Here is a 55,759-nt window from a genome sequence, read left to right on the forward strand (position 1 = left end):
CCCCAAGTCCCCCCAAACCCCTCGACCCGTCCTACTCCCAAGCCGACCGCAAGGTCGGCTTTTTCTTTGCAAAGAGGTGGCGAAGAGATTCAAGCCTGGTCGGCACGGAGCCCGGACAGCGGGCGCTTGAAGGCAGCATAGCATCTTCTTCCCGCATTGACCTTCCTCCCACATCGTCTAGGTTCTGCCTCGACGCAGCCGCAAAAGAGCCGCTATAATAAAGATCGTTGGGAGAGAAGCTGTATGATCCTGACACTGGCGCTGTTTGCCGGCCTTGTTCTGGCCTGGTTGCTGATCGGCGAGGTAGAGAAATTCCGCCTCGGCCTGCGCTTCAGCCAGGCGCTGCTTTATGTCCCGTTCAAGCTCGCCTACCGGATCGCCGACAACCGCATCAGGGTCGCCCGCAAGGCGCAGGTTCCGGTCATCTATGTGATCTCGCATCAATCGCGCTTCGAGCCCGCGCTGATGCTGTCGCTGTTGCCCGATGACACGCTGCACATACTCGACGAGGTCTCGGCGCGCTCGCCTTGGCTTGAGCCATGGCGCGAACTTGGCCGCACCATCGCCTTCAATGCCGAGCATGTCTTCGTCAGTCGCCGGCTGGTGCGCGTGCTGAAGGGTAAGGGGCGCCTCGCCGTCTACCTGCCGGATGCGGTCGAGCCTGACGTCAAGACGTTTCGGCTTTTTCGTGCCGTCACCCGTATCGCTATGCAGGCGGACGCCAGCATCGTGCCAATCTTTGTCTCCGGCATGCGCAGCCTGCCTGTTTCGCTGACACCGGCCGACAAGGCGCCACGGCACTGGTTTCCACAATTGTCGATCAGCGCGCTGGAGCCGATGACTATCGCCGAGTTGGTGGCGCGCAACCCGGACCAGGCTTCGAACACCAATGCGCTGTTCGACCGCGTCGCCGAGGCGCGGCTTTTCGGCACGGATCTCGATCGTGGCCTGTTCCTGGCCATGCGCGATGCCGCGACCCGCGTCGGCGCCTCGCATCCGATCATCGAGGACGTCATCTCCGGCGCACTGAGCTACCGCAAGATGTTCATGGGCGCACGCGTGCTGGGCAGGCGCTTCGAGGCGGTGACGGCACCAGGCGAAGCGGTCGGGCTGATGCTGCCCAACGCCAATGGCGTCGTGCTGTCGTTGGTCGGCGTTCTCTCGGCCGGCAGGGTGGCGGCGATGATCAACTACACCGCCGGGCCGGCGAGCGTCACGGCTGCCGTGCGCATAGCCGTCATCCGTACCGTTGTCTCTTCACGCGCCTTCGTCGAGAAGGCGGATCTTGCCGATATTGTCGCTGCGGTCGAAAAGGGCGGCGCCAGGCTGCTGTGGCTGGAAGATCTGCGCGAAAGCGTCACCACTCTGGACAAGCTTGCCGCTGCCTTGTTGTGGCGCTTGCCGCTGCAGCGGCAGGATGCGGCCAAGCCAGGGGTGATCCTGTTCACCTCGGGTTCGGAAGGAACGCCAAAAGCGGTTGTTCTGTCGCAAAAGAACCTGCTCGCCAATGCCATGCAGGCCGAGGCGCGCGTCACCATCTCGCCGGCGGACATCCTGCTCAACGTGCTGCCGGTGTTCCATTCCTTCGGCCTGACGGGCGGCACCATCCTGCCGCTGGTCACCGGCGTAAAGCTGTTCCTCTACCCCTCGCCTCTGCACTACAAGATCATCCCCGAGATCGCGCGCAAGGTGAAGCCGACGATCATGTTCGGCACCGACACGTTCCTCGCCAATTATGCGCGCACGGCCAAGGACGGTGATTTCTCCAGCCTGCGCTTCGTCGTCGCCGGCGCCGAAGCGGTCAAGCCGGAAACCCGCCGTGTCTATCGCGAGCGCTTCCAGGCCGAGATCATCGAGGGCTTTGGGCTGACCGAAGCCGCACCGGTGGTTGCCGTCAACACCGCGATCCATGGCCGGGATGGCACCGTCGGGCGGCTCTTGCCGGCCATGCGCATGAAGCTGGAGCCGGTCGAAGGCATTTCGGACGCCGGCCAGTTGTGGCTCGACGGACCCAATCTGATGATGGGCTACATGACCGCGGACCGCCCCGGCGAGTTGCAGCAGCTGACTGGCTGGCACGACACTGGCGACATCGTCGCCGTCGACCGTGAAGGGTTCATCACCATTCGAGGCCGTGCCAAGCGCTTCGCCAAGATCGCCGGAGAGATGGTGTCGCTGGGCGCCGTCGAGATGCTGGTGCAATCGCTGTGGCCGGAAGAGCGCCATGCGGCGGTGGCGGTGCCGGACAAGAGGCGCGGCGAGCGCATCGTGCTGGTCACCACCGCCGACGATGCCAATCCGGAAGAGCTGCGGCAGTTCGGCAAGAAGGCCGGGGCAGCCGAATTGATGGTGCCGAACGACATCATCAAGGTGGAAGAAATCCCGGTGCTCGGTTCCGGCAAGACCGACTATGTCTCGACCAGGAAGCTGGCGATCGACAGGCTGGGGCTCGGCATCGCGGCTTAACGCATATCGCCCAAAAGTGACCTCGGTCTTGGGAGAACGACATGCGTAAAAACAAAGACCTAAAGCGCGTCGCGTGACTCCGTTTCGGCGCGACGCGCTTTAGCCCTTAGCCAATATCCGAAGGCGGCACCTTCTCACCCTCCAGCTTGGCGCGCTTGGAATAGGCGCGCACGGAAAACGGCAGGAAGATCAGATAGCCCGCGACCGAGGCTGTCAGCGTGTACCAGGGATAGGTCATCAGCAAGAGAATATAGAGCACGACGGCCAGAATCACCGGCAGCACGCGGTCACCGGGAATCTTGACGCTTTTACCGGAATAGACGGGCAAACGGCTGACCAGAAGAAAGGCGACCAGAATGGTGAACGCTGTGGCGATGAAGGCGGCCGGGCGGCTGGGCTCCAGCCCGAGCCGCAGGAAATAGAGATAGAGCGGCAGCATCACCAACACGGCGCCCGCCGGCGCCGGCACGCCGACGAAATACTCGGACTGCCATAGGGGACGCTCGGCCTTCTCGTCGTCGAGCACATTGAAGCGGGCAAGCCTGAGCCCGCAGGCGATGGCGAACAGCAGCGCCGCGATCCAGCCCGGCGAGCCGGCGCGGTCGAGCAGGAAGGCATAGAGAACCAGAGCCGGGGCGACGCCGAAATTGACGATGTCGGCCAGCGAATCCATCTGCGCGCCGAACTTGGACGTCGCCTTCAGCATGCGCGCCAGGCGCCCGTCAATGCCGTCGAGGAAGGCGGCCAGCAGCACCATGACCACCGCGGTTTCAAAACGGTCTTCGAAGGCGAAACGGATGCCGGACAGGCCGGCGCAGATAGCAAGCACGGTGACCAAATTGGGCAGCACCATGCGCATCGGGATCTCGCGGATGCGTGGACCGCCGCTGGCATGGGCCTCGAATTTCTTGAACGGCGCGCCCACCGCTTACGAAATCCTGACCAAAGGCGTGCCGGTGGCACCGCCGAATTCGGCCAGCACGGTTTCGCCGCCGACCGCCGTCTGGCCAACGGCAACGCGCGGCGTGGCGGTCAAGGGCAGGAACACATCGACGCGCGAGCCGAAGCGGATCAGGCCGAAACGCTCGCCGATGGCGATCGAGCCACCGGCCTCGACCCAGCAGATGATGCGCCGCGCCACAAGGCCCGCGATCTGGACAGCGGCCACCGTGCCGTTGGGGCTCTCGATGACGAGACCGTTGCGCTCGTTCTCGGTGCTGGCCTTATCCAGTTCGGCGTTTAGGAATTTTCCGGGCCGATGTTCGATCTTGGCAATGCGGCCGCGCACGGGGGCACGGTTCACATGACAGGAAAAGACGTTCATGAAAACCGAGATGCGGGTCATCTCGACATTGCCGAGGCCAAGCTCGCGCGGCGGCACGGCCGGGCCAACCGCCGAGACGATGCCATCGGCGGGGCTCACCACCAGGCGATCGTCAACCGGTGTGACGCGCTCGGGATCACGGAAGAAGTAGACACACCAGGCGGTCAGGATCAGGCCGATCCAAAACAGGATCGACGAGAAATAGCCGAGGAAAAGGGTCGCCGCGCCGAAGGCCGCGATGAAGGGATAGCCTTCGCGATGGATCGGTACGAACGCGTTCTTGACCGTGTCGACAAGGCTCATGGGGTGGGGGCTGTCCCTGTTTCAGGTCCGGCCTCAATAGCGGAAAGCCCCCCTGCCCGCAACGCAACAATGGGGGGAGGATGGCGGGTCACTGGAGGCGGATCCCCCGAAACGCGAGCAGATGCCTATCCGGCGGCAGCGGAGCGATCAAAGTGCTCGTCGAGTTCGGACATGGTAGCCTCTGCGAGCTTTTCGTCGTCCTTGCCCCGCAAGAGCAGACCGCCGTTCGGCGAGGACAAGAAAAGGAAGGCCCGGTCCGACGCCGTTACCACCCAATTCACGACTGGTCCTTCCGCCGTTTGCACCATCGAGTTCGCTGAAACAACTGCACCCACAGGATCGAACCCGGCTTTGCGCAACAAAAGGTCGACTGCGACCGGAGCATGGAATTGCTCGGCCAATTCGATAACCGCGTTGATCTCCGATCCTTCAGCATGACCAAGCCGCACGCCGATTCGTGGTGGGTTCGCTCCCAACGAGTTCTCACTCGGGCGTACGATCGGTGGATCTTCGGGCGCGATATGTTCGTAAACGGCAACGCTTGCCTTTGTTTTGGCGCACAGCCGGAGCTCTTTCGAACTGGTTCGAAGCTGGAAAACCAGCTGCTTTTCGCCTTCGACGTCCAATATCCTTGCCATCCCGAATGCCAGCTTGATCTCCGGTGGTGATATTTTTGCGCAGGCTAGGCCGGCGCCAACCTCGCGCTGGCTCAACATCTGGCGCACCAGTTTGCTAACCGACTCGTGAAGAAGCCTGCCTTTGCGCTGGGGGTTTGCCAGCACCAGTTGGTCGATGGCATCGTCGTAATCGTCATCATCGACAATTTGCAGATCGGGCCAGGACGTGATCCACCGCGCAAGCAAATCCTCCATCGCCACGGCTTCGTCCGCTTCGTAGAATGCGTCATCGAGCGTATCCAGGAAATCGTCGCGGCCACCCTCGAAGCCCGTTTGTTCGGCCGCTTTGTCGGGATGTTTGGCGACCCATGCCGACATTTTTTCCAAAGTCGCCAACTGGCCCTTTGCACCGCAAGCGATGAGCGCAGCTCTGGCGTTGGCAATCATTGGGTCGATCTCTTCGCCTGCATTGTGGATGAATTGACTGTGGCCGCCGTTCTTTACCTCCGAGGAATACTCGTCAGAGTGAAATACCTGCATCGCCTTGGGGTTGATCTCTGGATACCGATAAAGCCCTTTGGAAATCATCGTCACGGCGAATTGCATGACGGCAATGACAAGCTGAAAAGGCTTTTCGTCGGCCTTTTCGATCTTCGAACGAGGCACGACGACCAGGGGCACCAGAAGGCTACCTCCCTTACCCTCCGAAGCTAGCGCTTTCTTCTCGGAGGCTTCTTTGGATTTACGCGAGAAAAACCCAAACATCGAAATACTCCGAAGTAAATTGGCGATTATTCTATCGGGACAATATCACCAGCAGTCGGAGATAAAAGCCTTTGCCTGATCTATTGAATAGGAGGAGCAACGCCCGCATCGACCAGGCGCCGCGGCTCTAAGATAACCCCTTACACCTCCGGCACGCGCTGGTAGTTGGCGATGTCGGCCTTGACGCCCAGGCGCGCAATGGTTTCCTGCGGATTGAAGGCGATGCGCTCATGCGCGACCTTGACGATCGGCACGACATTGTCGACGGCCGCCTGGCTTTCCCATTCGACGATCGTCACCAGGTTGAATTCGCCCGGCCCCGAAAATTGCTCGAGCACGAAATCCTGCACGAAACCCTGCTGCTGGCGCAGCAATTCGTGGGTTGTCCTGACCTTGACGAGTATCTCCTCGCGGGCGGCGGCGGGGACGACGAACTTGTCGACCCGGAACACGCTGCCGCTATCAACATTATGATTTGTCTCGCTCATTTCAATCGTTCCGTTCTCTTGAACCATGTCGTTTTGGGCTCCAAGAACAGCGTACAATCTCAACCAAAGTTGAGGTCAAGCGCAAAGATCAATTTACCTCCGATGTCCGCCGGCGAACAACGACGCCAAGCTCGTCGCCTTCGCGGGCAATGCGCAGCCGCTCCTCGGCTTCGGTCGCCTCTCGCTGGCGGTCCCACATCGAGGCGTAGAGGCCGTGCTTTCGCAGCAGCTCGACATGGGTGCCGCGCTCGGCGATCTGGCCGTCCTTCAGCACGATGATCTCGTCGGCGGAAATCACCGTCGACAGCCGGTGGGCGATCACGATGGTGGTGCGCCCCTTGCTGACGAGATCGAGCGCGGCCTGGATCTCCTGCTCGGTGTGGCTGTCAAGTGCCGAGGTCGCTTCGTCGAGCATCAGGATCGGCGGCGCCTTCAGGATGGTGCGGGCAATCGCGACGCGCTGCTTCTCGCCACCGGAGAGCTTCAGCCCGCGCTCGCCGACCATCGACTTGTAGCCGTCCGGCAGCTTCTCGATAAACGGCCCGATCTGGGCGAGTTCGGCGGCCTTGCGCACTTCCTCCTCGCTTGCACCAACGCGGCCATAGCGGATGTTGTAGGCGATGGTGTCGTTAAACAGCACCGTGTCCTGCGGCACCATGCCGAGCACCGCGCGCAGGCTGTCCTGCGTCACATCCCGGATGTCCTGGCCGTCGATCAGCACCTGGCCACCCTGCACGTCGTAGAATCGGAACAGCAGCCGCGAGATGGTCGATTTGCCGGCGCCCGACGGTCCGACAATGGCGACCGTCTTGCCCGCCGGAACCTCGAAGCTGACGCCCTTCAGGATCTTGCGGTTCGGATCATAGGAGAAATGCACGTCGCGGAACTCGACCTTGCCGGCACCGACGGCCAGCGGTTTGGCATCGAGCTTGTCGACAATCTCCTGCGGCACGTCGAGCAGGTCGAACATGTGCTCGATATCGGTAAGGCCCTGGCGAATCTCGCGGTAGATGAAGCCGATGAAGTTGAGCGGCACCGAAAGCTGCACCAGCATGGCGTTGATGAAGACGAAATCACCCACGGTCTGGGTGTGGGCCTGCACCTCCAGCGCCGACATGCACATGACGACCACCGTGCCGAGGCCGAAGATGAAGCCCTGGCCGAAGTTCAGCCAGCCGAGCGAGGTCCAGGTCTTGGTGGCGGCGATCTCGTAGCGCGCCATGGAGCGATCGAAGCGCTCGGCCTCCATTCGCTCGTTGGTGAAGTACTTCACCGTCTCGAAATTGAGCAGCGAATCGATCGCCTTGGTGTTGGCGTCGGTGTCGCTGTCGTTCATGTCGCGGCGGATCGAGATGCGCCAGTCGCTCGCCTTCACCGTGAACCAGACATAGACCCAGACGGTCACCGCCACCACGGCCACATATTTCCAGCCGTAGGTGAAACCGAATATACCGGCGGTCAGCGCGAATTCGAGGATGGTCGGGGCGGTGTTGAGCATGATGAAACGCACGATCGTTTCGATGCCCTTGGTTCCGCGCTCGATGATGCGCGACAGGCCGCCAGTGCGGCGCTCCAAGTGGAAGCGCAGCGACAGCTGATGCATGTGGACGAAGGTGCGAAAGGCAAGCTGACGCACCGCATGCTGGCCGACCCGGGCAAACAGCGCATCGCGCAACTGGTTGAAGCCGAGTTGAACGAGCCTCAGCACGTTGTAGGCGATGACCAGCATCACCGGGGCGAGCAGGAACGACGGCAGCGGCGGCGGCGTTTTGAAGCCGCCCGCCAGCGCATCGGTTGCCCATTTGAAGAAATAAGGGCCGGCGACCAATGTCACCTTGGCAACGACAAGCAGCAGCGTCGCCCAAGTCACCCGTGCCCTGAGATCGGCACGGTCGGCCGGCCACATATAGGGCCAGAGGTTGCGTAGCGTCGTGAGAGTTGAGGTGTCGGCGGAGACGGTTTTTTCGGCCACTTTTCTTGCCCTTGGGTGAGAGGATCAGCGGCCGGAGCAGCAGGAATTGATGAGTGCGCTCAGCGATGCCGAAACATCGGCAAGCGCTGCTTGGTCGACCTTATAGCGGGAGCGCTGACGATCCGGCTCGAACCGGACCAGGCCGGCCTCGACCAGTATTTTGAGATGCTGGGACACGGTCGACTGCGCCAGATCGAAACGGTCGACGACCTCGCGGCAGCAGCAGGAATTGCTGGCCGAGAGGTGCTTCAGTATCTCGATACGCGCCGGATGCGACAGTGCAGCGAACCGCGCCGCGACGGCCCGGCTATCGGGGATGCAGCTGGGCAGAGCGCCGGCGCGGTCTGGTTCAAGGACGGATTCTGTCATCGTTCATCGGCGATAGACGATGAACGATGACAGGGCAAGCTAGACCGATGGGTAGATCGCCTGAATTGCCGACCTTTTCCTACTGCGTCTTCGCCGGCGCCGTCGTCGCCTGCTCACCTATCGCCTTGAGGTCGGCGGCTTCGCCTTCCTTGGACTTTCCCGGCACCTTGAACACCTGACCGGGCCAGATGCGGTCAGGATTCCTGATCTGATCCTGGTTGGCGAGGTAGATGGTGGAGTAGCGCATGCCATAGCCGTAGACGCGCCGCGAAATCCGCCACAATGTGTCATGGCGGCGAATAATGACGGCGCCGCCGGCATGTTCGAGTTTGGGCGCCACGGTCTCGGGCACGTCGCTTGGCGGCGTTGCGGCAGCGACAACGGCCGGAGCTTCAGTGGCAGGTGCGGCCGGCTTTGCTTCGGCCGGTTTTGCCTCCGCGGGCTTGGTATCCGGGGCCACGGCGGCGACCGCCTCGCCCGGCTCTCGCTCGAACGGCACGGCGGCACGGGCCACGACCTTCACCCCGTCGGCATCGAGGCCGTCGACATGGATGGTATAGCTGCCGACCGGAACGTCCCGTGTCGCTTCGACAAGGAAATGCCCGTCGGGCGATGTCTGTGCATCACCGAGCAGGATGTCGTTGGCATAAGCGCGGACCTTGCGGCCCGGATCGGCAAGGCCGGCGACAAAGATCTTGTTGCCGTCGATCTCGACCGCCTCGACGACGATCTTGGGTTCACCCACGGATACGGCGGCCTGAGCTGCCGGTGCCGGCGCGGTTGCAGCCGGCGATTCGGTGGCTGGGGCGGCCGCTCCTGCGACAGCCTGGTTGCCGGCTGTCTGTGCTTCCGGTTTCTTTTCGGGCGCGGGAACTGTGAGCAGTTCGGCCGGCTTGCCCGGCTCCTCGACCATGGCCAGAACCTGGCCGGAGGCAGTCGCGGGAACCGAGACGACAGCGGTTTGCGCCGAGGTCGTCACGATACTGCCGGTCGTCGAACGCAGTGCAATTGTATAGTCGCCGGGCTTCAACGGATCGTCGAGCACGATGACAAAAGCGCCATCGGGACCCGCCACCGCCGAACCGAGCACCGGCGTGCCGTTGAGGATCTCGACTTTGGAGCTGGGCGCCGCATTGCCGGCGACGACGATCGAGCCATTGGCCTCGACACGCACGACATCGAAAGTCGGCGTGACCGGACCGGCCGTTGCGGGCGCTGCCGCACCGGTTGCGGGGGCGGCTGGAGCGGTCGTTGCCTGCGCCGGCAGGCGCGCTTCCGTGCCCGCATCCGCGGGTTTCGGTGCCGCTGGCGGTGTCAATGCCGCGACTTCCGCCGGCGGTTTACGATGAAGATAAGGGTCGAGCGCGCCCGACACATAGGCTGTTCCCACGGCCGCGACGGTCCCACCCGCCGCGAACAAGAACGCCTTTAATGGATTAATTGTCATGTATTTCGCTACCCCTTAGCCACCTAATGCCGGTCTAGCGTGTTTTGCCACGACCGACAAGAAAAAGCCCGCCCTTCTTGGCCCTTGGGGCTTGACCGCGCTTTCAGACCCAATCACCAATCATCGGTATGAACACGATTCGATCCGTCTGCGTCTATTGCGGCTCGTCTCCGGGCCGCGATGAAACTTACGCCAAGGCCGGCCACCTGCTCGGGCGCTCGCTCGCGCGCTCCGGCCTCAGGCTGATCTATGGCGGCGGCACCAAGGGTATCATGGGCGCCGTCGCCGAAGGCGCGCTCAAGGCCGGCGGCAAGGTGACGGGCATCATTCCCCGCTTCCTGATCAACTGGGAAGCAACCGAAACCGCGCTCGACCGGCTCGACGAGCTGTTGATCACCGACAATATGCACGAGCGCAAACATAGAATGTTCGAGAAATCCGACGCCTTTGTGGCGTTGCCAGGCGGCATCGGCACGGTCGAGGAGATCGTCGAGATCATGACCTGGGCGCAACTCGGCCACCACCGCAAACCGATCGTGTTCGGCAATGTCGGCGGATTCTGGGATCCGATGCTGACATTGCTTGATCACATGACCGCAGAGGGTTTCATCCACACCGCGCAACGGGTCAAGCCGCTGGTCGTCAACGACCCCGAGGCCATCGTCGCCGCCATCATGGTGGCCGGCTCCTCCGTCGACGCACCAACCGAGGGCGTACAATCGGTGATCGACAAAATGTAAGGTTAGGGGAATAGGGAATAGGCAGTAAGGCAGTAGGGAAAGACAGTCCCTACTGCCCTACTGCCCTACTGCCCTACTGCCCTACTGCCCTACTGCCCTACTGCCCTACTGCCCTACTGCCCTATCGCCACCGCATTGCTGCTCGTCGACACACTGTGATCGACTGTCAAGAAACCGTCACACGGAAACGGGTCCGCGCGTGCTAGAAATCGCGGTGAGGTAGCCGCCACGCGGCGCCACGTCCGAAACTTGCATCTGGCACTATGCCCATGGATACCGCCCTCGCCCCGGAAGGCGCCGACCTGTCGCCCTACCTGCCCGACGAGCACGGGCTGTTCTTCATCTATCATTTCACCGCGGAAGGCGTGCGGAGCAAGGATGCCGCCACCGCGCACTGGACTTGGCGCAGCTACCAGATCACCGATCTGCATGCACGCCAGGAGATCGGCGCGGAGAAGGTTCTGCCGGCCCCGGCGCGCGATGCTTTCCTGGCGCCAAGCCATGGCTGTCACATCGACTATGAGGATGGCTGGCTCTATGGCGATTTGCCGGACCTCAAGCACGACTTTTCGGAGGCACGCGGGCTCGTCCATTTCCGCTTCGCCTTCAACGACACAATGTTGATAGGCGCCCGCAAGCAGCCGCTGGAGTCTGTCGACGCCGTTCGCAAGGCGGTGGAAAATGGATCACGCAAATTCCGCTCGCCGTCGGACCTGATCGAGGCCGTCATGGGCCAGTCGCTCGACGGCATGGCGAGCGAACTCGGCAAGCTCGGCGATACGCTGGACGGTATCGAGGACCGCGTCGTGCGCGATGCATGGCACAATGAGCGGCAAGCGCTGGTCGAGGCGCGCCGGCAACTGGTGGTCATCCACCGGCAGATGGCGACGCTCACCAATCTGTTCAGGCATCTCGACCATGCACATCGCGACGAGCTGCCCGACCCCATAAACGACATGGCCGCCAGGCTCTCGCACCGAGCGCAGACCCTCTATCACGACGGCGAGCAGTTGCAAGCGCGCACGAGGCTATTGCAGGACGAACTGATGGCGAAACTGACGATGCAGTCGAACCAGCTGCTCTACATTCTTTCGGTGCTGACGGCGGTGCTGCTGCCGATGACCATCATCTCAGGCCTCTTCGGCATGAATGTCGGCGGGCTGCCGCTGGTGGACACGCCAATGGGCTTCTGGATTGTGACGGCAGTGTCGTTGGCCATCGCGGCGGCCACCTATCTTTTTGTCAGGCGCCTTGGCCGGGGGCTGTAGCGGCAGCTTGGCAACTTCTGGCGCCGAAGGGCGAAGGTCCTCCGCATTGAAACTTTCTATCGAGCCGCCCTGCGCGCGCTGGTCAACATCGACCAGGAATAGATCGCGAGTGCCGCCCAGATCAGGACAAAGGCGACGGCCTGCGTGGTGCCGAACGGCTCGTTGAAGATCAGCACCGCGATCAGGAACACCATGGTCGGCGCGATGTACTGCATGATGCCGATGGTGGAGAGCCGCAAAAGCTTGGCGCCGAACGCAAACAAAAGCAGTGGCACCGATGTGATCGGACCGCAGCCGATCAGCAACGCCGTATCGGTGCCAGTGCTGGATACGATGTGATCCTGTCCGGTCGCAATCAAGTAGACGATATAGCCGAGAGCTGGCACGGACAGCAGAAGCACCTCGAGCAGAAAGCCCTGGCTTGGCCCGATCGGCAGCGTCTTGCGTAAGAAGCCGTAGGCGGCGAAGGAAAACGCCAATGCCAGCGACACCCAGGGCAACTTGCCGCCTTCGATAGTCAGCACCGCGACCGCAACCGCCGCAAGCACCACCGCACCGACCTGCAAACGGTCGAGCCGCTCGCCCAGCAGCAGCGCGCCGACGACGACGCTGACCAGCGGATTGATGTAGTAGCCGAGCGCGGTCTCGACGGTGCGGTCGACGGCGATCGCCCAGACATAAATGCCCCAGTTGATCGAGATCAGTGCCGCCGTCAGCGCCGCCATGGCGATGGTGCGGGGCGAACGAATTGCCGCCTTGAAGTCCGCCGTGCGGCCGGCCCAGACCAGAACCGCCGCGGCGATCGGCACGGACCAGACGACGCGATGGGCGATCACCTCGGCAAGCGGCAGATGCGCCACCGCCTTCATGTAGAAAGGCAGCAATCCCCACAGGAGATAGGCACCCAGCGCCAGCAGGAAGCCGCGGCGGGCTTTTGAATCTGCGTCAAGGGTAATTGCTTCAGTGGCCATGGGCCAACGCTATGGCCTAGCAACCCTGGCAAGACCATCGCAAAGTTCTGATGGATCAATGGACTTTCGCTGATGGTTCAAACTTACTCGGCCGCAACAAGTCCCGCCATCTCGCGATTCTTCATCAGCTTGTAGACGATCGAATCCATCAGCGCCTGGAAGGACGCATCGATGATATTTTCCGACACACCGACCGTCCACCAGCGGGCCCCAGAGGAATCATGCGATTCGATCAGGACACGGGTGATGGCCTCGGTGCCGCCATTGAGGATACGCACCTTGAAGTCGGCAAGTTCGAGATCGACGATCTCGTTCTGGTACTTGCCGAGATCCTTGCGCAGCGCGATGTCGAGCGCGTTGACCGGGCCATGGCCCTCGGCCACCGACATTTTCTCCTCACCGTCGACCAGCACTTTCACGATCGCCTCGGACACCGTCTTCAACTGGCCATTGGCGTCGAAGCGACGCTCGACCATGCAGCGAAACGAGGTGACGTTGAAGAATTCGGGCAGGCCGTGCAGCATCTTGCGCGCCAGGAGCTCGAATGAGGCGTCGGCACCTTCATAAGCATAGCCTTCGGCCTCGCGCTCCTTGACGACGGCGATCAGCGCGTCGAGCCGGTGATCGTCCTTCGGCACATCGATGCCGCGCCGCTTCAGCTCGGCGAGGAAATTGGCCTTGCCGCCCTGGTCGGAGACCATGACGCGGCGACGGTTGCCGACGGCTTCCGGCTCTACATGCTCATAGGTCGCTGGCTCCTTGGCCAGGGCGGAAGCGTGGATGCCGGCCTTGGTAGCGAAGGCCGAGGCGCCGACATAGGGCGCCTGCGCTTCCGGCGCGCGGTTCAGCAATTCGTCGAAGGCGCGCGACAGACGTGAAATGCCGGTCAGGGCTTCCGCCGAAATACCCGTCTCGAAGCGATCCGCGAATGCCGGCTTCAGCGCCAGCGTCGGGATGATGGAGATCAGGTTGGCGTTACCGCAGCGCTCGCCGATGCCGTTCAGCGTGCCCTGGATCTGCCGCACGCCGGCCTCGACGGCGGCAAGCGAATTCGCCACGGCCTGGCCGGTGTCGTCATGGGCATGGATGCCGAGACGGTCGCCCGGTATGCCTGCCGCGATGACCTTGTCGACGATGCCGCGCACTTCCGAGGGCTGCGTGCCGCCATTGGTGTCGCACAATACCACCCAGCGTGCGCCGGCGTCATACGCCGTCCTTGCGCAGGCCAGCGCATAGTCCGGATTGGCCTTGAAGCCGTCGAAGAAATGCTCGCAGTCGACCATCGCTTCCTTGCCTGAAGCGACAGCGGCCTCGACCGAAGCCTTGATGGCGTCGAGATTCTCCTGGTTCGTACAGCCAAGCGCGACGCGAACGTGATAATCCCAACTCTTGGCAACGAAGCAGATGGCGTCCGATTTCGACTGGACAAGCGCGGCAAGGCCCGGGTCGTTGGACGCCGACACCCCTGCCCGCTTGGTCATGCCGAAGGCGACGAATTTGGCCGTCGCCGTGCGCTTCTGCTGAAAGAATGCAGTGTCGGTCGGATTGGCGCCGGGATAACCGCCCTCGACATAGTCCATGCCGAATTCGTCAAGCAGTTTTGCGATCGCGATCTTGTCCTCGACCGAAAAGTCGATGCCAGGCGTCTGCTGGCCGTCGCGCAGTGTGGTGTCGAAGAGGAACAATCTTTGCTTTTTCATCATGGCAAGGCGCTTGAGCACCCCCCTTTGTCCTGCCGGACATCTCCCCCGCAAGGGGGGAGATCGGCAGCTTTACCGACGGCGCTCGTCCTGCAGCGTCGGAGGTTGGCGAAAGCGACGGCGACATCCAATCTCCCCCCTTGCGGGGGAGATGCCCGGCAGGGCAGAGGGGGGTGTGACGGAGCGCCGTACATCGACTAATTTTTCCCCGCAAACCGATCCGTAGCCCGGATCAACTGATCGAGTATCCCTGGCTCCGAATAGGCGTGGCCGGCGCCCTCGACGAGGTGGAAATCCGCCTTGGGCCAGGCCTTGTGCAGCGCCCAGGCGTAGCGAGCCGGGCATGGCATGTCGTAGCGGCCGTGGACAATTGTACCGGGGATGTCCTTGAGCTTGTACGCGTCGCGCAGCAGCTGCCCCTCTTCCAGCCAGCCGGCATGGACGAAATAGTGGTTTTCGATGCGGGCGAAGGCGACGGCATAGTCGTCCTGCCCAAACGGACCGCTGGTTTCGGGCTCCGGCAGCAGCGTGATCGTCTCGCCTTCCCACAGGCTCCAGGCGCGAGCCGCTTCTATCCGCGCCTTGCGGTCCGTACCGACCAGCCTTTTGCGGTAGGCCGCCATCATGTCGCCGCGCTCGGCCTCGGGGATCGGCGCCAGGAACCGCTCCCACTTGTCGGGAAACATCTCGGAGACGCCGAACTGATAGTACCATTCGAGTTCTGCCCGGGTCAGCGTGTAGATGCCGCGCACCACCAGTTCACTGACCCGATCGGGGTGCGTCTCGGCATAGGCGAGCGCCAGCGTCGAGCCCCAGGAGCCGCCGAACACCAGCCATCTATCGAAGCCGGACATTTCGCGCAGACGTTCGATGTCGGCGACGAGATGCCAGCTGGTATTGGCTTCAAGCGAGGCGTTCGGCGTCGATTTTCCGCAGCCGCGCTGGTCGAACAGGATGACGTCGTAGAGCTTTGGATCGAACAGCCGTCGATGTTTTGGCGAAATGGTACCGCCTGGCCCGCCATGCAGGAACACGGCCGGCTTGGCACCCTTGGTGCCGGAACGCTCCCAATAGACCATATGGCCGTCGCCGACATCGAGCATGCCGCCATCGAACGGTTCGATTTCCGGATAGAGGGTGCGCAGAGAACCGGTGGCAATTGTCATAGTTTCAAGCCTTGCTGCGGCCAGTTGGCCGTTTCGTGGTCGGGATGCTGGAAGGAGATGATCTGCTCCTGCCGCGCGTAGTAGTCGGGATCGTCGTGGATCGGAGCCTCGAAAATCTTCTCCACCCAGGGCAGCCTGAAGGCGTAGTTGACCTGGATCTGTGGTGCGAGGTCCGAACGGTCGTCGAAGGCGCCGATGGCGATCTCCAGGCCGTCGGGCTGGCGGTAGGTCAGCGGCGTGCCGCAGCGGGCGCAGAATCCTCGGTCGATATTGACCGAGGATTGAAAGTAATGCGGCTCCTCATGGGTCCATTCGACGCTGTCCTTCGGCACGGTCACCAGCGCGCCGAAGAAATTGCCGAACTGTTTCTGGCACATGCGGCAATGGCAAATGGACGGGCGTCCGAGCTTGCCGTGGATGCGGAAGCGCACGGCGCCGCATTGGCAACCACCAGTTCGAACAGTCTCGGTCATGGTCTTTCCTCCGGCGGCCATCGGTCGGTGTCGTGATCGGGATGCTGATAGGAGACGAGCTCGGCGAGATAGGGGGCCGACCCCACGTCAGCCATCGTGTCCTCGCCCGGCAATTGCGGAATGGAATCCACATAGGGCAACTTTGCCTCCGTGCCCCATTGGATGATCGGCGCGACATCAGCCGGATCGTCGAAGGTGGCGATGGCGAGCGCCATGCCGTCGGGCGCCTCGAAGGTCAGCGGCGTGCCGCATTCGCCACAGAAGCCGCGCCAGACGGCGTTGGAGGAGCGGAAACGCTTGGGCTCACCGCGCGTCCAATCGACCTTGGCGCCGCGCACCGAGACCAGCGGCAGGTAGAAATTGCCGCTCGCCTTCTGGCACATGCGGCAGTGGCAGATCGAGGCGTCGCCGAGCGCGCCCTCGACGCGGAAGCGCACCGCACCGCACTGGCAGCCGCCCGTATAGACCGGCCGGTTGTCGAGGCTCATCGCATCTCACTCCGGATCATGGCAGACCGCCTCGACATTGTTGCCGTCAGGGTCGAAGACGAAGGCGCCGTAGTAGTTCGGATGATAGTGGGGACGCAGACCCGGCCCGCCATTATCCTTGCCGCCGGCGGCAAGCGCCGCGGCATGGAAGGCGTCGACCTCGGCACGGTTGCGCGCGGTGAAGGCGACGTGCTGGCGATCCCGGGGCTTGTCCCTGGCCGAGCTCAGCCAGAACACCGGCCGGTCGCGGCCATATCCGCCGACCCTGGCGCCACCCGTGTACTCCAACGGCACCATATAGAGCAGAGTGGCGCCAAGCGGCGCCATTGCCTTGTCGTAGAAAGCCTTCGAAACGTCGAAATCGGCAACGGTGATGCCGAGATGGTCGATCATGGAAATGCCTCCCTTGACGGTTCGTATGCCGGCGCTTCGGCACCGGCCAAACCGGCTTCGATCACAATGTGCTGGCAGACGTTGTCGATATCGCGAATGCCATCGTCGTTCCAGAACCGCAGGATGGTCCAGCCGCTGCGCTTCAGATAGGCGGACCGCGCCTCATCGCGTTCCGCCTGGTCGACATTTGCATGCTGGCTGCCATCGACCTCGACGATCAAGCACTTTGCTGAACAAGCGAAATCAACAATGTAAGGCCCCATGGGCACCTGCCGACGAAAGCTCAATCCCATCAGCCGATGAGCGCGCAACTCGTTCCAAAGCTTCAGCTCGGCGTCGGTCATGACGTGACGCATGGATTTTGCGTTCTTGCGCTGACGTGACGGAACAAGGTCGTGTCCCATCAATCACACCTACCTTGGTGATTGGCGAAAGCGGGCAACACGGCCGATCTCCCCCCTTGCGGGGGAGATGCCCAGCAGGGCAGAGGGGGGTGCTGTCCCGCCAGCCTCTCAGTTGATCGTGGCGATATGATGCGTGATTGATCGTTGAAGAAGAATTGAGAGGCAGGCGATCCTTCCCACCCCCCTCTGTCCTGCCGGACATCTCCCCCGCAAGGGGGGAGATTGGCTGGCATCGGCGCTTTCGCCAACTGCCTGGGCATCGCCACCCTCACCGCTTGACCTCCCATGTCGTTACGCGTTCGCCCGTGGCCGGATCCTTGCCGTCCTTCAACTGTACACCTTGTGCCAAAAGGTCGTCGCGGATGCGGTCGGCTTCGGCCCAGTTCTTGGCGGCGATCAATTCCAGACGCCTGGCGATTGCCCTGGCGACATCAGCCTCGTCGACCTTGGCTGAACCGATGTCGAAGCCGAGGAAGAGAAGTGCCGCCTTCAGCGAAGCGGCGGCGGCGTTCTCACCGGGGCCGTCGAATTCGGTGGCCTCTCCGGCAAGCTGGGTCAATTGCTGGAAGGCGGCATAGGTGGCCAGATCGTCGGAGAGTGCTTCCAACACCTTTGCCGGCAGTTGCCCGATCGCCGGCGCCAGGTCCGCGGCACGTTTCCACTTGCGCAATGTGTTCTCCGCCTCTTCCAGCTTGCGCACGGAGAAATCGATCGGCTCGCGGTAATGCGTCATCAGCATCGCCAGCCGCAGAACCTCGCCCGGCCATGAGCGGCCGCCAAAGGTCTCGGTCTCCAGCAATTCATGGATCGAGTAGAAATTGCCGAGGCTCTTCGACATCTTCTGCCCCTCCACCTGCAGGAAGCCATTGTGCATCCAGATGTTGGCCATCACATCGGTGCCGTGGGCGCAGCGCGACTGGGCGATCTCGTTCTCATGATGGGGGAAGATCAGGTCGAGGCCACCGCCATGGATGTCGAAGACTTCGCCGAGATAGGCAGCCGACATCGCCGAGCATTCGATATGCCAGCCCGGTCGCCCCCTGCCCCACGGGCTTTCCCAGCCCGGCTCTTCCGGGCTCGACAGTTTCCACAGCACGAAATCGCCGGGGTTCTTCTTGTGCGCGTCGACGGCGATGCGGGCGCCGGCCTGCTGCTCGTCGAGATTGCGCTTCGACAATTGCCCATAGTCCGGCATCGACGCCGTGTCGAACAGCACTTCGCCTGCCGCAACATAGGCATGGCCGCGTTTGATCAGGCTTTGAATCAGGGTGATCATGTCTGCCTTGCCGTCGGCGCGGGGCTCGACGAATTCAGTGGCGCGCGGTTCGACCGTCGGCTCCAGGCAGCCGAGCGTGGCGACATCCCTGTGGAACTGGTCGGCGGTCTTTTCAGTCACCCGCCGGATGGCTTCGTTGAGCGACAATTTTCCAGCTGCAATCTCGCCGCCGAAATCGCGCAGCGCACGCGCGTTGATCTTGTCGTCGACGTCGGTGATGTTGCGCACATAGGTGACATGTGTCTGCCCGTAGACATGGCGCAGCAGACGGAACAGCACGTCGAAGACGATGACTGGCCTGGCATTGCCGATATGGGCGAAATCGTAGACGGTCGGGCCGCAGACATACATGCGCACGTTCAGCGCATCGATCGGAACGAAGTCCGTCTTCGTGCGCGTCAGCGTGTTATAGAGGCGCAGGCCCTTAAATGCGTCCGACATTCCATGCTTTCCCGGTTCAAAACTTCTTGTCTGGATGGAGCCAGCCCCGCGCCAAGGCGCAAATCAGGCTCCAGCCTGCTGGCCGGGGCGTTTGTCCAATCTAGGAAAAGATGAGGCGAAAACGTCCGGACCAGCGCGAGGCTAGCCAATAATGCAAATGCCACAAATGGCGAAAGACGTTTTCATGGGCGGCTTTATCGCCTTGACCAGTGTTGCCGTCAAGCCGCTGATGCCAGGAAAAACGTCGCCAAGACTGACTATCGCGTCGCTCGATCACGCGGAATCAGGCAGTGAAACATTTTATTAAACATGTCGGCACAGTCATGAAACATTCCCCGGCTAGATCACCAAGCGTCACGATTTGGTCGGATTTCAACGGTCAAACGCAAACACGAAAACGTTACCTGGGAAGAGAAACATGCCTCGAAGCAAGCAAGACGCCAATCGCGCCAAGCAACCGACGCTGGCCAGCCACTATCGCGCGATCGGCCCGGCCGCGATCGTCGCCGCCCTTCTTCACACGGCGAAGAAGAAGAAGCCCGCTCCGAAGATCGTATCGCCTCGCGCTGCCTGAAGCGGTGCGGCCGGCGCAATCGCCGGCGACGACAGGCGCCCTGGAACAAAGCCTCGACAGGCTTTCGCTAAAACAGCGTCATCTGACTGTCATCCGCGCCGGGCTTCTGGCGCCCGGCTTTCTCGGGCACCGGCCGGATCTCGCCCCTCACCTGAATCTCCGGTCCGGTGTTGGCGACCTTGTTGACGAGGCCGGACACGGGAATCGCCTCGAAGAAACCCGTTAGCGCCGGCCGCAACAGGTCGGCGACATCGCGCGGCTCCAGCGTGCGGCAATCCAGCCAGCGGGCGAAATCCTGGGGTTGGATCACCGCCGGCATCCGATCATGGATATGGGCGATGTCGGCGTTGGCGTTGACGGTCAGGATGGCGCCGGTGTCCATTTCCGAACCACCGGGCTCGGCATAGGTTTCGATCAGCCCGGCAAAGGCGACCAACCCGCCATGCCGGGGCCGTATCCAGTAAGGCTGCCCCTTCTTGCCGCCGGTTTGGCGCCATTCATAAAAGCCGGACGCGGGCACCAAGGCGCGGCGATGGCGCATGGCGGCCTTGAACGAGGCCTTCTCGATTGCGCCTTCCGATCGCGCGTTGAACAGCAGCGGAAACTCCCTGGTGTCCTTGATCCAGGCGGGAATGAGCCCCCAGCGCACCAGCATCGGGCGGCGATCCGGCAGGTTGGAGCCCGGCGCCCGCGGAGCGCCGGCGGTCGCCATCAGGACCGGCTGTGTCGGTGCGATGTTGTAGCGCGCCGGGAAATCATCGAGCTCCGCCATGCCCATAAAGGCAGCGGTCTGGTCCGGCGTCGCGGTCAAGGCAAAACGTCCGCACATGATCGATAGCTCCTGCCTTCGAACGGGTCAGCCAGAAAGTGGCGATGGAACAGCCGCGCTGCAACCGCTAAAGCTGTCCGACGCCCACCATCCACAACGGGCTGCGGGCAATCGAACGGTCAGGGGCCATGAACGATATACGAACAACGCTGCCGGCAGTCTCGGTCGCCGTGGTGCGCAACGACACCGTGCTGCTGGTGAAGCGGGCAAGGCAGCCTTCCCAAGGGCTGTATGCCTTTCCGGGCGGCAAGGTCGAGCCCGGCGAGACACTGGAGGATGCGGCTCGGCGCGAACTCATGGAGGAGACTGGTTTGCATGCCGCTGGTTTTCGCCCGCTTCGGGAAATCCATATCGACGGCAGGGACGACCTTCATCCGGTCGATTACCGCCTCACGGTCTTCGGCGCCGCTTATGCCGGCGGCGAGGCAGTGGCTAGTGACGATGCCGAGACAGCCGCCTTCTACACCCTCCGCGAGATGGCGGCGCTGCCGCTCGCCGGTTCGGTGCTTATGGTCGCGCAGGAGTTGCTCGGCCGTTCCGACAGCTCCTCTGAAAGTCGCTGAAAACCTCAAGAGTTGTTCTGGAAACGCCTTGCAGGCGACAAATTGTTTGGTCACATAGATTTATGAGCCGCTCTCCATCTCTCGTCGCTTTGTGCCTCGCCGTCGGCATGACACTGGCGGCGCGGCCTGCGTCGAGTGCCGAGGCGCCGTTCGAGCCCGGATTGATGCGGCTGGCCGAAATCCTGGGATCGCTGCATTTCCTGCGCAATTTGTGCGGCGAGAAGGGCGACCAATGGCGTGTCGAGATGCAGAAGCTGATCGATTCGGAGAACCCGGATGCCGAGCGGCGCGCCCGCTTCATCGCCAGCTTCAACCGCGGCTATCGCTCCTTCGGGGGCACTTATACACGGTGTACGACGTCAGCCACGGAAGCCATCAGCCGCTACATGAAGGAAGGCGAGACGCTGTCGCGCGACATCGCCTCGCGCTATGGCAACTAATGACACCGGCAGGAAGACCTGGAACGCATTCTATCTGGAACTGCGTGAAGCAAAGATATCGGTTCTGCGGCTGCTGCTTGAGTGGATAGGCAGTCTGGACGTCCATCAACAGATATTCTCGCTGCTGCCGGCGACCACAGGCATATCCGTCTTGTGCCAATCAAGGTCTTGGTGCAATCCTGATGTTGCACTTGTGCAACAGTGTTAATCAAACGTTACCGCTTGCGTGCGGAATTAACTCAAACTGAAGGTTTTCGCCCCGCAGGCCGGCCTAATCGGCTAAGTTTGATACGGGTTGAAACGCAGCTTCGCCAGACACAGTTGGCCCCTGTAAAAAACGATCAAAAAAATGTCGTATTTACAGAGACTTACTGGAGCCGCGTATGAACAGAACAGATCAAGCCTGATCCACACTGATGGGTTGCCGCTTGAAAGGGTGGACATCGCTTATGGAACATGCTGCCAACGACATCGAAGCGCTGGTCAGGGAAGAAAAGCGCCTGACGGCGGTTGAGAGCCACAGCGAAGCCTGGGCGGAAGGCCTTTCGGCCGGCATCGAGCCCGAAATTATTGCCGAGGCGGCGCTCGAGACCGCATTCGGTGAAATGTTGCGCGCCAACGGCGAGACATCAGCGCTTGCCCTGCTCGACCGCATGCGTGAAAAGGTGATTGCTGGCGCCTTCGAACCCGAGCGGCTGCGGCACTGAACCGACGTCCGGTTCTTTGACGATGGAGTTCCGTTCGGGCATCATGCCTGTGAGCAAGGGGATACGGGCAGTGAATTTTCCGGTGTCAGCCAGGCCGAAGGGCTTGGTTCTCCACATCCGCTTTGCTGCTTGCCGTGCCGCGATCCCGCTTTTGATGTGCCTCGCAAGCAGCCCTGCCCTTGCATTGAGCGAAATCCAGCGCGAGGAACTCCCCTCGCCGGTCACACGAACGGCGGACGACGATGTCTCACCGCCCGGCAGTGCCATTCCAATGCCCGACCCGGTGGGAACGCCTTCGACCAGCCAGCCGGCCGAACCCGACGCGGCAGAGCCCGACAGCCCTGCCGACAGCGGCTCTAACAGGCCGCGTGTCGATCCCGAGGCGCCCCTGCCGGAGGTCGTCTACGACCTCGGCAAGCTGCCCGAGCCGGTGCGGCGCATGCATGACCTGATGATCGAAGCCTGCAAGAGCGGCGACATCGAGAAGCTCAGGCCCCTGATCGGCACGGGCGACAGCATGACCCAGCTGTCGCTGACCGACATCGATGGCGATGCCGTCGCCTTTCTGAAAGGGCTCTCGGGCGACCCCGACGGTCAGGAAATCCTGGCCATTCTGGAGGAAGTGCTCAGTGCCGGTTATGTCCATGTCGACGCCGGGACACCGCAGGAACTCTATGTCTGGCCCTATTTCTTCGCGCTGCCGCTGGACAAGCTCGACGCCAAGCAACGGGTCGAGCTGTTCAAGATCGTCACCGCCGGTGATTTCGACGACATGAAGCAGTTCGGCGCCTATATCTTCTACCGCGTCGGCATCACGCCCGCCGGACAATGGTCCTTCTTCGTCGCCGGCGACTGAGCTTGTAAACGCCTACATATGTCGCCGGTTCTCATTGAGCGTAGAGACCACGCTATCGCCCACGATGTGTCCGGTTTGGTGTTGCAGATGCGAGATGAAAATCAAGATTTATGAGACAGATTTTTTGTCCTTGTTTTTGCTGTGGCCTTGATCGGTAAGTGGCACCTATAACCAGCCCACTGCGGTCGCACTCCGATTAACGAATCGAAAAAAGGGCAAACCAACCAAGTAGGCAAACAAAAATTATTGGTTCGTTAAAGACGGCAACTATAAATTTGAAATTACCGGCATCCTTGCTTTGACAGCAATTGGAACAAAGACGACAGCAAACAAAATATAGTCAATAATTATTGAGAATAATACAGAACCTAGATTACCAAGGGGGCCTGGATCCTCATCGGCTTCAAGATGATAGAAGAAGACGCCCGGGTAATTACTATCAACAAATCGCATAGTCTTGGGAACGACAAGCATCGTCAACAATACGTAAATAGCGTACAGAAAAGCGTAAACCGCCAATCGCTTCGGCCAACCGAAATCAGCAATCTTCGAACGGAGTCCAAACGTCAAAGTTCCCCCATCCCGCCCGCATAAGAAGCGCCGACGAGGATAATTCACCGCGAGTGCGGAATGTCGATACCCCCGCGCTCTTTTTCAAATCGGTCTCGGAAAAAGATAAACTTAATTCTGTTTCCCGCATCAGCCTCGGCGAGAGCATCGTGCTTCGTACGATATCTCAAAACCCCCTCTATTTCAAATATCAACAGAAGGGTTTAGCCAGCAGTCAGAAGGATACCATGGCCGAATTTGTCGGCAAGATCTTGGATAATCAGCTCTTCACCCGCTGTAAGTCGCGTCTGGTCGACAAAGCGCCAATTGCGCTCATACAACGCAAATGCTTCCTCGGCCGGGATTGGGCGTGCAGCATCACGGCTCCACAACAGCGCTTGCAGCTCTGGGAACTCGGCCGGGTCAATCATAGGCGCGATATGTGCATTCACAGTGTACTGAACATAGTACGGAACGCTTGAAATTCAAAGACGTGACGTATTGCCGATGGTTGATCTAAACCGGCAGCGCCTCGGAAAACTCGACCGCTCTGCCCTGGCTTGGGGTGATGATTTCGCCTTCCCACATGACACGGTGGCCGCGAATGATGGTGCCGACCGGCCAGCCGGTGACCTCTTTGCCGTCATAAGGCGTCCAGCCGGCCTTCGAACTGGCCTGCGCATTGGTGATGGTCTCGCGCCGCTTCATGTCCACGATGGTGAAGTCGGCATCGTAGCCGGCGGCGATGCGTCCCTTTCTGGCCATGCCAAAGATACGCTGCGGACCATGGCTCGAGAGGTCGACGAAGCGCTGCAGGGTCAGGCGCCCCGCATTGACGTGGTCGAGCATGATCGGCACCAGGGTCTGCACGCCGGTCATTCCCGAGGGCGGGGCCGGATAGGGTTTTGCCTTCTCGGCCAGCGTGTGCGGCGCGTGGTCGGAGCCGAGCACATCGACAATACCTTGTGCGATACCGTGCCAGACACCGTCGCGGTGGCGCGCGGCACGTACCGGCGGGTTCATCTGGATCAGCGTGCCGAGCCGGGCATAGTCGTCGGCACTCAGCGTCAGGTGGTGCGGCGTCGCCTCGCAGGTCGCGACGTCCTTGTGCTGCTCAAGGAACAATATTTCCTCGGCGGTCGAGATATGCAGGACATGAATGCGGGCGCGAACGTTGCGCGCGATGCGCACCAGCCGTTCGGTGCAGCGCAAGGCGGCGATCTCGTCACGCCAGACCGGATGCGAAGACGGGTCGCCCTCGATGCGTAAGCCCAGCCGCTCGCGCAGCCGGAACTCGTCCTCCGAATGAAAGGCGGCCCGGCGGCGGGTATTCCTCAGGATCGAGGCGACGCCTTCGTCGTCCTCGACCAGCAGATCGCCGGTGGACGACCCCATGAAGACCTTTATTCCGGCCGCACCCGGTAGCCGCTCAAGCTCGCCGACATCCCTGGCATTGTCGCGGGTGCCGCCGACCCAAAACGCAAAATCGCAATGCATGCGGCCACCGCCGCGCCGGACCTTGTCGGCAAGCGTTGTATCGCTGGTGGTCAACGGGTTGGTGTTAGGCATTTCGAACACGGCGGTGACACCGCCGAGCACCGCCGCCCGTGAGCCCGTTTCCAGGTCTTCCTTGTGCTCCAATCCGGGCTCGCGAAAATGCACCTGGCTGTCGACGACACCCGGCAGGATGTGCAGGCCTCGGCAGTCGATCGTCTCGCCGGCCGAAGCATGGCGGAGATCGCCGATGGCGGCGATGCGCCCATTCTTCACGCCGATGTCACGTGGTCCCTCGCCGTCATGGTTGACCACGATGCCGCCTGTCAGGATGAGGTCGTAGGTGTTGGCCATGCTGATCGATCTCTTGCGGGGGGAGTGCCAGCGGCTTACGTAATGGCCAACCGTTTTGCAAGATCAGGCTTTTATCCGCCCCATGCCCTTTGCCCAGCTGAAAGATCGCGCGCTCATCTCCGTCTCCGGCCCGGATGCCGAACACTTTCTGCAAAATATCCTGACCACCGATCTCGACACGCTTGGCGACGGCGAAGCTAAGCCGGGCGCGCTCCTGGCGCCGCAAGGCAAGATCCTGTTCGACTTCCTGATCTCGCGCGCCGGCGAAAACGCCTTCCGGCTCGAATGCCGTGCCGACATTTCAGATGATTTCGTTCGCCGCCTGACGCTCTACAAGCTCCGCGCCAAGGTCGAAATTGCCAAGCTGGAACAGGCGTTTGTCACCCTTGCGTGGGGAAAAGAGTCAATCGCTTCACAAAGTGATTCAACAGCAGTTGCCGACAGGCGCTTTCGCGATGAAAGCATGACGCGTTCCTATGCCAGCACTGTGGAAAACGGCGACATCGCCGCATGGCAGGCCTTTCGCATCGCCCACGGCGTTGCCGAAAGCGGCGCCGATTACGCGTTGGGCGACGCCTTTCCGCATGACGTGCTGCTGGACGAAATGGGCGGCGTCGGCTTCAAGAAGGGCTGTTATATAGGCCAGGAGGTCGTCTCGCGCATGCAACATCGCGGCACGGCCAGGCGGCGTGTGCTGGTTGTCCAGGCCGGGCATCCGCTCCCGGCCGCCGGCACCGAACTGACCGTCGAGGGACGGCCCGTCGGCACACTCGGCTCGAACGCCGGCACAACGGCGCTTACCATCGCCCGCATCGACAGGGTCAAGGCGGCGATGGACGCCGGCCAGCCGATCCTGGCGAGTGATGTCCCAGTGACGTTGACCATCCCCGGCTGGGCCAAATTCACCTTCCCGCAGGAAGCCGTCAGCGCGGAGGAAGCCTGATGGCGGCAGACCGCACCGGCGCGCCGCCACGCGCCTGGCAGCGCATGCTGTCCGGCCGCCGGCTCGACCTGCTCGACCCCTCGCCGCTCGACATCGAGATTTCGGACATTGCCCACGGGCTTGCCCGTGTCGCCCGCTGGAATGGCCAGACCAGCGGGGAGCATGCCTTTTCGGTCGCCCAGCATTCGCTGCTGGTCGAGGCCCTGTTCACCGAACTGATACCCCAGGCTTCCGCCGCCGACCGGCTGGCGGCGCTGCTGCACGATGCGCCTGAATACGTCATCGGTGACATGATCTCACCGTTCAAATCGGTGATGGGCGGCAGCTACAAGGACTGCGAATTGCGTCTGCAGCGCGCCATCCATCTGCGCTTCTCGCTGCCTCCTGAACCGGCAGCGGCGCTGCGCAAGGAGATCAAGCGCGCGGACCAGATCGCCGCCTATTTCGAGGCGACACTGCTCGCTGGTTTCTCATCCGCCGAAGCAGCCGAATTCTTCGGTCGCCCGCGCGGTTTTTCCGCCGAGCGTTTCGATTTGACGCCCCGCTCGGTGACCTCGGCGCAGAATGCCTTCCTGAAGCGATTTTCGGCGCTCGATAGATCGCGGCACCAGGTTCCGACATCAGCGGTAGGGTAGAAAACGCTAAATTAACCGGAACGGATAACAGTGCCGTGTTCGATCACGCACCGCAGGCGCGCCACATGCCCGTCGTGGATGTCAAGGATGGTTCGGTCGTCCCGGAGCGGGCAGCCGAAGGCGTGGAGCGCTCGCGCCGCATGGAAGACGAACTGCGCGAACAGAACGAACGTTTTTCAGCCGCGGTCGAGAACATGTCGCATGGCCTGTGCATGTTCGATGCCGATGAGCGCATGATCATCTGCAACGGCAACTACATCAACATCTTCCGTCTCGACGCCAAGGTGATGCGGCCAGGCATCCGTTTCATCGACATCCTGCGGCACAGTGTCGACATCGGCGTCGCCTCGCAAAGTGCCGATGAACTCTACGCCATCCGCAAGCCCTATATCGACCAGGCAAAACCCTCGACCTACGAAGAGACGCTGTCGGATGGCCGCATCATCAGCATCTCGCACCGCCCGCTGGCCCCGGGCGGCTGGGTCTCGATCTACGAGGACATCACCGAACAGCGGCGCGCCGAGCAGGATCTCAAGGAGCAGCATCGCCGTTTCGACGCCGCGCTTGCCAACATGTCGCAAGGCCTGATGATGTACGATGCCGACGGCAAGCTGATCGTGCGTAACGGGCGTTTCCTGGAACTCTACAACGTTACCGCGGCGGATTTCCCACTTGGAACGACGCATCGCGATGCGCTCGAACGATTGCTGGAACTCGGCATCTACACGAAGATCGACGTCGACAGCGAGGTCGCCAAGACCGAAGCCTGCCGGCGGGCGGGGAAAATGCATTCGGCCTATCGGCATCTTACCGACGGCAGGACGATTCTGGTCACACGCCAGCCGATGAGCGGCGGCGGCTGGGTGGCGACCTTCGACGACGTTACCGAACGCCGCCGTACCGAAGAGCGCATGACCCATCTTGCGCATCACGACACGCTGACCGGACTGCCCAACCGCTCGATGTTTCGCGAACGGCTCGACCTGGCGCTCGAAGACGTGGCGGCAACGCCGCTGGCGATCTTCTCGCTCGATCTCGATCGCTTCAAGGCGGTCAACGACACCTGGGGACATCCTGCCGGCGACTGGCTGCTGAAAAGCGTCGCCGAGAGGCTGCAGCGTTGCCTGCGCAGTGAAACAGACATCGTCGCCCGCTTCGGCGGCGACGAATTCGTCGTCATGCAGTTCCACTTCAAGGACATCGCCAATGCTGAAAAACTGGCGAAGCGCATCGTCGAGGCAATCGCGAAACCGTTTCGCGACAAGGGCCGGGACATGCATGTCGGGATCAGCCTGGGCATCGCCGTTTTCCCCAACGACGGCAAGGACGCCGATACGCTGCTGAAAAACGCCGATACGGCGCTCTATCGGGCGAAGAGCGAGGGGCGCAACCTTTATCGCTTCTTCGAACCGGGAATGGACGCCATGGTGCAAGCCCGCCGGGCGCTTGAAGTCGACCTCGAGACCGCGCTGCCACGCCAGGAATTCGATCTCGACTTTCAGCCTATCATGAACATCGCCTCCGGCGAGATCATCGGCGCGGAGGCCTTGATGCGCTGGCGTTCGCCGGCGCGCGGCACTGTCGCTCCGGATCAATTCATCCCGGTCGCCGAAGAAACCGGACTGATCGTGCCGCTTGGCGACTGGGCATTGAGGACGGCCTGTGCGGCGGCGGCAAGCTGGCCTCCCGGCTTGCGCATTGCCGTCAATGTCTCGGCCGTGCAGCTCAAAAGCGGCGGGTTTGCCCGCGGCGTGATCTCGGCTCTGGCCTTTTCCGAGGTGCCGGCCGGCCAGTTGGAACTGGAAATCACCGAAACCGTGCTGATGGATGAGAGCAAAGCCATGCTGAAGACGCTACGGCAGTTGCGCGAACTCGGCATCCGCATCGCGCTCGATGATTTCGGCACCGGCTATTCCTCGCTTGGCTACCTCAGGCGTTTCCCGGTCGACAAGATCAAGATCGACCGCTCCTTCATTCGCGACATCGGCAACCGCGATACGGCGGCGATCGTTCGCACCATCATCGGGCTCGGCACCGAGCTTGGCATTGTTGTCACGGCAGAGGGCGTCGAGACCGAGGTGCAACTCGACATGCTGCGCGAGAATGGCTGTGTCGAGGCGCAGGGGTATTTGATTGGGGTGCCGGCAAAAGCGGCGGCCATCCGTCGTCTGCTGAAATCGCGTGCGCTACACAGCCAAACCGGCTGATCGCATCCGTGCAAGGTCAACTCAGTGTTTCCAGGTATTTCTCGTGGAAGCTGACATAGCCGGGCTCGACGACCTTGAGGTGCCGCTCGATCAGAGCATGGAACCGCGGCAGTTGATGAAACGGCACACCGGGATAGGCATGATGCTCGGCGTGAAAGGGCATGTTCCAGGCCAGCTTGCGCACCGCCCAATTGGTCAGCGTCGTCCTGGTGTTTTCCAGCATGTTGGCAACGAACGGACAGCGGCCGTGCTCGGCCAAGAGATAGAGGCGCAAGAATGGCTGTCCGAGCAGAGCGGGGATGATCCAGACATAGAGCAGCACGGTGAGCCGGAAATACGCGGCGAGCAGAAGGACCACGGCGTAGAAGGCAATCATGGCGCGCGCCTCGATCCGCACCTTGGGCCGGCCTTTCGGTGGCACGTAGCTATCCCGGCATTTACCCATCGCATTGGCATAGAGGGTCTTGAGATGGCCCCACCACACCGGGATTCCGGAAACATGCACGAGGTACTGCCGCAGCGTTTCGGGTTTGGGAAAGGCCAGTTCCGGATCATTTTCCGGATCCTGGGTGAAGCGGTGATGGGCGAAGTGGAAGTAGCGGAACCAGTCGGCTGGCAGCGCGAGCGCCAGGCTGCACAGCCGGGCCACGGCATCGTTCAGCCACTGAGTCTCGAAGGCCGTGCGATGAACCGTCTCGTGCAGCAGCGTGAACAGGAACACGATGAGGATGCCTTGCGGCAGCATCAGCAGTGGCCAGAATGGTACCTTGGCCGCAATCAGCAACCCAATGACCACAATGGCGCCCCAGTGAGCGCCGAGCTGGACGAGACCCGCGACATCCGACTTGGCCGTCAGGCGATTGCGCTCTTCCGGGGTCAAGGATGCAATTATGTCACGGTGGTCCATTGGCCTCGATCCAGGCTGGAGATTTGATAAGGCCCACTCTAGTCGCTAAAAAACCTTTCCAAAAACAACGATTTCTGCAATTTTGATAAGCTTAACTTATCTATCTGCCGGTCATGGTTGCACTTCCATCCCTAAAAGGACTTCAGGCTTTCGAGGCCGCGGCGCGTACCGGCAGCTTCGCCGCGGCGGCGGAAGAGCTTTCCGTCTCGGCCGCCGCCATCAGCCAGCTTATCCGCACCGTCGAGGAGCAGATGGGCCGCAAGCTGTTTCATCGGGTCAACCGTAGAGTTGTCCTAAGCGAGGCAGGAGTCGAAATGCTGCCACGGCTGACCATGGCCTTCCAGGAAATCGGCAGTGTCTCGCGCGAACTGAGCGGCGATGCCTTCCGCCCGCGCTTGGTGGTCTCGGTGCCGCCGTCCATGGCGATGGGCTGGCTTTCGCGGCGTCTCGCGGGCTTCGTCGCAAGCCATGGCGCCGCCGATATATCGCTTCGCGGCGATGACGACCCGGTGCCGTTCGACCGTGAGCTGATCGACATCCGGCTCTCCTACGGTCCGCATTATCGCGAGCACCCGACCGAAGAGATCGTCCGGGACGCCGTCTATCCCGTCTGCGCGCCACAGCTTTCCGGCATGATCAAGGCGGATGGCGACGCGCTCGCCGGGCTGCCGCTGATCCACACCGACTGGGGACCGACGGGCGCGTCATTTCCGTCCTGGCGCAACTGGTTCGAGGCGGCCGGCGTCGAACCGGGCCGGGCGGCGCAGCGCGGCTTGTCAGCCAACTCGTCGCGCGCGGCCCTCGACCTCGCCATTTCGGGGCTGGGCGTGGCACTGGCGCAAGGGGTCTACTGCGCCGAAGCGGTGGAGGACGGCAGGTTGGTGCGGCCCGCCGCAAGGGCGATTGCATTGCGCCAGTCCTATTGCCTGACGATCCCGGAGCGGAGCGCTAGGCGCGATGTCGTGGTGGCGTTTCGCGATTGGCTGATCAATGAATGCCGGCGCGCAGTGGGCTCGCCGGCGCTCTGTTGACCCGACATACGGCGATGATCAAAGTTGCCCGCTCAGCGCCGCCACCATGTCCTTGCTGGTGGCCACCGGGACGATCTCGAACTCGACCAGATCCGCCCATTCGATGACCCAACGCTGCAGGAGCGTGACGTCGTCGGCCTCCGCCAGCAGGAAGCAGCGGCTCATATCCGCCGCGATCCAGCTGTGGTGCACCACAAGCTCCTCCGGCTTCAGGCGGCCTCGGTCGCGGAAGCGACGGTAGATGTCCTTGCGGTCGCGGCCGGTGAAATCCTCGATCACGATGAACTGCATGTTCCCCTCGGTGAATTATCGCCCCGGCCGTTCGAGCCGCTCAAGGAACCATTGCGTCAGCCGGACCCAGACCTCGTCCTTCTCGCCCGAATCCTCCCAGCCATGGTCGAGGTTGGGATTGTCGTTGACCTCGATGACGAAGACGCCGTCCTTCGTCTCCTTGAGGTCGACGCCGTAGAGGCCGTCGCCGATGCAGCGCGCTGCCTTCACCGCCGTCTCGACGACGTGGGCCGGCGTCTCCTTCAGCGTGAAGGTCTTGATGCCGCCCTGGTCTGGCTTGCCATTGGCCTTGTGGTTGACGATCTGCCAGTGCTTCTTGGCCATCAGATAGTGCACGGCAAACAATGGCTGACCGCCGAGCACGCCAACGCGCCAGTCATATTCGGTCGGGATGAATTTCTGCGCGATGAGGAGGTCGGAATCCTCCAGCCATTCGGTTGCAAGGGTCCTCAGTTCCTCGAAGCTGGCGCATTTCTTGACGCCACGCGAGAAGGACGAATCCGGGATCTTCAGCACCAGCGGGAACCCCAGCGTCTGCGCCGCAAGCTCGAGATCCGAAGCGCCGGCGATCATCACCGTCGGCGGCACCGGCACCTTGTTGTAGGACATCAACTCGTTGAGATAGACCTTGTTGGTGCAGCGGATCATCGACAGCGGATCATCGATGACCGGCATGCCTTCCTGCTGGGCGCGGCGGGCGAAACGATAGGTGTGGTTGGAGATCGAGGTGGTCTCGCGGATGAACAGCGCGTCGTAATTCGCGAGCTTGGCGAGATCCTTCCTGGTGATGGGCTCGATTTCGACCCCCATCTTTTCGGCGATCTTGGCCCAGTAGCGCAGCGACGAGATTTCCGACGGGGGCAATTCCTCATGCGGATCGACCAGCGTGGCGAAGGTGTAGCGCGCCGGCGTGCGGCCCTTGGTGTCGCGCCACTCGCGGTTGGTGTAGGTCTCCAGGCACTGGATGAAGTGCGCCTCTTCTTCCTCGGTCATCCGCGCCAGCGGATGGAAGCCGATCTTACGGATCGAGGCCCATTCGGCGCTGTCCTTGATATGGACCTCGAGCGCCGGCGCCCTGAACCAGTCGAACAACAGCTTGGCGAAACGGTCCCACACCTTGGAGGGCCCGATGCCGAAGAAGATGCACACCTTCGCCGGAAAGGCGCCGCCGAGATCCTTGCGGCATTTGTTGAGCGCCAGCTCCAGTTCCGGCAGCGCATGCTCATAGAGCTTACGCTCCGACAGGTCGATCATCGTCTCGACGGTCGGGATGACCTTGTGACCGCGCGAGCTCGCCAGCAGCGAGGCATAGTAGCCGCGGCTCTGGTAGCCGTAGTTGTTCGACAGGTTGATGACCTTCGGCCGCTGGCCCCGGAACAGCGCCGGATGTGCAAGATAGTCGCGATTGGTGATGATCTTGTGCGGTGTCGCCACTTGGTCGAGATCGCTCTGCCTGCCGGTAAGGATGACCCAGGTCATTGTATGTCGCGCTTCCCCAGAGTGATGGCGGCGCGCAGTCCGTCGCGGCCGAACTGCGCCATGTTCATGAATATGCCGTAGGGCACGGGAATGTTGGCGGCATCAAGGATGGTTTCCTGCCTTTCGTCCTCGACCCAGGGATCGTGGATCAGAATATGATCGCCGTCATCGCCGATGGCCAGCACCCAGTGCGGCACCTTCTTGCCGAACATCAGGAAGCCGCTGATCAGCACCAGCACCAGCTTTCCCGCGGCGATCGCGGTTCTGATGTCATCGATGGTGAACGAGCGGTAATTCACCGGGATGCCGTAAAGTTCCGTGCGGCGGCGAAAGTCGACCTGGGCCAGTTCCATTACCCGGCGCTTTTCCTCGCTGCGCACCGACTGCAGGAACAGTGCGCCGTAGAAGGAAACAAAGATTTCCGCGGCGAGCCCGCTTTCGTACCCCGAGACAGCCAGGCCGAACGGTTCGCAGCCGCCCGGTCCAGACATCATGAAGACAGTCGTCGCCTCGCGCCAGAGGCGGATTTCCATCACCGGATCGGGCACGAAACCGCGGTCGAAATTGGCCATGGCCATCATCAGGCAACAGGGGCCGCAGGTGAATTCGCAGGTCTGTTGATAGAATGGCACCCGGGTGGCGACCGCAAGGTCGCCGCGCAAGGTCTTTTCATAACGAAGCGCGGTCGCGCCATCGTCGTAGTAGCCAGGCTCCCGGCCAATCTTACGGTAGCCGGCAAGCTCGTACATGCGGATGGCACGGCCGTTGTCCTCGCGCACTTCGAGACGCAGCATCATACGATCGTGCTCGAAGGCCGCCTCCTCCGCCGACGACAACAGCTGGCGCCCGATGCCGAGCGCGCCGAAAAACGGGCCGACAGCTATGGAATAGAGCCGTGCGACGCCACTGCCCTTGCGAAACAGCACGATCGCATAGCCGGCGACGCGGCCGTCGACTTCGGCGACCAGCGTCTCGGCGGTCTCACGCTCGATGAACAGACGAAAAGAGCGGCGCGAAATGCGATCGCTCGAAAAAACGGCTTTCTCGATGGCGGCGAGATCATCGACGTCAGACGCGCGGGCCGTGCGGATATCGGCAGGCATGCGACTTGAGAAAACCTCGATTGGGTTGCGGAAACGCCCCGGTCAAAAGCGTCGCAAACACCGGCCGAAGCGCCGGTATTCGTGAAGCGCTATCGCTCCTTGATTAGGGCCGAATTGTGACAGTTTCCTCAACGGCATGGAAGCGGCCTGGCTTTGAACGGGATCGCTGTCTTGAGGCTCCGCCGACTGCGAAAACAGCCGCCAACTCAGCTTGCGAGACCTGCCAAAAGCTGGCCATAAGCGCTCTTTGCCACCACTGCCAATTGCTCACGCGGCAGCGAGCCAACGACGGCGCAGCCATAGCCCTTGTCCAGCCAGTAGATGGCCTGCGGACCCGCCTGCGCCGAAGCATAGGTGCCCGTGGCATTTTCCGCCGATTCCGCCGTCACGAAGAGGGATATGCGCTCTCCCTTGTCGTCCTCGTAGAGCAGCATCGCGGCCTTGCTTTCGCCGGCCGGCAGCAGCCGGCCGCCGATCAGTTGAAAACCGTTCGCGGTCAGGTCCGGCGCCACCAGCTTCAGGCCGACCCGGTTGGACAGCCAGGTCTGCAAATGATCCTTGTCGCTGGCCGGCACTTCCACCGCGTGCCGCTTCTCGGCCGCGTATATGACATGGGCGGCAATCGCCTGTTCGGCGAGCCGGTCTTCCGCCTGATCCTCCTGTCCGATGCCGTCAATGCCGGCAACGTAGCCGCCAAATCCACCCGCAGCCAGAAGCACGGCCGCGGCCGCGCCAAGCCACCAGCGTGAACGTGGCGCCTCTGCCTTGACCGGCGTTTCGCCGAGCACGACCTTGCGCAATCGCACTGGCACGGCCTCATCCAGCACGCCGGCAAGGGCGGCGCGCAATGCCTCCCGGTCGGCGGTGAAGCGGGCGCTCCTGGCCTTCATCTCAGGATTGGCCTCGAGCCAGGCTTCATAGGTGACACGCTCATCGGGCGGCAGTTCGCCGTCGAGCGCCATGTGGATGTCACGTTCGGAAAAATCGCGGCGGATCATTTCTCGACGATCCTTATCGCGCGGCGGCGTGCCGTGTCGTCCAGCAACCCACGCAGTTCCTCACGCCCGCGCGCGATGCGCGACATCAGCGTACCGGCGGGCACGCCCAGAATGTTGGCGGCTTCGGCGTAGGAGAAGCCTTCAATGGCAACCATGACAAGGGCCGCGCGGCGATCGGGGCTGATCGCCTGCAATGCGTCGATGATCTCGCGTGAGGCGATGCCGTCCAATTGCTCGGCCGGCTGGGCTACCGTCTCGCCCGCCTCCAGCGGCAGCATCGCCGCTTCGCCGCGGCGGTTCACCTTGCGCATCTGGTCGATGAACAAATGATGCATGATCGTAAACAGCCACCTCCTGGGGCTTTCTCCTGTCTGCCAGTTGCCGAGCCGCAGCAGTGCGCGCTCGAGGCAGTCCTGAACAAGGTCGTCGGCAGCATCGCGGTCGCGCAAAAGCGAGCGTGCGTAGCGGCGCAGGCGCGGTATTTCGCCAAGGATTGCTGCCTTCTTTTCGTCCATGACCGCTGGTTCTGAGGTCGCCCTTGTTGATCTCGATTGAACGCGCCTTCCCGGCGTGGCGCAAGCGGCCAGCGCGAAGCGGTCCGCCGCCCCGGTCACCCAAGCAATGAGACAACGCTGGCGGGTGCCGGTTTATTCCCGGCTGGATCGAATTTCCCCCGTCATTGCTCGTCTACAGATACCGTCTCCCTCGCCGCCCGCGTCAGAAGCCGCTGGTAGAACAGGCCAATGCCGATCAGCACGGCGCCCAGGCCGATGAAGGACAGCGCCCTCAGCACGCCTTCCAGTTCCGACATGTCGAACAGGAAGACCTTCAGCACAGCGACCGCGATCAGCACGGCGGAGGCAACGCGCAGCACCTGCGACCTCAGCCAGACGCCGGCGGTGAGCAACGCTACGCCGATGACCAGCCACAACGCCGAATAAGTGTAGGTCTCCAGCTGACCGAGTCCGCTCCACAGGCCGATGAACTCGCCCTTGAACAGGCGTCTTACCGACAGCGTGGCATAGGCGAAGGCAAGAAGAGCCGCGACCAGCGCCAGCATCGCCGAATACCATTTCGGCCGCTTGCCTCGGGCATAGAGCGCCAACCCACCGGCGGCGACGGCCGGCAAGAGATAGGCCAGGAACAACAGGTTGAAGACCAGAATCCGGCCAGTTGATTCGTCCGTTAACACCGGATCGAGCATCAGGAAGTGCTGGACGATGACGAAAGCGGCTGAAACCACGCCGGCGGCCATCGAGCCGTAACGCAGCACCGGGCTTGGCGAGCGCCGGTCTATGGCGACCAGGATGGCGCCGGCGCCGATGGCGATCAGCGTATAGATCGCCTGCTCGGCAAGCGTTGGCGCATCGCTGTTGATGATGCCGCCATGCATCGCATGACGCACCAACATGGCAATGGCGAGCAGCGCAAACAGCGCCGCTGCCGCTTCCATGGCGAGGCGCGGGCGGCCATTGGTGGTGCGGGCGAGCTGCCAGGCGGTGAAGCCGAAAGCGAGCGCGGGTATGCCGTAGCCAAGCAGCAGCCAGTTGAACACCGGCTTCCTGGAAAGGAATTCCGCACCGACGATGGTCGGATCGAAGGCGACGCGGCCAAGCACGGCAATCACCGCGCCGACCGCAATCCAGCCGAGCACGGGATAAGAGCGCCAGCGGGTCGCCACTGCGGGCACAATGGCCGCGGCACCCAGCAGGACAGTGGTCCAGCCGGAATCGCAAGCCATGTGCAGCATCAGCAGGCAGGCGACCGCCGCGCCACCCAAGGCAAACGAAACCGCCATGCCACCCTTGAGCGGCGGCTCCTCGGCCCGCGCGACCCACTCGCCGCCAGCGGCGAAAACCACAACCAGAAGAGCTGCGACGGCGGCATAGGCAAAATCGCGGTCGAGATCGCCAAAGGTGAACCACAGCGCCAGCAGGATGACCAGCGGCACGATAACGCCCCATGCCGCCCATGAGGCGGCGCGGATCTGTGTTGCGGCGGCAAATCTTCGCGCCGCCCAGAGTCCGGCGCCAATGAAGACGAGGCCCAACGCGAGGCCAATGCGCAATGTCAGCGTATTGGCGATGGCCAAAGGCGAGCCATCAACGCCCAAGAAGCCACCCGAAAAGTCGGAAGTGATCGAGGTCGGCGGGATGATGCCGAGATAGATCAGCACCGTCGCCAGTCCGGCGGCGTAGAGCAGCGGCAGCGCCAGCGGGCGGTAGAGCGCGACGGCCACCATCGCGGCAAGCAACCCCGCGCCCGGCAAGGCATAGCCGGCAGCGGCAAAGACCGGGTCGACCGACAGGCCCAGCGCAGAGAATGCGATGAACAAGCCAGGCACGATGGATGGCCAGTCGAATGCCTTGGCCGGTTCGGTTTCGCCGCCACGGCGGCCGAGCCAGGCAAAGGCGAGTACGGCGAGCGTGACGGCGTCGATGAACAGGATGGCGGAGAGGTTCGCGCCTGGCGCATCCATCATGTAAAGGACGGTCCAGATGCCCGTGCCGGCAAAAGCGGCCGCCATCAGCAATTTCCAGTCGCGCATGCGAGCGATAACGCCTGTGGCGGCCAGCACGATGGCGAGATAGCCGAACAGCGCCCAGGGATTGGGCGCCTGCGAGGCAACCAGCATTGGGGTTACAATGGCGCCGACGAGGCCGATGCCGGCCAGCGCTTGGCCGTGGACGAGAGCGGCGGCAATGGTGGCGATGCCGATGGCACCGAGCAACGTGAAGGCAAGTGCCGGCCCGATGAAGCCGTAGATGCCGTGAGCGGCATAGACAGCGCCGAACAGGATGAAGGCGCCGGCCGCCGTCAGGACCGCCGGAATGTAGGCGCCGGCCGCACCTTGCACCGGCACCTTGAAGCCGGTGCGGCGAATGAACTCGCCAGCGGCAACCAGCACCACCCCAAGCACCGCCGCCATGGTGAGCCGCACGCCGGGGCCGAAAATGCCGGCCTCGATGGTGTAGCGAATCAGGAACAGCCCGCCCAGTGCCAGCGCGATGCCACCGACCCAGACGGCCCAGCGGGTGCCGAGCGCCGTTTCGACGTCGGACTGGCGAGCAGCTTTCGCAGCGGCTGCCGGCGCGGCAGGTTCCGTTGCCTTCTGTGCCGCCTCGCCTGGGTTCCACGGGCCAGCCAGGACCTCGCCGGTCAGAGCTTCCACTTCCGTGGCCGGCCCCTGCGCGGTGATCGGCTCGCCCGCCGCCGGCGAGGCGATATCGGCGGCCGCCACTGCCACCGGCGCCTCGTCCAACTTGCCATCGGCCGCAGCCTGTTCGGTCGGCTTGGCCATCGGCGGCGCAGCGCCTGAGAGCACAAGGCTACGCAGGGCGCCAAGTTCGCGCTCGATCAGGCCGATGCGGTTCTGCTGGCGCGACATGATGACAAACAGGGCGATGATGGCGACAAGGCCGATCAGGTTCTCAAACATGGCGGTTCCCTCAAACCAGGCCAGTTTTCACTGACGTTTCGTCTCACTGACATTCAAATGCGGCGGCCAGGCGGCTGGAAAACTCAACCCGCCGCCAGATTGGCGGCCGGAAATACCGAACATGTCTCGGTGTCGAAAGCCAGAAGCTTGCCGCTGGCATCCTTCGGCGTCGCTTCCGAAACAGCAAGCGTGCGGCCCTTGTGGACCACTTTGCCTTCGCAGACCACCTCGCCTGTCCTGGGCATGATCGGCCGCGTGAGGTTCACCTTGAATTCCGCGGTGGTGTAGGCCTCGCTCTTTTCGAGCAGCGTCTGCACGGCGCAGGGCAGTGCCGAATCAAGCAGCGTCGCCGCCCAGCCGCCGTGTACGCCACCCGACGGGGTTGAGGTGGCGCTCATTCGGCACGCCGCGGAACACGGCGCGGCCTTTCTCTACTTCAGTTAACGCGAAGCTGAGTTGATAGGAGATCGGCGGTGCCGGATATTTGCCGTCGATAATGCGCTGCAGAAGTTCGAGGCCGGTATATTTCGTTATGTCGGCGTGCGGGATTGTGCCGAGGCCGAGCGGCGAGACCCGGCCCGGATAGAGCTCGACTTCGCTCATGCAGCATTGTCTCCGGCGATGGTCTTGCGTGTCGCATGGTGCTTGCGCAGTGCGGCAAGAAAACCGGTGCGGGCGTCGGGCTCGTCGATACCGCGCGGCTCATAGACGTGGCGGGTAAAGAAGAAGCCGGTCAGCCGGAAGGCATCCTCGATCGCCACCGGATCCGCGCGCAGACCGGAGCCGCGCTGCAGGAAAGCCGGCAGCACCAGCATCTTGCCGTGCCATGGCGCGCCGGCTTCGCGCGAAACCGCGCGGCCCGACTTCGGTGAGACATAGGCAAGATCCTGCCGCGTGCCGGTGGCGGCGCATTGGCTGAGGTCGAGGCCAAAGCCGAGTTCATCGAGGATCAGAAGTTCGAAGCGCGCCACCAGTTCGCCAGCCGCATCGGCATCGTCAAGATGGACGATCATCACGGCGAGCGCCTCGTAGAGGCCGCCATGGGCATCGCGCTCCGGCAGCAGGCGAAGATGCGCGGCCATGGTCTGCAGCCCATAGACAGCGACGGCGCTGTCCATCAGTCGGGCGGCGTTCATCTCGATCGCCTCGGCCTGGAACGTGCCGAGATGCTCGTCAAGGCGCGCGCGCCATAAGAGATCGACGCGGTTGCCGGGCTGGAGAACGGGCTGCTGCTTGCGCGAGCGGCCGCCACGCACGAGACCGAGATGGCGGCCATGCGCTCTGGTCATCACCTCGAGAATGGCGCTGGTTTCGCCATGTCTGCGGGTGCCGAGAATGATTCCCTCGTCGCGCCATTCCATGTCTGAGCTTTCACCGATCGGATGGCGAAATCAAGATGCGGCCCAGGTGACTGGCGAATCAGCGCTCGACCTACAGATAAAAAACCGCCCGCAGCGATATGCTGCGGGCGATCTTATAGATCAGTTGGTGCTTTAGAACGAGCGCTGGAAGCGGAGGATACCGCCGAGGCTGCTCTTCTTGTTGGCCTTGGTCCAATTGTTGAAGTCGACGTCGCCGAACTTCCCAGCGTTCAGGTAATCGACTTCAGCCGTGACCACAAAGCCGGGCACAACGGTATAGGCTACGTTAGCGGCGATGCCGAGGTTCTTCCAGTCGTCATAAGAGACCTGGGCATTGAACGACGTCTTGGCGTTGAACTTGTAGGTGCCGCCGCCCCAGACTGCCCAGTTGCCGCCCCACTGCTTGTAGAAGCCACGGCCGTGAGCGTCGATGACGTTACCGGCATCGTCGTTGAGGTTATTGTCCGAACCGTAACCGCCCATGACGAACAGCGACAGTTCCTTGGTGACGTTGACGTCCAAACGAACCTTGCCGGCCACTTCCTCGTAATTGCTGTCATAGGCGACAACACCGGTGATCGCACCCCAGTCGGCCTTGTACTTCAAGCCGCCGACGACATGCGGAACGTAGCTGTCGATGGTGCCCACCGAGCCGGCGCCTTCTTCGAGCGAGACCATGGCCGAGATGCCGTTGCCCGCGTCGAAGTAGTACTGAACGACGTTGCTCTCCTGGCCGCCATACGGAACCAGCGTATCCTGGATGACGTTGCCGGCGTAGCCGATGAACGTATCGAAAGCCGTATCGTCCTTACCGACGCGCAGGCCGCCGAGCTGGATGTAGGCGAAACGCAGCGAGAGAGACTTGTTACGGCCCTGCCAGTCGTCCCTGCTCGTATTGGTTGGAAGTTGGTTGGTATAGTCGCCGCTGCTGTTGCCGTAGTTGAAGCGGGTCTCGGTGTAGGTCTTCAGGGTACCGAGTTCGGTCTCCTGGCCGGTCCAGGTCTTCAGCGTGAAGCGGGTGTTCTTGTAATAGGTCGAATGAGTGGTGCCGGCGTCCTGATGATCCGGGACGTGGTTGACACCATCGAGCGAGCCGGTATCGCCGACGCCGATGTCATAACGCACATAGCCGCCGATGCGCAGGCAGGTCTCGGTGCCCGGGATGTAGAAGTAACCAGCGCCGTAGACGTCGCAGATCTTGACGTATTCGGCCGGTTCCGGTTCGGCGACGACGACGGCGTCCGCGGCGCGTGCGCCGGAGACCGCGATCAGTGCCGCGGCTGAGCCGAGAAGGAGGCTCTTGATGTTCATTTTCTGACCTCTCCAGTCAAGTTAAAAAAATTAGCTTCGGATTTGTGGAAGACGGATCAATTTCGCCTCACCCCCACAGCGAAAACGGCTCGCACCGCGACCCCTTTTCGATCGCGAACATACTCACCGATCCTCAGCCTTCAATGACAATTCCATAAATACGCCGGATTCCTGCCACAGATTAAATCCGTGTTGCACAAATAACACTAATTCATGCGCCCTCATTTTAAAAGCGGCACAAATGGCACATCGTCACATTTATGTAATAATCCCGATTTCTTTCGCGTCTAACTTTATTTTATTGATGTTTATCTTATATGTTTCAATTGGTGATTATACGCCACCTAAGTACATTAGAAAGTATTTGCTTCCCGCCCTTGATTGGTGAGAACGGGAGTCAAATTCCGTCTGCCGCAACGGAAGAAATCGTGCCGCCCCGGACGCCACTGACCGCGTCGACGCGCTCCAAGGCAATCAGGAACGCGGCCAAGTGCCCCGCGAGTCGCGGGAGGCTAGCGATATGCCCGTGCCGTGACGTCTCGCCTTCGATCCAACCATGGACGGACCAATGCGAGGCATGCCCCTTCCCCCGGCACACCTATCGGCGGTGACACAGAAATGGGCAGCTGCAAAGGCGGCGCGCCAGTCTCGGCCGACGCGCCTTTCCACGCCCTAATGCGGAAACTCCAGCCCCATCTCGCGGTAGCGCTCGGGATCGTCGCCCCAGTTCTCGCGCACTTTCACGAACAGGAACAGGTGCACCTTCTGCTCGAGGATGCCCGAAATCTCCATGCGCGCCGCCTGGCCGATGGCGCGGATGGTCTCGCCCTTGTGGCCGAGCACGATCTTTTTCTGGCTGTCCCGCTCGACATAGATGACCTGCTCGATGCGCACAGAGCCATCCTTTTTCTCTTCCCATTTCTCGGTCTCGATATGCGAGGAATAGGGCAACTCTTGATGCAGCCGGAGATAGAGTTTTTCACGGGTGATTTCGGCCGCCAGCTGGCGCATCGGAAGGTCCGAAATCTGGTCTTCCGGATAGTACCAGGGGCCGGCCGGCAGCGCCTGTGCCAGATAATCGAGCAGATCCTTGCAGCCGGAGCCGGTCAGCGCCGAGACCATGAAGGTGCGCTGGAACGGCACCTTCTCGTTGGCTGCCGCGGACAGGGCCAGAAGCGCCTCTGGCTTGACCCGATCGACCTTGTTGAGGATCAGCGCCATCGGCTGGCGCACGTCCTTCAGCCGTTCGAGGATGGCTTCGGCATCGCCCCGGATGCCACGCTCGGCATCGATCAGCAAAAGCACGATATCGGCATCCTTGGCACCGCCCCAGGCAGTCGTCACCATCGCCGTATCGAGGCGCCGCCTGGGCTTGAATATGCCAGGCGTATCGACGAAGACGATCTGTGCATTGTCATGCGTGGCGATGCCGCGCACGATGGCGCGTGTCGTCTGCACCTTATGGGTGACGATCGACACCTTGGCGCCGACCAGTTGGTTGACCAGCGTCGACTTGCCCGCATTCGGTGCGCCGATCAGCGCGACGAAGCCGGAGCACGTGGCGGGAGCAACTGCGTTGTCTTCGGCGGTCATGCCGCGCTCCCTTCATTGACCCAGACACCCTCACGAACCAGAAGAGCCGCGGCAGCGGCCTGCTCGGCCTCGCGCTTGGATCGGCCGGTGCCGGTTGCAGGCAGAAATGCGCCAACCCTGACGCTGATGGTGAACAGCGGATCATGGTCCGGCCCCTCGCGGCTGTCGATCTGATAGGCAGGAACCGCGCTCGCCGCCTGGTGCGCCCATTCCTGCAATTCGGTCTTGGCGTCGCGGCGTGCCGCACCCGAGGCCTGCGAACGGGGCTGCCAGTATTTGTGGATGAAAGAACGCGCCGCCTCCAGCCCACCGTCAAGGTAGAGCACGGCGATCAGCGATTCCAGGGCGTCGGCCCGCAGATTGACGCGCTTGCGCCCTTCGAGCCCGCGCACATCCGATCCGGCACGGATCAGGTCCGGCAGCCCTATGTCCTCCGCGATCTCGGAAAGCGCCTCGGCATTGACCAGCGCATTGAGGCGCAGTGACAGTTCGCCTTCCGCCGCGTCGGGAAACGCGGCCAGCAACATGTCGGCAACGATCAGGCCGAGAACCCGGTCACCGAGAAATTCGAAACGCTCATAGTCGGTGCCGGCATTGGCGCCGCGTGCACTGGCATGGGTGAGCGCGCGCTGCAGACGCTGGCGGTCTGCAAAGGCATGGCCCGTGCGTTCCACAAGCGCTTCGGCGAGCGCATCGGCGGTCAACCGCTTCGTTACCGCCATGACCCTAGTTGACGAAATGGAACAGGCGCGAAACGCGCATCAGCGACGGCCATTTCCAGATTTCGAGCGGGCTTGCCTTGCCGGCGATCGAGAAGAAGACAAGGTTGGCGCGGCCAACCAGATTCTCGGCGGGAACGTAGCCGACGGTGAACCGGCTGTCGGCGGAATTATCCCTGTTGTCGCCCATCATGAAATAGTGGCCGGGCGGCACGTCGAATTCCCGGGTGTTGTCGCCGATCGAGTTCGGCGACAGATCGAGCGTGTCGTAGCTGACGCCGTTAGGCAATGTCTCGCGGTAGACGTCGATCGGATAATCCTTTTCCGTGATGTCGGGATTGTCGATCTGGCCGGTCTTCACGCGCGGCACGCCGGCGCCGTTGATGAACAGCTGCCCATCCTTCATCTGGATCTTGTCACCAGGCAAGCCGACCACGCGCTTGATGTAGTCAACGGACGGGTCCGGCGGGAACTTGAACACCACCACGTCGCCACGCTTGGGCTCGGAGCCCCAGATACGGCCCGAAAAGATGTCGGGCCCGAAAGGCAGCGAATAGCGCGAATAGCCGTAGGACCATTTGGTGACGAACAGATAGTCGCCTTCCAGAAGCGTCGGCCGCATCGATCCCGACGGGATCGAAAAGGGCTGAAACAAGAGCGTGCGGATAACCAGCGCGAGCAAGAGCGCCTGGACGATGACGCTGACGGTTTCGCCAAGCCCGCCGGATTTCTTCTGGGATTTTTCAGCCACGCTCATGTCGTCCTCGATTGTGCGTTGGATGTATAGAGTCTCGGCGCGCGCTGGGCAACGTCAATGCCGGTCGTCAAATGCAATCAATGTGGCGCTTGTTCGACGGGCAGCGCCTCGATGATCACAAAGGCTTGAGCAAGCGGGAAATCGTCCGTGATCGTGAGGTGGATCGCTGCCCGATGCCCTCGGGGCAGGATTTTTTCCAGTCGTGCCAAGGCTCCGCCGGTCAGTGCCATCGTCGGCGCACCGCTGGGCAGATTGACGACGCCCATGTCGCGCCAAAAGACACCTTGCGCCAGACCAGTACCCAGCGCCTTGGCGCAAGCCTCCTTGGCGGCGAAGCGCTTGGCGTAGGAGGCGGCGCGAGCACGCCGATTCTCCGAACGCGCCTGCTCAACCTCGGTATATATTCTCTGGATGAAACGCTGGCCGTGACGCTCCAGCGACTTCTCAATGCGCGTGATGTCGATCAGGTCACTGCCGATGCCAATAATCATCGTGCGGCGGAGCCGATGCTTCCCGTAGAATGGGACGACTGCTCACGGCGGCTTGCGCGCTCGGCCAGCCGCTTGCGCCTTTGCGCACGGAAGACCTTCATGCCCCAGCGGGTGATACCGTAAAATACGAGACCGAACACCAGCCCGAGCGGCACCGCGCCGATCAGCATCGGCTCGAGCACCGGATGCCATAGTTTCGCGAAGGAGAGCGTGTGCAGCATCTCGCCCAGATGCGCCGGCGGACCATGTGTCGGCAGGCGATCATGCAGGATGAGTTTGCCGGTTTCCCAGGACGCGCCCCAGAGCAGCGGAAAGGTCAGCGGATTGCCGAAGAAAACGGCGCCGAGCGCCGCCGCCACCAGATTGCCGGCGATCACCCAGCACAGAACGGCGGCAATGATGAAATGGAACCCCACGGGAAAGAACGAAGCGAAGACACCGGCCGCGACACCGGCCGCCACCGCGTGCGGCGTGGCCTTCAGCCTCAGGATGCGCTTGGAGAAATACTGCAGCGAACGCGAAAACGAACGGCGCGGCCATAGATAGGTGCGCACCCGCTCGAGAAGGCCATCAGGCTTGCGGCGACGAAAAAGCACTCTTTCCTATTCCCAATAACCAGCAACCCGTGTGCCGGCTGCTGCCAGCCGGGCTGCGATCGCCACATCTTGCGCCTTGCGGTCGCCGAAAGGCAATCGCGACTTTGATATAGCCATCCGCAACCCCGACAACAACCGAAGGCCACCTGCACAGCCGCCGCACCGCCATAATTTTTGGTAAGGTTCATCTCTCCAACACCGGACAATCACGGCGAATTTGAGAAGAAGCGTCGGCTTGCGGCCGAGTGCTTGCGAAACTACCGAAGGTACTGGCTGACTTCGACAAGGTTGTCATCCGGATCGCGGAAATAGACGGACATCATCGGGCCCCGCGCTCCGATCCGTTCGACCGGCCCAAGCTCCACCACCACGCCTCCAGCCTCGAGGCTGGCGAGGAATTCGCTGAGCGGCCGATCGGTGACCAGGCAGAAATCGCCGGATCCAGGCGTCGGCAGCTTCGCCTTGGGCTCGAAGGTGCGGCCGGCCTCGTGGACATTGATCTTCTGACAGCCAAAAGCCAGCGCCGTCGGCCGGCCCGGCGTGTCAACGCGCTCAAAGCCCAGCACGCGCTGGTAGAAGGCGCACGTCGCTTCGAGAGACGCCACCGTCAGCACGAAATGATCGATGCCGACGATCATTCGACCTCCCCGTCAGATGTTGCGGCTGCCGGGCTTGATTGCCGGTATGGCGGCAAGCTCCGGCGGCAGTCGGTCCGGCGGATAGGCCGGAACTTCATACTCGGCAAGCGCGATCAGCGGCACCCCGACATGGGTCTTGCCGGCCGAACGGTCTATGATGCAGGCGGCGGCCACCACCTCGGCGCCAAGTTCGCGCAGGCAATCGATGGTTTCGCGGATCGACAGGCCGGTGGTGACGATGTCCTCGACGATGACGACACGCGCACCGCCAGCGATCTCGAAGCGCCGCAAGCGGAACTCGCCCCCTTCTCGCTCGACCCAGATCGCCGGCACGCCGAGATGGCGTGAGGTCTCGTAAGCCGGTATCAGGCCGCCGATCGCCGGACCCACGACATAGTCGATCTTGCCTGGCACCGCGGCGCGGATCTTCTCGGCCAGCGCCTTGCACAAGCGCTCGGTCTTGTCGGCGTGCATGAACACGCGTGCTTTCTGCAGGAAGATCGGACTGCGCAGGCCAGACGTCAGGATGAAATGCCCCTCCAGAACAGCGCCCGCCTCGCGGAAAATGCCCAGCACTTCATCGGTATTCATCTGTGCCTATCCCTCATAGATCAGCCGCGTCAGCCATTCACACGCCGTGCATCGCTGACGCTCGAATTGTCCTTGAGCTGCGACAGCAGCCGGTTGAGATGCTTCAGATCCCAGACTTCGAGATCGATCAGCATTTCGGTGAAATCGGGCGCCGTGCGCACCATCGACAAAGTATGGATGTTGGCGTCGTTGGAGGCGACGACCTGGGCGATGTCGGCAAGAGACCCTGGCGCATTGATGGCTGTGACCGAGACACGCGCGGGAAAGCGTTCCTTGGTGCGTTCGTCGATGTCCCAGCGCACGTCGATCCAGCGCTCCGGCTGGTCGTCGAAGGCCTGCAACGCCGGCGACTGGATCGGATAGATGGTGATGCCGGTGCCCGGCTGGACGATGCCGACGATGCGGTCGCCAGGCACCGCGCCCTCCGGCGCGAACCGAACCGGCAGGTCGCCGCGCACGCCGCGGATCGGCACGGCGCCATCGCGCGGCTGGTCCTTGTCCTTGCGCGCGGCGCGGCCGGGAATCTGGAACAGCATGCCGGCGGCGTTGCGGATCTTCGACCAGCCTTCCTCGCGCTGCTTGGGTGCCGCCGGCGTGACGCGCTCGTCCTTGTAGTCGGGGAAAACCGCCTTCATGACGTCGGTGGAGGCCAACTCGCCACGTCCCACAGAGGCCAGCACGTCCTCGATGTCCTTGCGCGCCAGCCGGTGCAGCACCGGCTTCAGGCTTTCCTTGGTGAAGGTCTTGCCGGCCCGTTCGAAGGCGCGCTCCAGAATGCGCGCGCCGAGCCCGGAATACTGTTTGCGGATGGCGTTCTTGGTAGCGCGGCGGATGGCGGCGCGCGCCTTGCCGGTGACGACGACGGATTCCCACGCGGCCGGCGGCACCTGCGCCTTGGAGCGGATAATCTCAACCTCGTCGCCATTCTTCAGTTCCGTCATCAGCGGCATGATGCGGCCATTGACCTTGGCGCCGACGCAAGTGTCGCCGACGTCGGTATGCACCGCATAGGCGAAGTCGATGGGTGTGGCGCCACGCGGCAGCGCGATCAGCATGCCTTTCGGCGTGAAGCAGAACACCTGGTCCTGGAACAACTCGAGCTTGGTGTTTTCGAGGAAATCCTCGGGATTGTCGCCTTCGGCGAGCTGCTCGATTGTGCGGCGCAGCCAGGCGTAGGCGTTCGTTTCTTTCGAGATCGCATGGCCGGCCCCGTTCGTCTTGCCGCCGGTGTCCTTGTAGATCGAATGGGCGGCGACGCCGTATTCGGCGATCTTGTTCATCTCGCGCGTGCGGATCTGCAGCTCGACGCGCTGGCGCGAGGGGCCGACGATGGTGGTGTGGATCGAACGGTAGTCGTTCTGCTTTGGCGTCGAGATGTAGTCCTTGAAGCGGCCAGGCACCATCGACCATGTGGTGTGGATGGCGCCGAGAGCGCGATAGCAGTCCTCGACCGTGTCGACGACGACGCGAAAGCCGAAAATGTCGGACAGCTGCTCGAAGGACAGCGCCTTGGCCTCCATCTTGCGGAATACCGACCAGGGCTTCTTCTGGCGGCTTTTGACGCCTGCCTTGATCGCGTGCTTTTCGAACAGGCCCGAAAGCGCCTTCTCGATTTCGGACAGCACATCCTTGTTGCGCTCGAATATTTCGGCCAGCCGGGCGGTGACGGCACGATGGGCTTCCGGATTTATATAGCGGAAGGCGATCTCCTCCAGCTCTTCACGCATGCCTTGCATGCCCATGCGGCCGGCCAGCGGCGCATAGATGTCCATCGTCTCCTCGGCAATGCGCAGGCGCTTGGCCTCCGGCATATGGTCGAGCGTGCGCATGTTGTGCAGGCGGTCGGCGAGCTTGACGAGAAGCACGCGGACATCTTCCGAAATCGCCAGCAGAAGCTTGCGCAGGTTTTCCGCTTGCTCCGCCTTCTTCGACACGAGGTCGAGCTTCTTCAGCTTGGTCAGGCCCTCGACCAGCTTGCCCATTTCGGGGCCGAACAGCTCGTCGATCTCGGCCCGCGTCGCCGTGGTGTCCTCGATGGTGTCGTGCAGCAGGGCGACCGCGATCGTCGCCTCGTCCATGTGCATTTCCGTGAGGATGGCGGCGACTTCAAGCGGATGCGAAAAATAGGGGTCGCCCGAAGCACGCTTCTGGTGGCCATGCTTTTGCATGGCGTAGACATAGGCCTTGTTGAGCAATGCCTCGTTGACGTCAGGCTTGTAGCGCTGCACGCGCTCGACAAGCTCATACTGACGCATCATGGGCACAATCTCTCGGCGATGAAATGAATCATGCGCCGCACTGATGTACGGCGCATGTCATAGATAGCCACGAAACTGACGAGACGGAAGTGCCGGACGATTGTTCCAGCCGCTTCTGGAGAACTCTCTTAGTAGTCGTCGCTCTTTTCCGGCGGTACCAGACCTTCGATGCCGGCCAGCAGGTCTTCCTCGGTCATGCGATCGAAGGTGACGTTGTCCTCGGCGTCGTCGGTCTCGGCGGCCGCAACAGCGCCGCCGGTCTGATCGGCGATTGCCTCGCCATCGGCTTCGGGTTCGTCGACCTCGACGTGCTTCTGCAGCGAATGGATCAGGTCTTCCTTGAGATCGTCGGGCGACAGCGTCTCGTCGGCGATCTCGCGCAGGGCGATGACCGGGTTCTTGTCGTTGTCGCGAGGAACGGTGATCTGCGCGCCCTGGCTGATCTGACGAGCGCGGTGGCCGGCAAGGAGCACCAGCTCGAAGCGGTTGTCGACCTTGTCGATGCAGTCTTCAACGGTTACGCGGGCCATGGATTGCCCCTTTCATGCCTGGATTTGATGGAAAACAGACGCCGTCCATAACCTGAACGCCGCCAAAATACAAGCATCATGGCATTGGCGGAGGATCGGGCGCTCAATCCTGTGTTCAGACACCGAATTCGGCGAAACCTGGCCGCTTCCATGTCCGGCTTCGCGATCACAATTGCTTGCAGTGCGGCGACACGCCCTTGGATTGCCGCCAAACTGGCGTTATCTCGGATGACCAAGGTCAGCCGGTTTATTATGAGCCTGACCGACAGTCGCTACCGCATTTCGTTTAGACGGCCGCATTTTCGAAAAGGGATATTTTCCATGTTCGACCCCCGTGAAAAGATCGCCCTGTTCATCGACGGCGCCAATCTCTACGCCACATCGCGGGCGCTCGGCTTCGACATCGACTATCGCAAGCTGCTGTCGAGTTTCCAGAAGCGCGGCTACCTGCTGCGCGCCTATTATTACACCGCGCTGGTCGAGGATCAGGAATACTCATCGATCCGCCCCCTGATCGACTGGCTCGATTACAACGGCTTCAAGGTGGTGACCAAGCCGGCCAAGGAATTCACCGACTCCACCGGCCGCCGCAAGATCAAGGGCAATATGGACATCGAGCTTACCGTCGATGCGCTGGAACTTGCCGACGTCGTCGACCACTATGTCATCTTCTCCGGCGACGGCGACTTCCGCACGCTGGTCGAGGCGCTGCAGCGGCGTGGCCGCAAGGTGTCGATCGTCTCGACCATGGCCTCGCAACCGCCGATGATCTCTGATGATCTGCGCCGCCAGGCCGATCATTTCATCGATCTGACGACGCTGAAGAACGAAGTTGGCCGCGATCCCTCCGAACGGCCTGCGCGGCGGCCCGAACCGGCTGAAGTCGACGAGGACGACTACTGAGGCCGGTCGCCTTGACCGCCCTTTCCACTTCCGAACCAAGCCGTGACTGCCCGCTGTGCCCGCGGCTGCATGGCTTCATTGCGGAATGGCGGCAGCGCGAACCGTCCTGGTTCAACGCGCCGGTGCCGACCTTCCTGCCGCCGGAAGGCGAGGATACCGTTCAGCTTCTGATCGTCGGGCTGGCGCCAGGCCTGCGCGGCGCCAACCGCACTGGACGCCCCTTTACCGGCGACTATGCGGGCGACCTGCTCTATTCGACGTTGATCGCACACGGTTTCGCTCGCGGCGAGTTCAAGGCGCGGCCCGATGACGGGCTGGCGCTCGTCGGCACGGCGATCACCAATGCGGTACGCTGCGTGCCACCGGAGAACAAGCCGGTCGGCGCCGAGATCGCCACCTGCCGGACGTTCCTGGTGCCAACGATCGCCCGCTTCCCAAACCTTCGCGCCGTGCTGGCGCTGGGGTCGATCGCGCACCAGTCGACGGTGCGCGCGCTGGGCGGGCGTGTCGTCGCCTATCCTTTCAAGCATGGCGGCCAGTTGGAGGCCGGCGGCGTTGCGCTGTTTTCGAGCTATCACTGCTCGCGCTACAACACCAATACGGGCGTGCTGACCGAGGATATGTTCGTGAATGTTTTCAGCCAGATCGCGGAATTCTTGAAGAGCTGAAGCAGCGATCTGTTCACGCCGGCAAAAGTACGCCCGGCTTACGCCGACCAAGGCCTAGGCATGGATTTCTTGACGCCAGCGATATAACTGGCTTCCTGAAAGAGCCCGGTTCGACCGATCCGGATCGATCCGTCTTGCCCGGCATGCTCAATGCACCGGCGCAAGCAGTGCCGCCAACTTCTCCTGCCCGCCCTGAAGAACGTTCAGGTCGACGTCACCCTCAATGCCATCCACGCGCGCCCTGTTGTGGTACTGCCAGTAGACCCAGTCGTCCCGATCCGGCTCGACCAGCAATGAGCGAAGCCAGAGCGGGCGAGCGGCGATCTGCCCGGCATAGGCGGCCTCGGCCTCATCCGTCAGATAGACGATCGCCGGTTTGCCGAACGCAGCCTCGACAGGTTCGAGGAAGGCCTGGAGTTCGACATTCAACCGTTCGGGCGACGGACGCTGCGGACAGTTGCCGCCGAACTCGATGTCGACGACCGGCGGCAGCATGGGCTGATCGTGTGGCACGACCGAGATGAAATTCTTCGCCTGGTCGGCGCCGGGCCGGCAGAAGGTAAAGAAATGATAGGCACCCACGGCAAGGCCGGCGGCGCGGGCCTCACGCAGGTTGGCGGCAAAGGCTTTGTCGACATGATCGCCGCCCTCGGTCGCCTTGATGATGGCGAAGGCGACATCGTCGGCGGCAACGCGCCGCCAGTCGATCTGGCCCTGATGATGGGAAACGTCGATGCCTCTGACCGGATATTTGCCGCGGTCCGGGGAAAAGGCCCTGAAATAGAGATAGCCGCTCGCGGCGACCAGGCCCACCAGAACCAGGCTGGCCAAACTCAGCAGCACAATCCGGCTCTTCAAGCGAATAGCCCCAGCCTAACCTCGTTCCTTCAACAGCCTGCCCTTCTCACGCGACCAGTCGCGCTGCTTTTCGGTCTCACGCTTGTCGTGCAGTTTCTTGCCGCGGCCGACGGCCAGCAAGAGCTTGGCGCGGCCCTGGTCGTTGAAATAGATTTTTAGCGGCACCAGGGTCATGCCTTCGCGGTCGACGCTCTGCGAGAGCTTCGCCATCTCACGCTTGTTGAGCAGGAGTTTGCGGCGGCGGCGCGGCTCGTGGTTGAAGCGGTTGGCCTGCAGATATTCCGGCAGATAGGAATTGATCAGCCAGATCTCGCCGCCCTCGACCGAGGCGTAGCTTTCCTGGATGTTGGCCTGGCCCTGGCGCAACGACTTGACCTCGGTGCCGGTCAGCACCAGGCCGGCCTCGATCGTGTCGAGCACCTCATAGGAAAACCGCGCCTTGCGGTTTTCGGCAACAGTCTTGTTGTTGGGGTCGGCTTTTTTGACTTGATTCATAATGCGGAGAGGTGGCGCCTCATTCCTAATTAATCAAGCCGGCGTGCTTCATGGCCGCATCGATCTTTTCGGCCGTCGACGGCTCGACCGTCACCAGCGGCGAACGCAGCACATTCTCGACCTTGCCCAGCTTCGACAGCGCGTATTTGGCGCCGGAAACGCCGGGTTCGATGAAGATCGCCTTGTGCAGCGGCAAGAGGCGATCCTGCAACTCCAGCGCCTTCGCACTGTCGCCGGACAGCGTTGCTTCCTGGAACTCGGCGCAGAGCCGCGGCGCGACATTCGAGGTCACCGAGATGCAGCCGACACCGCCATGCGCGTTGAAGCCTAGGGCCGAGGCATCCTCGCCGGAAAGCTGGATGAAATCCTTGCCGCAGGTCAAACGCTGCTCGGACACCCGCTCGACCTTGCCGGTCGCATCCTTGACGCCGACGATGTTCTTGAAATCGTGCACCAGCCGGCCCATCGTCTCCGGCGACATGTCGATCACCGAGCGCGGCGGGATGTTGTAGATGATGATCGGCAGCTTGGTTGCCCTGGCGACGGCGGCGAAATGCTCGTAGAGGCCGCGCTGCGTCGGCTTGTTGTAGTAGGGCGTGACGACCAGGGCGGCATCGGCGCCGGCCTTTTCGGCATATTGGACGAGCCCAACGGCTTCCTCGGTGTTGTTGGAGCCAGCACCGGCAACGACCGGGGCGCGGCCCTTGGCCGCCTCGATGCAGACCTTGACGACGTGGCGATGCTCATCATGCGATAGCGTCGGCGACTCGCCGGTGGTGCCAACGGGAACCAGGCCCCTGGTGCCCTCATCAAGCTGCCAGGCAACGAACGCGCGAAAGGCTTTCTCGTCGAAACGCCCGCTCTTTTCGAACGGTGTCACGAGCGCGGTAAGCGAGCCTCTCAGCATGTCGTCCAACTCCTTGGGACTGTTGTTTATGCATGTCGTTGCCCCAAAACCGGTACCCACTTTTGGGCGACATGCGTCGTTGTTTATGCATGTCGTTGCTCCAAAACCGGTACCCACTTTCGGGCGACATGCGTCGGTGTTTTGTCGTGCGCGCCTTCTAACCGAAAGCGAGGCCGCGCACCATAGTCTCGACATGGTTGCGCGGCAAGCATTGCCATGATCCCAGCAAGCGCAATTCGGACGGCCTCGATAACCTTTTGTTTACGGGCTCTTCACGACCTAAGTTTAGGCTTCGAGACATCTCGGTGTGCTGGTAGAATGCCAGGACCAGGAAAGACGTAAGACCATGCCGGCCAATCGGCCCCACCTCTTCGCGCTGCTTGGCGCCGTCGCCGTGCTGGTGCCCGGCGTGGCGATCAGCGGCAGCGTCGATGTGCGGGTCACTTCGGCGATCCCCATGCCAAGCCCGCAGGACAAGACGCAACAGGATTCCTCCCCCAGCGTCGCCATGTTGAAGAGCGGGCTGGACGCACTGGCGGCAGGCGATATTTCCGGCGCTCGCGGTGTACGTGATGCGCTTCCCACGCAATCGCTCGACCAGCACATATTGGCCTGGGCGATCGCGCTTTACGGCGGCGACAAGGTTCCGAGCGGCGATATCGCCGCGGCCGCGAAAATGCTGCCTAACTGGCCTGGCACCGTCGCCTTGCGCAAGAATAGCGAGCGCGCGCTCTATCGCGAGAACCCCGCTCCCAACATCGTCATTGCGGCGTTCGATGGCAGCCAGCCGCAGACATTCGAAGGCGTGATGGTTCTCGCCCGCGCCTATGTGGCCTCGGGCAACGTCAAGGCGGCGCGTTCGGTCCTTTCGCCCTTCTGGCGCACCGCGATCCTGGAAGCCAAGGACGAGACGGCACTGATCAAGGAATTCGGCGGTTTGATTCCTGCCGCCGACCACCGTTTTCGCATGGAACGGATGTTCTATGTCGACCGCGTGACCTCCGCGCTGCGCGTTGCCGGCCTTGCCGGTGCCCAGCAACTGGCCGATGCCTGGGCTGCGGCCGACAAAGGTGACAAGAATGCGTTGAAACTGCTGATGGCGGTGCCGGGATCTCAGCATTCGGCCGGCCATCTCTTCGCGCAGGCCGAATATTTGCGCAAGCAGGAGGACTTTGCCGGCGCAGCCGCCATTGTGATGAAGGCCCCCACGGACCGCGAGGCTCTGGTCGACCCTGATGCCTGGTGGGTCGAGCGCCGGGTGCTGTCGCGCGAACTGGTCGACCAGGGCGACATGAAGACGGCTTACCGGATCGTCGCCACGCATGCCGCCGAAAGTGCCACCAATGCCGCGGAAGCCGAATTCCATGCCGGCTGGTACGCGCTGCGCGGCCTGAATGATCCCAAGCTTGCCGCAACGCATTTCGCGCGCATCGCCGATCTTGCGCAGGGGCCGATGACCTTGTCGCGCGCCTATTATTGGCTCGGTCGCGCGGCGGAAGTGGGCGGTCCCGGTAATGCCAAGGACTATTTCGGGCATGCGGCTGCGTATGGCACCAGTTTCTACGGCCAGCTGGCCGCCGAGCGGGTTGGCCGGCAGGCACTCAACATAGTCTATCCCCAGCCAAGCGCCGCCGACCGGCAGAATTTTGCCGGCCGCGAGGCCGTCAGCGCCATCAAGCGGCTGCAGGAGGCCGGCTATGACCGCTATGCCGAAACGCTCTATCGCGACCTCGCCGGGCAGCTGACGAGCCCCGGCGAACTGGCGCTGCTCGCCGTCCTTGCGGAGAAGCAGGGCAACCATTTCATGGCCCTGAAGGTCGGTAAGATCGCCGGCGCGCGCGGAATCGATGTCGGCGCGCTGTCGCACCCTCTTGGCGTCATCCCTGATTCGGCCAACATTTCCGGCTCGGGCAAGGCGCTTGCCTATGCGATCGCCCGGCAGGAGAGCGAATTCAATGTCGGCGCCGTATCAAGTGCGGGCGCGCGCGGGCTGTTGCAGCTGATGCCGGGAACCGCCAAACAGCTGGCGAAGAAGACCGGATTGCAGTTCTCACAGGCACGGCTGACCACTGACGCCGGCTACAATGCAACGCTTGGCTCGGCCTTCCTGGGCGAGCAGCTCGATCGTTTCAACGGTTCCTATGTGCTGACTTTCGCCGGCTACAATGCAGGTCCCAACCGCGCGGCCCAATGGGTTGCGAAATATGGTGACCCGCACGGCAGGGACATCGATGCGGTGGTGGACTGGATCGAGCGGATTCCCTACACGGAAACAAGAAGTTACGTCCAGCGCGTGATGGAGAACTACGAAGTCTACAAGATGCGTATTTCCGGCAAATACGACATCGTCGGCGACCTCGTGAACGGACGAAGCTGACCGGAGCGCGGCAGACCGAGCCAAAGGCGGCGATCCTTCGCTCCCTTTCCTACGATGGATCTCAAGATACCAAGATAAGAGCTTTGCCGACGATCTTCCCTGATGACCGGTAGCCAGCTCTTCTGTTTGACCGCATCCACCCTCCCCTGTAGCAATCGGAACTAATCTTGCTGCGGGAAAGTGCGTGCCCAGATGTCGAATCTCGAAGGCTTCTCCGACTTCTTCTACGCCGCGGC

Annotated in this window: 58 protein-coding genes (1 of these 58 cut by a window edge); 17 read left to right on the forward strand and 41 right to left on the reverse strand. The window is 62.2% G+C overall.

The genetic code is table 11. The features are described from left to right. The first annotated feature begins 243 nt into the window (after positions 1 to 243). Positions 244 to 2,466, forward strand: a complete 2,223-nt coding sequence (locus tag FJ930_RS26455) for an AMP-binding protein (RefSeq protein WP_141840736.1) — start codon at positions 244 to 246, stop codon at positions 2,464 to 2,466. Between the two features lie 106 nt (positions 2,467 to 2,572). Here the strand turns inward: FJ930_RS26455 and pssA are convergent, their stop codons facing one another. The 7 genes from pssA to FJ930_RS26490 all read right to left on the reverse strand — a co-directional run bounded on the left by pssA (position 2,573) and on the right by FJ930_RS26490 (position 9,751). Then, positions 2,573 to 3,319, reverse strand: coding sequence for a CDP-diacylglycerol--serine O-phosphatidyltransferase (gene pssA, locus FJ930_RS26460; protein ID WP_246677036.1), 747 nt, complete (start codon positions 3,317 to 3,319; stop codon positions 2,573 to 2,575). 75 nt (positions 3,320 to 3,394) lie between these two features. Next, positions 3,395 to 4,093, reverse strand: a complete 699-nt coding sequence (locus FJ930_RS26465; RefSeq protein WP_140737914.1) for a phosphatidylserine decarboxylase — start codon at positions 4,091 to 4,093, stop codon at positions 3,395 to 3,397. A 125-nt stretch (positions 4,094 to 4,218) separates the two neighbouring features. Then, entirely contained in the window at positions 4,219 to 5,475 is a 1,257-nt protein-coding gene (locus FJ930_RS26470; RefSeq protein ID WP_141840738.1) for a DUF4375 domain-containing protein, read from the reverse strand. 140 nt (positions 5,476 to 5,615) lie between these two features. Further along, positions 5,616 to 5,963 carry an antibiotic biosynthesis monooxygenase gene (locus tag FJ930_RS26475; protein WP_141840739.1) on the reverse strand — a complete coding sequence of 116 codons (348 nt, stop codon included), beginning with the start codon at positions 5,961 to 5,963 and terminating at the stop codon, positions 5,616 to 5,618. 88 nt (positions 5,964 to 6,051) lie between these two features. After that, the gene (locus tag FJ930_RS26480) at positions 6,052 to 7,935 is read right to left on the reverse strand and encodes an ABC transporter ATP-binding protein/permease (protein WP_141840740.1); all 1,884 of its coding nucleotides are present in this window, start codon (positions 7,933 to 7,935) and stop codon (positions 6,052 to 6,054) included. Between the two features lie 24 nt (positions 7,936 to 7,959). Further along, positions 7,960 to 8,304, reverse strand: coding sequence for a metalloregulator ArsR/SmtB family transcription factor (locus FJ930_RS26485; RefSeq protein ID WP_141840741.1), 345 nt, complete (start codon positions 8,302 to 8,304; stop codon positions 7,960 to 7,962). Between the two features lie 79 nt (positions 8,305 to 8,383). Continuing rightward, the gene (locus tag FJ930_RS26490; RefSeq protein WP_141840742.1) at positions 8,384 to 9,751 is read right to left on the reverse strand and encodes a LysM peptidoglycan-binding domain-containing protein; all 1,368 of its coding nucleotides are present in this window, start codon (positions 9,749 to 9,751) and stop codon (positions 8,384 to 8,386) included. A 128-nt stretch (positions 9,752 to 9,879) separates the two neighbouring features. Here FJ930_RS26490 and FJ930_RS26495 point away from each other — a divergent pair, with 128 nt between their 5' ends. Continuing rightward, positions 9,880 to 10,491, forward strand: a complete 612-nt coding sequence (locus tag FJ930_RS26495) for a TIGR00730 family Rossman fold protein (RefSeq protein WP_141840743.1) — start codon at positions 9,880 to 9,882, stop codon at positions 10,489 to 10,491. A gap of 269 nt (positions 10,492 to 10,760) precedes the next feature. Further along, the gene (locus FJ930_RS26500) at positions 10,761 to 11,759 is read left to right on the forward strand and encodes a transporter (protein WP_181176236.1); all 999 of its coding nucleotides are present in this window, start codon (positions 10,761 to 10,763) and stop codon (positions 11,757 to 11,759) included. Positions 11,760 to 11,815: 56 nt separating this feature from the next. On the opposite strand, the gene rarD is transcribed toward FJ930_RS26500, so the two are convergent. The 8 genes from rarD to cysS form a co-directional block, all read right to left on the reverse strand. Further along, positions 11,816 to 12,730, reverse strand: a complete 915-nt coding sequence (rarD, locus tag FJ930_RS26505) for an EamA family transporter RarD (RefSeq protein WP_140737896.1) — start codon at positions 12,728 to 12,730, stop codon at positions 11,816 to 11,818. Positions 12,731 to 12,813: 83 nt separating this feature from the next. Then, positions 12,814 to 14,430: a citramalate synthase gene (cimA, locus tag FJ930_RS26510; RefSeq protein WP_140739086.1), complete on the reverse strand. Its 1,617-nt coding sequence runs from the start codon at positions 14,428 to 14,430 to the stop codon at positions 12,814 to 12,816. Positions 14,431 to 14,627: 197 nt separating this feature from the next. Then, positions 14,628 to 15,596, reverse strand: a complete 969-nt coding sequence (gene pip, locus FJ930_RS26520) for a prolyl aminopeptidase (protein WP_140737893.1) — start codon at positions 15,594 to 15,596, stop codon at positions 14,628 to 14,630. Continuing rightward, positions 15,593 to 16,069 (reverse strand): GFA family protein, encoded by a 477-nt coding sequence (locus tag FJ930_RS26525; protein WP_140737890.1) that lies wholly within the window; start codon positions 16,067 to 16,069, stop codon positions 15,593 to 15,595. The genes pip and FJ930_RS26525 overlap by 4 nt, the downstream gene beginning before the upstream one ends. Continuing rightward, positions 16,066 to 16,557, reverse strand: coding sequence for a GFA family protein (locus FJ930_RS26530; protein ID WP_140737887.1), 492 nt, complete (start codon positions 16,555 to 16,557; stop codon positions 16,066 to 16,068). Before FJ930_RS26530 ends, FJ930_RS26525 begins: the two co-directional genes overlap by 4 nt. A gap of 6 nt (positions 16,558 to 16,563) precedes the next feature. Continuing rightward, positions 16,564 to 16,950: a VOC family protein gene (locus FJ930_RS26535; protein WP_140737884.1), complete on the reverse strand. Its 387-nt coding sequence runs from the start codon at positions 16,948 to 16,950 to the stop codon at positions 16,564 to 16,566. Continuing rightward, entirely contained in the window at positions 16,947 to 17,354 is a 408-nt protein-coding gene (locus FJ930_RS26540; RefSeq protein ID WP_140737881.1) for an endonuclease domain-containing protein, read from the reverse strand. The genes FJ930_RS26535 and FJ930_RS26540 overlap by 4 nt, the downstream gene beginning before the upstream one ends. Before the next feature lie 268 nt (positions 17,355 to 17,622). Next, a complete protein-coding gene (cysS, locus tag FJ930_RS26550) occupies positions 17,623 to 19,071 on the reverse strand; it encodes a cysteine--tRNA ligase (RefSeq protein ID WP_141840744.1) in 1,449 nt (482 codons plus the stop codon). Between the two features lie 166 nt (positions 19,072 to 19,237). Between cysS and FJ930_RS30170 the strand changes: the two genes are divergently transcribed. Both FJ930_RS30170 and FJ930_RS26555 read left to right on the forward strand, forming a co-directional pair. Beyond that, positions 19,238 to 19,378 carry a hypothetical protein gene (locus tag FJ930_RS30170; protein ID WP_181165741.1) on the forward strand — a complete coding sequence of 47 codons (141 nt, stop codon included), beginning with the start codon at positions 19,238 to 19,240 and terminating at the stop codon, positions 19,376 to 19,378. Positions 19,379 to 19,489: 111 nt separating this feature from the next. After that, entirely contained in the window at positions 19,490 to 19,645 is a 156-nt protein-coding gene (locus FJ930_RS26555; RefSeq protein ID WP_141840745.1) for a hypothetical protein, read from the forward strand. A gap of 67 nt (positions 19,646 to 19,712) precedes the next feature. On the opposite strand, the gene FJ930_RS26560 is transcribed toward FJ930_RS26555, so the two are convergent. After that, complete coding sequence (locus tag FJ930_RS26560) at positions 19,713 to 20,474, reverse strand: SOS response-associated peptidase (RefSeq protein ID WP_141840746.1); 762 nt, start codon at positions 20,472 to 20,474, stop codon at positions 19,713 to 19,715. A gap of 128 nt (positions 20,475 to 20,602) precedes the next feature. Here FJ930_RS26560 and FJ930_RS26565 point away from each other — a divergent pair, with 128 nt between their 5' ends. From FJ930_RS26565 to FJ930_RS26580, 4 genes are all read left to right on the forward strand, one after another. Then, positions 20,603 to 21,037 (forward strand): NUDIX hydrolase, encoded by a 435-nt coding sequence (locus FJ930_RS26565; protein ID WP_140737866.1) that lies wholly within the window; start codon positions 20,603 to 20,605, stop codon positions 21,035 to 21,037. Positions 21,038 to 21,099: 62 nt separating this feature from the next. Further along, entirely contained in the window at positions 21,100 to 21,477 is a 378-nt protein-coding gene (locus FJ930_RS26570) for a TIGR02301 family protein (RefSeq protein ID WP_141840747.1), read from the forward strand. A gap of 449 nt (positions 21,478 to 21,926) precedes the next feature. Further along, positions 21,927 to 22,184 (forward strand): hypothetical protein, encoded by a 258-nt coding sequence (locus tag FJ930_RS26575; protein WP_141840748.1) that lies wholly within the window; start codon positions 21,927 to 21,929, stop codon positions 22,182 to 22,184. Positions 22,185 to 22,254: 70 nt separating this feature from the next. Further along, positions 22,255 to 23,040 carry a hypothetical protein gene (locus FJ930_RS26580; protein WP_181763473.1) on the forward strand — a complete coding sequence of 262 codons (786 nt, stop codon included), beginning with the start codon at positions 22,255 to 22,257 and terminating at the stop codon, positions 23,038 to 23,040. Positions 23,041 to 23,813: 773 nt separating this feature from the next. On the opposite strand, the gene FJ930_RS30585 is transcribed toward FJ930_RS26580, so the two are convergent. Continuing rightward, positions 23,814 to 24,020: a hypothetical protein gene (locus tag FJ930_RS30585; RefSeq protein ID WP_246677037.1), complete on the reverse strand. Its 207-nt coding sequence runs from the start codon at positions 24,018 to 24,020 to the stop codon at positions 23,814 to 23,816. Positions 24,021 to 24,105: 85 nt separating this feature from the next. Continuing rightward, positions 24,106 to 25,437 carry a dihydroorotase gene (locus FJ930_RS26590; protein ID WP_141840750.1) on the reverse strand — a complete coding sequence of 444 codons (1,332 nt, stop codon included), beginning with the start codon at positions 25,435 to 25,437 and terminating at the stop codon, positions 24,106 to 24,108. 82 nt (positions 25,438 to 25,519) lie between these two features. On the opposite strand from FJ930_RS26590, the gene FJ930_RS26595 reads away from it, so the two are divergent. From FJ930_RS26595 to FJ930_RS26605, 3 genes are all read left to right on the forward strand, one after another. Continuing rightward, entirely contained in the window at positions 25,520 to 26,380 is an 861-nt protein-coding gene (locus FJ930_RS26595) for a folate-binding protein YgfZ (protein WP_141840751.1), read from the forward strand. After that, complete coding sequence (locus FJ930_RS26600; protein WP_140737854.1) at positions 26,380 to 27,015, forward strand: HD family hydrolase; 636 nt, start codon at positions 26,380 to 26,382, stop codon at positions 27,013 to 27,015. The genes FJ930_RS26595 and FJ930_RS26600 overlap by 1 nt, the downstream gene beginning before the upstream one ends. Before the next feature lie 65 nt (positions 27,016 to 27,080). Further along, positions 27,081 to 29,222: an EAL domain-containing protein gene (locus tag FJ930_RS26605; RefSeq protein WP_140737851.1), complete on the forward strand. Its 2,142-nt coding sequence runs from the start codon at positions 27,081 to 27,083 to the stop codon at positions 29,220 to 29,222. A gap of 16 nt (positions 29,223 to 29,238) precedes the next feature. On the opposite strand, the gene FJ930_RS26610 is transcribed toward FJ930_RS26605, so the two are convergent. Next, positions 29,239 to 30,129, reverse strand: coding sequence for a fatty acid desaturase family protein (locus FJ930_RS26610; RefSeq protein ID WP_141840752.1), 891 nt, complete (start codon positions 30,127 to 30,129; stop codon positions 29,239 to 29,241). A gap of 113 nt (positions 30,130 to 30,242) precedes the next feature. Here FJ930_RS26610 and FJ930_RS26615 point away from each other — a divergent pair, with 113 nt between their 5' ends. After that, positions 30,243 to 31,160, forward strand: coding sequence for a LysR substrate-binding domain-containing protein (locus tag FJ930_RS26615; protein ID WP_140737845.1), 918 nt, complete (start codon positions 30,243 to 30,245; stop codon positions 31,158 to 31,160). 18 nt (positions 31,161 to 31,178) lie between these two features. Here FJ930_RS26615 and FJ930_RS26620 read toward each other — a convergent pair whose 3' ends face one another. The 19 genes from FJ930_RS26620 to rpoZ form a co-directional block, all read right to left on the reverse strand. Continuing rightward, entirely contained in the window at positions 31,179 to 31,451 is a 273-nt protein-coding gene (locus FJ930_RS26620) for a DUF3303 family protein (RefSeq protein WP_141840753.1), read from the reverse strand. A 15-nt stretch (positions 31,452 to 31,466) separates the two neighbouring features. Further along, a complete protein-coding gene (locus FJ930_RS26625) occupies positions 31,467 to 32,930 on the reverse strand; it encodes a RimK family protein (RefSeq protein ID WP_140737840.1) in 1,464 nt (487 codons plus the stop codon). Then, the gene (locus FJ930_RS26630; RefSeq protein ID WP_141840754.1) at positions 32,927 to 34,033 is read right to left on the reverse strand and encodes a peptidase C39 family protein; all 1,107 of its coding nucleotides are present in this window, start codon (positions 34,031 to 34,033) and stop codon (positions 32,927 to 32,929) included. Before FJ930_RS26630 ends, FJ930_RS26625 begins: the two co-directional genes overlap by 4 nt. Before the next feature lie 206 nt (positions 34,034 to 34,239). Then, positions 34,240 to 35,031 (reverse strand): anti-sigma factor, encoded by a 792-nt coding sequence (locus tag FJ930_RS26635; protein ID WP_141840755.1) that lies wholly within the window; start codon positions 35,029 to 35,031, stop codon positions 34,240 to 34,242. Then, the gene (locus FJ930_RS26640; protein ID WP_141840756.1) at positions 35,028 to 35,546 is read right to left on the reverse strand and encodes a sigma-70 family RNA polymerase sigma factor; all 519 of its coding nucleotides are present in this window, start codon (positions 35,544 to 35,546) and stop codon (positions 35,028 to 35,030) included. The genes FJ930_RS26635 and FJ930_RS26640 overlap by 4 nt, the downstream gene beginning before the upstream one ends. Before the next feature lie 161 nt (positions 35,547 to 35,707). Further along, the gene (locus FJ930_RS26645) at positions 35,708 to 38,470 is read right to left on the reverse strand and encodes a DUF2339 domain-containing protein (protein ID WP_141840757.1); all 2,763 of its coding nucleotides are present in this window, start codon (positions 38,468 to 38,470) and stop codon (positions 35,708 to 35,710) included. An 83-nt stretch (positions 38,471 to 38,553) separates the two neighbouring features. Further along, positions 38,554 to 38,868: a PaaI family thioesterase gene (locus FJ930_RS30590; RefSeq protein WP_246677034.1), complete on the reverse strand. Its 315-nt coding sequence runs from the start codon at positions 38,866 to 38,868 to the stop codon at positions 38,554 to 38,556. After that, positions 38,807 to 39,073: a hypothetical protein gene (locus FJ930_RS30595; protein ID WP_246677035.1), complete on the reverse strand. Its 267-nt coding sequence runs from the start codon at positions 39,071 to 39,073 to the stop codon at positions 38,807 to 38,809. The genes FJ930_RS30590 and FJ930_RS30595 overlap by 62 nt, the downstream gene beginning before the upstream one ends. Beyond that, positions 39,070 to 39,831, reverse strand: coding sequence for a DNA repair protein RecO (gene recO, locus FJ930_RS26655; RefSeq protein ID WP_141840758.1), 762 nt, complete (start codon positions 39,829 to 39,831; stop codon positions 39,070 to 39,072). Before recO ends, FJ930_RS30595 begins: the two co-directional genes overlap by 4 nt. Before the next feature lie 132 nt (positions 39,832 to 39,963). Then, positions 39,964 to 41,142, reverse strand: a complete 1,179-nt coding sequence (locus FJ930_RS26660; protein ID WP_140737823.1) for a porin — start codon at positions 41,140 to 41,142, stop codon at positions 39,964 to 39,966. 672 nt (positions 41,143 to 41,814) lie between these two features. Continuing rightward, entirely contained in the window at positions 41,815 to 42,735 is a 921-nt protein-coding gene (gene era / locus FJ930_RS26665; protein WP_141840759.1) for a GTPase Era, read from the reverse strand. Further along, a complete protein-coding gene (gene rnc / locus FJ930_RS26670) occupies positions 42,732 to 43,457 on the reverse strand; it encodes a ribonuclease III (RefSeq protein ID WP_140737817.1) in 726 nt (241 codons plus the stop codon). The genes era and rnc overlap by 4 nt, the downstream gene beginning before the upstream one ends. 4 nt (positions 43,458 to 43,461) lie before the next feature. Continuing rightward, entirely contained in the window at positions 43,462 to 44,211 is a 750-nt protein-coding gene (lepB, locus tag FJ930_RS26675) for a signal peptidase I (protein WP_140737814.1), read from the reverse strand. 77 nt (positions 44,212 to 44,288) lie between these two features. After that, on the reverse strand, positions 44,289 to 44,702 hold the full coding sequence (gene acpS, locus FJ930_RS26680; RefSeq protein ID WP_140737811.1) for a holo-ACP synthase: 414 nt from the start codon (positions 44,700 to 44,702) through the stop codon (positions 44,289 to 44,291). After that, positions 44,699 to 45,298, reverse strand: coding sequence for a DUF2062 domain-containing protein (locus tag FJ930_RS26685; RefSeq protein WP_140737808.1), 600 nt, complete (start codon positions 45,296 to 45,298; stop codon positions 44,699 to 44,701). Before FJ930_RS26685 ends, acpS begins: the two co-directional genes overlap by 4 nt. Before the next feature lie 257 nt (positions 45,299 to 45,555). Further along, positions 45,556 to 45,936 (reverse strand): VOC family protein, encoded by a 381-nt coding sequence (locus FJ930_RS26690; RefSeq protein WP_141840760.1) that lies wholly within the window; start codon positions 45,934 to 45,936, stop codon positions 45,556 to 45,558. A gap of 12 nt (positions 45,937 to 45,948) precedes the next feature. Then, positions 45,949 to 46,527 (reverse strand): orotate phosphoribosyltransferase, encoded by a 579-nt coding sequence (gene pyrE, locus FJ930_RS26695; RefSeq protein ID WP_141840761.1) that lies wholly within the window; start codon positions 46,525 to 46,527, stop codon positions 45,949 to 45,951. A 29-nt stretch (positions 46,528 to 46,556) separates the two neighbouring features. Continuing rightward, positions 46,557 to 48,785 (reverse strand): bifunctional (p)ppGpp synthetase/guanosine-3',5'-bis(diphosphate) 3'-pyrophosphohydrolase, encoded by a 2,229-nt coding sequence (locus FJ930_RS26700; protein WP_141840762.1) that lies wholly within the window; start codon positions 48,783 to 48,785, stop codon positions 46,557 to 46,559. 128 nt (positions 48,786 to 48,913) lie between these two features. Continuing rightward, on the reverse strand, positions 48,914 to 49,315 hold the full coding sequence (gene rpoZ, locus FJ930_RS26705; protein WP_140612799.1) for a DNA-directed RNA polymerase subunit omega: 402 nt from the start codon (positions 49,313 to 49,315) through the stop codon (positions 48,914 to 48,916). Between the two features lie 321 nt (positions 49,316 to 49,636). Here rpoZ and FJ930_RS26710 point away from each other — a divergent pair, with 321 nt between their 5' ends. Beyond that, a complete protein-coding gene (locus FJ930_RS26710) occupies positions 49,637 to 50,218 on the forward strand; it encodes an NYN domain-containing protein (RefSeq protein ID WP_109662677.1) in 582 nt (193 codons plus the stop codon). An 11-nt stretch (positions 50,219 to 50,229) separates the two neighbouring features. Further along, positions 50,230 to 50,886, forward strand: a complete 657-nt coding sequence (locus FJ930_RS26715) for a uracil-DNA glycosylase (RefSeq protein ID WP_141840763.1) — start codon at positions 50,230 to 50,232, stop codon at positions 50,884 to 50,886. Between the two features lie 147 nt (positions 50,887 to 51,033). Here the strand turns inward: FJ930_RS26715 and FJ930_RS26720 are convergent, their stop codons facing one another. From FJ930_RS26720 to dapA, 3 genes are read right to left on the reverse strand one after another with little or no spacing between them, the layout of a single operon-like run. Next, positions 51,034 to 51,744, reverse strand: coding sequence for a GH25 family lysozyme (locus FJ930_RS26720; RefSeq protein ID WP_141840764.1), 711 nt, complete (start codon positions 51,742 to 51,744; stop codon positions 51,034 to 51,036). A 15-nt stretch (positions 51,745 to 51,759) separates the two neighbouring features. Beyond that, positions 51,760 to 52,239: an SsrA-binding protein SmpB gene (gene smpB, locus FJ930_RS26725; protein WP_137932111.1), complete on the reverse strand. Its 480-nt coding sequence runs from the start codon at positions 52,237 to 52,239 to the stop codon at positions 51,760 to 51,762. Positions 52,240 to 52,264: 25 nt separating this feature from the next. Continuing rightward, positions 52,265 to 53,146 (reverse strand): 4-hydroxy-tetrahydrodipicolinate synthase, encoded by an 882-nt coding sequence (gene dapA, locus FJ930_RS26730; protein WP_141840765.1) that lies wholly within the window; start codon positions 53,144 to 53,146, stop codon positions 52,265 to 52,267. Positions 53,147 to 53,492: 346 nt separating this feature from the next. Here dapA and FJ930_RS26735 point away from each other — a divergent pair, with 346 nt between their 5' ends. After that, a complete protein-coding gene (locus FJ930_RS26735; protein ID WP_141840766.1) occupies positions 53,493 to 55,523 on the forward strand; it encodes a lytic transglycosylase domain-containing protein in 2,031 nt (676 codons plus the stop codon). A gap of 192 nt (positions 55,524 to 55,715) precedes the next feature. Next, positions 55,716 to 55,759: the start of an alpha/beta hydrolase gene (locus tag FJ930_RS26740; protein ID WP_141840767.1), read on the forward strand. Its footprint extends 847 nt past the window's final position; 44 of the gene's 891 nt are visible here — the first part of the coding sequence; the start codon lies at positions 55,716 to 55,718; its stop codon lies off the right edge, out of view.

Origin of the sequence: Mesorhizobium sp. B2-4-15 (assembly GCF_006658505.1) — a bacterium.
Taxonomy (GTDB): domain Bacteria; phylum Pseudomonadota; class Alphaproteobacteria; order Rhizobiales; family Rhizobiaceae; genus Mesorhizobium.

Coding starts and splice junctions, on each gene's coding strand:
- FJ930_RS26455 (WP_141840736.1), top strand. CDS start 244: ATGATCCTGACACTGGCGCTGTTTGCCGGCCTTGTTCTGGCCTGGTTG.
- pssA (WP_246677036.1), bottom strand. CDS start 3,319: ATGGTGCTGCCCAATTTGGTCACCGTGCTTGCTATCTGCGCCGGCCTG.
- FJ930_RS26465 (WP_140737914.1), bottom strand. CDS start 4,093: ATGAGCCTTGTCGACACGGTCAAGAACGCGTTCGTACCGATCCATCGC.
- FJ930_RS26470 (WP_141840738.1), bottom strand. CDS start 5,475: ATGTTTGGGTTTTTCTCGCGTAAATCCAAAGAAGCCTCCGAGAAGAAA.
- FJ930_RS26475 (WP_141840739.1), bottom strand. CDS start 5,963: ATGAGCGAGACAAATCATAATGTTGATAGCGGCAGCGTGTTCCGGGTC.
- FJ930_RS26485 (WP_141840741.1), bottom strand. CDS start 8,304: ATGACAGAATCCGTCCTTGAACCAGACCGCGCCGGCGCTCTGCCCAGC.
- FJ930_RS26490 (WP_141840742.1), bottom strand. CDS start 9,751: ATGACAATTAATCCATTAAAGGCGTTCTTGTTCGCGGCGGGTGGGACC.
- FJ930_RS26495 (WP_141840743.1), top strand. CDS start 9,880: ATGAACACGATTCGATCCGTCTGCGTCTATTGCGGCTCGTCTCCGGGC.
- FJ930_RS26500 (WP_181176236.1), top strand. CDS start 10,761: ATGGATACCGCCCTCGCCCCGGAAGGCGCCGACCTGTCGCCCTACCTG.
- rarD (WP_140737896.1), bottom strand. CDS start 12,730: ATGGCCACTGAAGCAATTACCCTTGACGCAGATTCAAAAGCCCGCCGC.
- cimA (WP_140739086.1), bottom strand. CDS start 14,430: ATGAAAAAGCAAAGATTGTTCCTCTTCGACACCACACTGCGCGACGGC.
- pip (WP_140737893.1), bottom strand. CDS start 15,596: ATGACAATTGCCACCGGTTCTCTGCGCACCCTCTATCCGGAAATCGAA.
- FJ930_RS26525 (WP_140737890.1), bottom strand. CDS start 16,069: ATGACCGAGACTGTTCGAACTGGTGGTTGCCAATGCGGCGCCGTGCGC.
- FJ930_RS26530 (WP_140737887.1), bottom strand. CDS start 16,557: ATGAGCCTCGACAACCGGCCGGTCTATACGGGCGGCTGCCAGTGCGGT.
- FJ930_RS26535 (WP_140737884.1), bottom strand. CDS start 16,950: ATGATCGACCATCTCGGCATCACCGTTGCCGATTTCGACGTTTCGAAG.
- FJ930_RS26540 (WP_140737881.1), bottom strand. CDS start 17,354: ATGGGACACGACCTTGTTCCGTCACGTCAGCGCAAGAACGCAAAATCC.
- cysS (WP_141840744.1), bottom strand. CDS start 19,071: ATGTCGGACGCATTTAAGGGCCTGCGCCTCTATAACACGCTGACGCGC.
- FJ930_RS30170 (WP_181165741.1), top strand. CDS start 19,238: ATGGCGAAAGACGTTTTCATGGGCGGCTTTATCGCCTTGACCAGTGTT.
- FJ930_RS26555 (WP_141840745.1), top strand. CDS start 19,490: ATGCCTCGAAGCAAGCAAGACGCCAATCGCGCCAAGCAACCGACGCTG.
- FJ930_RS26560 (WP_141840746.1), bottom strand. CDS start 20,474: ATGTGCGGACGTTTTGCCTTGACCGCGACGCCGGACCAGACCGCTGCC.
- FJ930_RS26565 (WP_140737866.1), top strand. CDS start 20,603: ATGAACGATATACGAACAACGCTGCCGGCAGTCTCGGTCGCCGTGGTG.
- FJ930_RS26570 (WP_141840747.1), top strand. CDS start 21,100: ATGAGCCGCTCTCCATCTCTCGTCGCTTTGTGCCTCGCCGTCGGCATG.
- FJ930_RS26575 (WP_141840748.1), top strand. CDS start 21,927: ATGGAACATGCTGCCAACGACATCGAAGCGCTGGTCAGGGAAGAAAAG.
- FJ930_RS30585 (WP_246677037.1), bottom strand. CDS start 24,020: ATGATTGACCCGGCCGAGTTCCCAGAGCTGCAAGCGCTGTTGTGGAGC.
- FJ930_RS26590 (WP_141840750.1), bottom strand. CDS start 25,437: ATGGCCAACACCTACGACCTCATCCTGACAGGCGGCATCGTGGTCAAC.
- FJ930_RS26595 (WP_141840751.1), top strand. CDS start 25,520: ATGCCCTTTGCCCAGCTGAAAGATCGCGCGCTCATCTCCGTCTCCGGC.
- FJ930_RS26600 (WP_140737854.1), top strand. CDS start 26,380: ATGGCGGCAGACCGCACCGGCGCGCCGCCACGCGCCTGGCAGCGCATG.
- FJ930_RS26605 (WP_140737851.1), top strand. CDS start 27,081: ATGCCCGTCGTGGATGTCAAGGATGGTTCGGTCGTCCCGGAGCGGGCA.
- FJ930_RS26610 (WP_141840752.1), bottom strand. CDS start 30,129: ATGGACCACCGTGACATAATTGCATCCTTGACCCCGGAAGAGCGCAAT.
- FJ930_RS26615 (WP_140737845.1), top strand. CDS start 30,243: ATGGTTGCACTTCCATCCCTAAAAGGACTTCAGGCTTTCGAGGCCGCG.
- FJ930_RS26620 (WP_141840753.1), bottom strand. CDS start 31,451: ATGCAGTTCATCGTGATCGAGGATTTCACCGGCCGCGACCGCAAGGAC.
- FJ930_RS26625 (WP_140737840.1), bottom strand. CDS start 32,930: ATGACCTGGGTCATCCTTACCGGCAGGCAGAGCGATCTCGACCAAGTG.
- FJ930_RS26630 (WP_141840754.1), bottom strand. CDS start 34,033: ATGCCTGCCGATATCCGCACGGCCCGCGCGTCTGACGTCGATGATCTC.
- FJ930_RS26635 (WP_141840755.1), bottom strand. CDS start 35,031: ATGATCCGCCGCGATTTTTCCGAACGTGACATCCACATGGCGCTCGAC.
- FJ930_RS26640 (WP_141840756.1), bottom strand. CDS start 35,546: ATGGACGAAAAGAAGGCAGCAATCCTTGGCGAAATACCGCGCCTGCGC.
- FJ930_RS26645 (WP_141840757.1), bottom strand. CDS start 38,470: ATGTTTGAGAACCTGATCGGCCTTGTCGCCATCATCGCCCTGTTTGTC.
- FJ930_RS30590 (WP_246677034.1), bottom strand. CDS start 38,868: ATGAGCGCCACCTCAACCCCGTCGGGTGGCGTACACGGCGGCTGGGCG.
- FJ930_RS30595 (WP_246677035.1), bottom strand. CDS start 39,073: ATGAGCGAAGTCGAGCTCTATCCGGGCCGGGTCTCGCCGCTCGGCCTC.
- recO (WP_141840758.1), bottom strand. CDS start 39,831: ATGGAATGGCGCGACGAGGGAATCATTCTCGGCACCCGCAGACATGGC.
- FJ930_RS26660 (WP_140737823.1), bottom strand. CDS start 41,142: ATGAACATCAAGAGCCTCCTTCTCGGCTCAGCCGCGGCACTGATCGCG.
- era (WP_141840759.1), bottom strand. CDS start 42,735: ATGACCGCCGAAGACAACGCAGTTGCTCCCGCCACGTGCTCCGGCTTC.
- rnc (WP_140737817.1), bottom strand. CDS start 43,457: ATGGCGGTAACGAAGCGGTTGACCGCCGATGCGCTCGCCGAAGCGCTT.
- lepB (WP_140737814.1), bottom strand. CDS start 44,211: ATGAGCGTGGCTGAAAAATCCCAGAAGAAATCCGGCGGGCTTGGCGAA.
- acpS (WP_140737811.1), bottom strand. CDS start 44,702: ATGATTATTGGCATCGGCAGTGACCTGATCGACATCACGCGCATTGAG.
- FJ930_RS26690 (WP_141840760.1), bottom strand. CDS start 45,936: ATGATCGTCGGCATCGATCATTTCGTGCTGACGGTGGCGTCTCTCGAA.
- pyrE (WP_141840761.1), bottom strand. CDS start 46,527: ATGAATACCGATGAAGTGCTGGGCATTTTCCGCGAGGCGGGCGCTGTT.
- FJ930_RS26700 (WP_141840762.1), bottom strand. CDS start 48,785: ATGATGCGTCAGTATGAGCTTGTCGAGCGCGTGCAGCGCTACAAGCCT.
- rpoZ (WP_140612799.1), bottom strand. CDS start 49,315: ATGGCCCGCGTAACCGTTGAAGACTGCATCGACAAGGTCGACAACCGC.
- FJ930_RS26710 (WP_109662677.1), top strand. CDS start 49,637: ATGTTCGACCCCCGTGAAAAGATCGCCCTGTTCATCGACGGCGCCAAT.
- smpB (WP_137932111.1), bottom strand. CDS start 52,239: ATGAATCAAGTCAAAAAAGCCGACCCCAACAACAAGACTGTTGCCGAA.
- dapA (WP_141840765.1), bottom strand. CDS start 53,146: ATGCTGAGAGGCTCGCTTACCGCGCTCGTGACACCGTTCGAAAAGAGC.
- FJ930_RS26735 (WP_141840766.1), top strand. CDS start 53,493: ATGCCGGCCAATCGGCCCCACCTCTTCGCGCTGCTTGGCGCCGTCGCC.